This window comes from Ruegeria sp. CDSA089, assembly GCF_059612205.1.
This window is the reverse complement of the sequence record NZ_JBXWQD010000010.1, coordinates 1-54,100: the sequence shown is the minus strand read 5'-3', so window position 1 is coordinate 54,100 and position 54,100 is coordinate 1. Positions and strand designations below refer to the sequence as shown.

Genomic DNA, 54,100 nt, shown 5'->3' with positions numbered 1-54,100 from the left:
CGAGATCGGAGCGGCTCGACCTGAAACGTCCCGATATGTTCTTCAAGCCGCGCCCGCCACAACACATCCAATTGCGCGCCTGGTTGCAGGATTGGCGCGATCTTGCGACTGGTCCCACCTCGCACAACGCCCGCATGCCGACCATGGGCTTGGGTAAATACCTCAATGATCGCCGCCGTCTCACCATGTCGGCGAGTGGTCAAGAGTATGCCGTGATCGCGCCAGTCCACTGTTTTGCTACCAGGCAGGAACGCAGATTGAGAAAAATCGAAAAAGGCTGAGCCCGTCGTACATTTATTATCCAAAACGTTTGTTAAAGATACTCACCATTATTCTAGTTTCGACGCGCCACCAACGATCTTGGATCAAGCTGTTTTCCCACGGTACAGACACGGTTCCGCCGCTTGCTAGAGCAATTGTACTCCACCGCTGCAATCGGCTCGACTCGCAGGCTGTCTGACTGCTTACCGTATCGAGAAGCTAAAATAGCTCGGGCTGAATCTACAGCCTGTTCCATTGTCTGCGTTCTGGCGGGAATGACATACACCACCCCCCGCTTCGCCACAAATGCGTAGGTCCCCCCGTTCGGCAGCACTTTGGAGTTACCTCCTCTTTGACCTTCAAACAACACGAATTGACCACCAGAATGGACAGGAACACTATCCAACATAGCGCCAGGAGCACCACTTTTCCTTTTCCGCGATATCCACTCTGCACCTATGTTGAAGCCAAATGGGCCCATGACGTAACCGCCGTTATCCCCCCTGCACTTTTTTGTAGTCCCGTTCTTAACAGGACAAAACACGCCACCGGCAAATGGCATTTGACCCGTTCCGAAGTGCAATATCATCAGATGCACGTCGTTTGCGCTCAACTGCTTCTGAGGCCTACTATCACTTGCGCCCCCCAAGGGTTGTTGAGCAATCGCTATCGAAGGTAATTGCAATGCGACAATCAAAGAAAGGCCTAAACCCAAAAAGCAGGTCTTCAGGAAGTTCAAATCGATCTCCTGTTTTTAGAGAAACTGCGTCAATACCAATAGATTTTTTTATCGCAGCGGCATCGCACACACCTAAGAAAATAGGATGCCGAGCCTGAGTGAAGAAGAAATCACTCATTCGGGGTCAGCACCAATCAACCAAGAAATTGTTGCTTTCCAAACACAAAAACGGCTTGGCTCCGTGGGCCTATAGCAACCCCTCTTCCCCCAGCAGATGACGCCCTTGCCGATCCTCGACCTCGATTACCCAAAGGTCAGGATCAAAACTACGTTGTTTCGCGATGGCAGCATCGACATCCCTTTCGGACCCCGAGGTTAGCTCGACCCATTTCCGCTCACCGCTCAACAGATCGAAGCTGCGGTGAAAAGCTGTGGCCTGCCCGTCCAGCGTGTTCAGCTTGATCAGGACGGCCCCTGCGGTATCATCGCCATGTGCGACGACAAAAGCGGGTATTTCCTGAAACCGCAATCGGGCCAGATAGGCGTGAACCCAAAACTCTGCGGTCAGACGGGCCATGTGCGCCATCCATCGACAAGCGCCGAGAATTTTCGTCGAACATTCTTAGCCCGTGTCATGCGTTGCCGTCTTTGAAATCCAGACCCATTTCCGAATACCGCTCGGATTCCTCCAGCCAGTTAGGCCGGACTTTCACTTGCAGAAACAGATGGATTTTGCGGTCGAGAAACTCTTCCAGTTCAGCGCGGGCAGCCTGACTGACGGCTTTAATCGTCTCGCCCCGCTTGCCCAGCACTATGCCCTTGTGACCGTCGCGCATGACGTAGATGACCTGATCAATCTTGGCCGAGCCGTCTTTGCGCTCTTCCCAATTCTCAGTCTCGACGGTCAGTTGGTATGGCAGTTCCTGATGCAGGCGCAGGGTTAGCTTTTCACGCGTCATCTCGGCTGCGATCATGCGCAGCGGCAGATCAGCAATCTGGTCTTCGGGGTAGAGCCATGGGCCTTCGGGCAGTTCGCGTGCCAGCCATTGGCGCAGGTCGTCGACACCGTGACCTTTTTCTGCGGAAATCATAAAAGTCTCGGAAAAAGAATAGCGTGCGTTCAGGTCGCTCGTCAGCGCCAGCAGTTTTTCCGAAGGCACTTTGTCTATCTTGTTGATCGCAAGCGCGACGGTACGGCTTTGACCAATTTCCTCGAGCCCTTCGAGGATACGTTCAACGCCTTCTGTGATACCGCGATGGGCCTCGATCATCAAAACGACGACATCCGCATCAGCTGCCCCGCCCCAGGCTGCGGCGACCATGGCGCGGTCAAGACGGCGGCGGGGTTTGAACAGGCCAGGCGTATCGACAAAAACCAACTGTGCGTCGCCTTCCATCGCCACGCCCCGGATGCGGGCGCGGGTTGTTTGTACCTTATGCGTCACGATCGAGACCTTGGCCCCGACCATGCGGTTCAGAAGGGTGGATTTGCCCGCGTTGGGCTCTCCGATCAGGGCGATAAATCCGGCACGTGTGGTCATGTGTATTGCGATCCTGTTTGCAAGTGCGCACCCCTATAGCAGAAAGCACCGGCGGGCCAGAGGGTTTTGACAGGGTGAGCGTGTGTGGATCATCGCGCCTGTGTGCTTCGAATTGGCTGCGCCAATCCGACCGGGAGGGGGCCAGCCCCCTCGCCCGGATTTTATCCGGGCTCACCCCCGGGATATTTTTGGCCAGATGAAGGGGATCCGGGCAGAAACGAGTGGGACTATTTAGGTAGGCTGTCCAGCAAGGCCTTGGCCGCTGCTTGTTCCGCTTGGCGTTTGGAACCTGCGGTTGCCTGCGCTTCGGCACCGTCTTGCAGACGGGCCGCGATGGTGAAGATCGGGGCGTGATCGGGGCCGCTGCGTTTGATTTCAACGTAAGAGGGCGGCTTTTGGCCGCGTGCTTGCGCCCATTCCTGAAGTGATGTTTTTGCGTCGCGCGCGTCGGCCTCGACCTTGTGGATCCGGTCGCCCCAGAGGCGCAGGATCACGTCGCGGGCGGCCTCGAACCCGGCATCGCGGTATATGGCGGCGATCACCGCCTCCATCGCGTCGCCCAATAGGGCTTGTTTGCGGCGGCCACCGGACAGCATTTCTGACCGACCCAGTTTCAGCACCGCACCCAAATCGATCTGACGAGCGACATCGGCGCAGGCCTCTTTTCGCACAAGCGCGTTGAAACGGGGGGCTAATTGCCCCTCTGACGCCTTCTTGTCGGCTTCCAGCAGGGCTGTTGCCATAACCAAACCCAACACGCGGTCGCCCAGAAATTCGAGCCTCTGGTTATCGGGGCGCGTCGGCGAGGACACCGAGCCATGGGTCAAAGCGCGCAGCAGCAATTCAGGGTCGGAAAATTGGTACCCCAAACGTTGCTGAAACGCTTTTATCTCGGCCGAAAGTTTCAATTCACCGCCTTGAAGAACCGATCCCCGCGCCAGGTCCAGAAGAAGAGCATCGACCGGCCAGCGGACGAGAACATGATCCGGTCCGCCCGACCGATCAGGTCCTGATAAGGGACAAATCCCACTCCGCCCGCGGATTGCGGCAGGCGGCTGTCGCTGGAGTTGTCGCGGTTGTCGCCCATGAAGAAATAGTGGCCTTCAGGCACGGTGTAGATTCCGGTATTGTCCGACCCTTGGTTGCCGATATTCAGCACGTCATACGAGACTCCATTGGGCAGGGTTTCGATCATCCGCGATTTTTCGCAGCGACCGCCAAACCCGACCGGGCCATTTTCACAGCGCGGGCGCAACCCTTGCGAACCCTGAGGCTCGGCCAATTCGGTGAACACACCATCGGGTTTTTGCGGAACCGGCGTTCCGTTCAGAATGATCTGACCCTCGCGGATCTGAATTCGGTCACCCGGCAAGCCGATCAGACGTTTGATGTAGTCGCGACCATTGACCGGGTGACGGAACACAATCACATCGCCGCGCTCGGGTTCACCGCCCCAGATACGCGTGTCTTCATCGCCCGGCAGCCAGCCGCAGATATCCTCGGCATCGATGTTGAGGCCAAAGCGGGGAATGATCAGGCTGGGACAGGAGGCGTAGGAATAGCCATAGGCCATCTTGTTGACGAACAGAAAATCCCCGATCAGCAGGGTCTGTTTCATCGACCCCGAGGGAATCCAGAAAGGTTGAAAGAACAGTGTGCGGAATACGCCTGCGATCAGCAAAGCGTAGACGATGGTTTTGATCGTCTCCCATACGGGATTTCCGGTTTTGACGTCCTCGGCCATACTGCTCTCCGGTCCTTGGTTTGTTGGGGTGCTACATGCGGGGCGCAGAGAGGTTAGTCAAGGCTGGCCGCTGCGTTCGTGATGGCGCGCGCCTCAATCACTACGAAAGCCTGCGCCCAAGGGTGGTCGTCGGTCAGGGTGACGTGAATGATTGCCTCATGGCCTTCGGGGGTCATCTCGCGCAGGCGCTCGGCGGCCCAGCCGGTGACATGCATTACCGGCTGGCCGGTGTTAAGGTTGGTGACGGCCATGTCCTTCCACGCGATGCCCATGCGCAGGCCAGTGCCCAACGCCTTGGAGCACGCCTCTTTCGCGGCCCAGCGCTTGGCATAGGTGCCAGCCGTGTCATGGCGACGTTCGGCCTTGCGCTGTTCGGTGTCGGTGAAGACACGATTGCGGAACCGGTCGCCGAACCGGTCTAGTGTACCCTGAATACGCTCTATATTTGCGAGGTCTGTGCCGATGCCTAGGATCATTTCGCGCTTTCTTTGCTACGCCGTCTGGCAATCGCCCTGAGTTCCATTTTGGTCGACAGATAGAATAGAACGCTGTTGGCGAAGAAAGCAAAAATCGCCAGATACAGCATAAGGCTGCCCATATAGCCACCTCTGTGCCAATACATCAGAAGCGACATATCGACCGGTCCGATATTGCTGATCGCCAAAATCAGATAGGCCGCAGCGTTCACGATCATGAATATCACGGTCCCCGCAACCGCAAAGCAAAGCACCTCGCGCAAGTGCGGCATTCGGCCCATCGACCGCGCTGTGCCGCAGCCCGTTATCATCGCTGCGGCAATCGCACACAGGAAAGGAATCCCCACATTCGCCAAATTGAGCCCGGTCACATGCCACAGAACGACAATAGCGATCGGCATTAAAAACCGGACTTGGACAAGCAAGACGCTGTAGCGCCACAAATTGTTCGAATCCATAGCGTTACCTTAACGATCAGACGACTACCCGCGCCTCATCCATCAGCCGTCTCATCTCGGCAATCGCCGGGGTCAGGCCGCGAAAGATAGCCTCGCCGATCAAAAAGTGGCCGATGTTCAACTCGCGCACCTCGGGGAAAGCCGCGACGGGCTGCACGGTGTCATAGGTCAGGCCATGGCCGGCGTGTACCTCCAGCCCGAGCGAATGGGCAAATGCGGACATCTCGCGCAGGCTGTCCAGCTCTTGGTTGGCTACGTCTGGGTGGCCGTCGGAGACAGCGTCGCAATAAGCGCCCGTGTGCAGCTCGATCACCTCAGCACCGATACGGTGCGCGGCTTCGATCTGGCGTTGGTCGGCGGCGATGAAAATAGACACGCGGCAGCCAACGTCGCGCAGGGGGGCGATGAAATGGGCCAGCTTGTTTTCCTCGCGCGCGACTTCCAAACCGCCCTCGGTCGTCCGTTCTTCGCGCTTTTCGGGAACGATGCACACCGCATGCGGTTTGTGCCGCAGGGCGATCTGCTGCATCTCGGGCGTCGCAGCCATTTCAAAGTTCAGGGGCACCGACAGCACCTCCATCAGCCCGTCGATATCGGCGTCCGAGATATGGCGGCGATCTTCGCGCAGATGGGCCGTGATGCCATCAGCCCCGGCCTCTTCCGCCAGCTTGGCGGCGCGCAGAGGGTCAGGGTACGCCCCACCGCGCGCGTTGCGCACGGTTGCTACGTGGTCGATATTCACGCCCAGACGCAGGATATTGTCAGACATCGTTTGATTCCTTTGCCGAATTCTGGCCCGAGCCTAGTGGTTTTGGAACCGAAACGGCAGGCTTGGATTCAGCCAACCGCCGGATTTCGTCGAACTTGGCTTTGATCTTGGCCCGGCGGCGCTGCTGATAGGTTCGGATCAACGGCAGGCTCAGGTAGTGACACACAGCCCCGGCGACAAGACCGGGCAGAATCCCCCCAACCAGATAGGGAAAAAACACCTCATCATAAAAGATCCTTAGCCCGTACCAGTCGGCCATGCGGTCGGTGAAGATCGCCAGAAAATTGTTCTTCAGATCGCCGAGCGCACCAGCGAATTTGCCCATCAGACCGTGGGTGTCACCTTCTTCGAATTTGGTACCCAGAATGAAGTGGCCGGTTTGCAGGCTGACAACGCCGATCGGGACATATGTCAACGGATTACCAAAGAATGTCCCACTCAGCGCAGCCAGAATATTGCCATTAATCAACCGCGCCAGAAGGGCGGCAACCACAAAGTGCAGGCTATAAAAGGGCGTGAAGGCAGCAAACACCCCTGCCCCGATCCCACGTGCGATACGTTCCGGGGAATCGGGCAACCGGCGTACACGGTGTTTGACATAGTGAAAGGCTCGGGTCCATCCGCCACGGGGGTAGACGAATTCAGATGCGATCTGGACAGGCGAGCGTCGATCTCGGCGCTTGAATACCACTCCTGATCACCCCTTCTCAGCCAGCCGCCACGGCGGTCTTGGACCTGTCCCTGAACCGTTCCACCGCCGCTACGTCGCTTTCGGCTTCAAGCATCAGCATCAGCGAATGCAGCTGTTCGAGATCACGCAGTTCGACACTGATCAACAATCGGTAAAAATCCGGTTTGCGATCAACGAATTCCAAGTTTGAGATATTGGCCTTTTTCTCGCCAATCAATGTGCAAATACGCCCCAGTACGCCCGCATCATTCCCGATGGTCAACTCCAGCGTTGCACCGTAGACCGCCGGATGGGTTCCGGTATGCCAATGCAGGTCAACCCACCGCTCGGGCTCGCCCTCGAACTCGGTCAGACGATTACAGTCGATGGCGTGAACCACCACGCCTTTGCCGCGATAGGTAATGCCGACGATGCGTTCACCAGGTAGAGGCTGACAGCACGGCGCGCGGTCAAATTTCTGCCCCGGCTCAAGCCCGATTACGGCACGGCGCAACGGGATGGCGTCGCCTTCATCCTGCGTCAGTTCCGGGTAAACGGCGCTGACCACATCATGGGCGGTCAGTTCGGCGCTGCCTAGCCGGGCCAACAGTTCGTCTCGATCCTTCAGGCGCAAGTGTTTAGCGGCCGTCTCCAGCGCCTTGTCTGTGGCCTTGCGCCCCACATGTTCGAAGCCCGAGCGCGCCAGTTCTTTGCCCAGTTTGATAAAGCGCTCGCGATCCACCTCTCGCAAAGCGCGCCGGATGGCGGTGCGGGCCTTGCCGGTGACAGCAATCTCAAGCCAAGTGACCTGCGGGGTCTGACCGTCCGCGGTGATGACATCAACCGATTGGCCGTTCTTGATCCGGGTCCATAGCGGAACCCTGATACCATCTACCTTGGCGCCAACGCAGGCATGACCGATCCGTGTGTGGATCGCATAAGCGAAATCTATTGGTGTCGCCCCACGCGGCAGTTTCACCACATCGCCCTTGGGTGTGAAGCAGAACACCTGGTCCGAATACATCTCAAGCTTAACTGCTTCGAGGAAATCCTCGTGGTCATCCTCACTATCGAACTGCTCGGTCAGGTTCGCGATCCACTTGGCTGGATCGACTGCAAACGGGTTTTCCGACCGCACCCCATCCCGATAAGACCAATGCGCCGCCACACCCGTCTCAGCCACGTCGTGCATCTGACGGGTACGGATTTGCACCTCGACGCGCTTACCGTCGCGCCCCGACACTGTGGTGTGAATCGAGCGGTAGCCGTTGGATTTTGGCTGGCTGATATAGTCCTTGAACCGCCCCGGCACCGCACGCCAGCGTTGGTGGATTGCGCCCAACGTCCGGTAACAATCTTCTTCCGTCTGGGTGATGATGCGGAACCCGTATATGTCGGACAGGCGCGAGAACCCCTGATCCTTTTCCTGCATCTTGCGCCAGATCGAATAGGGTTTCTTTGCGCGGCCAAAGACCTCGGCTTCGATCCCGGCTTTTTCCAGCTCGAACCGCATGTCGCCCGTGATCCGGTGGATCACATCGCCGGTTTCACGTTGCAGAGTGATGAACCGCCGGATGATCGACTGGCGGCCTTCGGGATTCAGCACGCGGAAAGCCAGGTCCTCCAGCTCTTCGCGCATCCATTGCATCCCCATCCGGCCGGCAAGCGGCGCGTAGATATCCATTGTCTCGCGCGCCTTGACGATCTGCTTTTCCGGGCGCATCGCCTTGATCGTGCGCATATTGTGCAGACGGTCGGCCAGCTTGACCAGAATGACCCGCAAATCCTTGGACATGGCCATGAACAGTTTACGGAAATTCTCGGCCTGTTTGGTTTCGCGGCTGGACAGCTGCAAGTTGGTCAGCTTGGTGACCCCATCGACCAGCTTGGCCACTTCATCGCCAAACAGCTCGGACACCTTGCTGTAATTGGCTTTGGTGTCCTCGATCGTGTCATGCAGCAGCGCGGTAATGATCGTGGCATCATCCAGACGCTGTTCGGTCAGGATGGCGGCAACGGCAACGGGATGAGTGAAATAGGGCTCGCCCGAGTGGCGAAACTGACCTTCGTGCATCTGTTTCCCAAACTCATAAGCTCGGGTTATGCGGTCAGCATTTGTCTTGGGGTTGTAGTTGCGGACCAGCGCAATCAGGTCTTCAGCAGAAATCATCCGGTCCGCACCTTCGTCTTTGGGGATTACCCCTGGCCTTGAGCCTCCATCAGAGCGCGCAGCAGCTTCTCTTCGGACATGTCGTCATCGGCGGGCTTGTCGGATTCCGCACCCATCAGCAGAGCCATCTGATCCTCTTCAGGCTCGTCAACCTCGATCTGGGTCTGGTTGGCCTCGATCAGGCGCTCGCGCAGCTCATCAGCGCTTTGGGTTTCATCGGCGATTTCGCGCAGCGACACGACCGGGTTCTTGTCGTTGTCGCGGTCCACGGTGATCGCGGCACCGGCTGAAATCTCACGCGCACGATGGGCGGCAAGCATCACCAGCTCAAACCGGTTTTGTACCTTGTCTACGCAATCTTCTACCGTCACGCGGGCCATGGGGCGCTCTCCGTTTCTGAATCCATGTCAGGAAGAGGTTTATCTAAGGGCGAATCCCCGCCTTGACAAGCAAGAAATGCTGCAAATGCACCCTTCACAAAGGGGTGACAGAGGCAATTTCATCGGCAGGTAGCTGCGCCAGCATTTCCCGAACGCTCTGACCCAAGACTGGATGCTCCCAATCCGGGGCGATATCGGCCATCGGAACCAGCACAAATGCGCGATCCTGAAGCCGCGGATGCGGCAGAATCAACTGGTCCGGTGCGCGTTGCATCTGGTCATCTTGCGGCAGTGTCCTCCAGCGTTCGTACTCCGTCCGGTCGGGCAATACGCTGTCACCAAAACACACCAGATCCAAATCCAGCGTCCGCATCCCCCAGCGCTGAATCCGCTCGCGCCCGAATTCCTTCTCCACCTCATGCAGCAGATGCAGCAATTCGGACGGCGTCTTTTCTGTCTCAATCAAAGCTGCGGCATTAACATAGTCTGGCCCCGCGCCGGCTGGGAAACACGGTGTCTCAAAAAAGCGGCTGACCGCGCGAATCACCACCCCCTGACGCTTTAGTGCGTCAAGAGCCTTCTCAAGTGTCACCTTGGGCCCATAACCTCTCAAATTGAGATTTGCACCCAGTGCGATCACCGATTCTGACGTAATCTTGCGCATTCTACTCCCTATATTCGGTGAATTGCATACTTGCGATACACATTAAAAACACTAATTATAGGCGTATCAGCGCGCCGCCTATTTCCTAAGCTCACTCACGTAACACCCGGCGTTCTGGTAGATACCGGAAGGACCTATTTATGTTTTATAAAGACGAACGGCTAGCGCTGTTCATCGACGGCTCGAATCTTTATGCGGCCGCAAAAGCACTGGGGTTTGACATCGACTACAAATTGCTGCGCCAAGAATTCATGCGTCGCGGCAAGATGCTTCGTGCTTTCTACTACACAGCGCTACTGGAAAATGACGAGTATTCCCCGATCCGACCCCTGGTGGACTGGCTGCATTACAACGGCTTCACCATGGTGACGAAACCCGCCAAGGAATACACCGACAGCATGGGGCGTCGGAAAGTCAAAGGGAACATGGATATCGAACTGACCGTCGATGCCATGGAACTGGCACCGCGCGTTGATCATATCGTGCTGTTTTCGGGCGATGGGGATTTCCGCCCGCTGATTGCCAGCCTGCAACGTCAGGGCGTGCGCGTTTCGGTCGTCTCGACCATCCGCAGCCAGCCGCCGATGATCTCGGACGAGCTCCGCCGCCAAGCCGACAACTTCATCGAGCTGGAGGATTTGCGCGACGTAATCGGCCGCCCTCCGCGTGACGTCCCGATGGAGCCGCGCAGCGTCGCGGCAAGTGGGCAGTAACACCGCCCCCGTCAGTTAGGCTTAAAAATCGACGCGGTCGGGGCAAATGCCCTGACCGCGTTGCTTAAACTAGGAACAGGTGCTGAAACATCTGATTGCTAACACTGATTCATGTCAGTTGAATGACACAGTCCTGTCTGGACCATGGCGAGGAAAAGACCTACCTGTGGCCGTAAGGAGTATGTGACATGAACAAGCCCCCGCTGACCTTGTATCTTGCCGCCCCGCGCGGGTTTTGCGCCGGTGTGGACCGGGCGATCAAAATCGTCGAGATGGCCCTGCAAAAATGGGGCGCGCCGGTTTATGTGCGCCACGAGATCGTGCACAACAAGTTCGTGGTCGACGGTTTACGCGAAAAAGGCGCGGTGTTTGTCGAGGAACTGGACGAATGCCCCGATGATCGCCCGGTGATTTTCTCGGCCCATGGCGTGCCAAAATCCGTCCCGGCCACAGCCGCACAGCGCGAAATGATCTATGTCGACGCCACCTGCCCTCTGGTCTCCAAGGTCCATGTCGAGGCGCAGCGCCATGCTGAGGCCGGGTTGCAGATGATCATGATCGGCCACAAGGGCCATCCCGAAACCGTCGGCACGATGGGGCAACTGCCCGAGGGCGAAGTTCTGCTAGTCGAAACGGTCGAGGATGTGGCCACCGTTCAGGTGCGCAACCCCGAAAAGTTGGCCTTTGTCACTCAGACCACCCTGTCAGTCGATGACACCAAGGATATCATAGCCGCGCTTGAAGCCCGGTTTCCCGCCATCGTCGGCCCGCATAAAGAAGATATCTGCTACGCCACCACAAACCGGCAAGAGGCCGTCAAAGCCGTCGCCCCCAGATCCGACGCTTTGTTGGTTGTGGGCGCTCCAAACTCGTCAAACTCACGCCGCTTGGTCGAGGTCGCCGCGCGTGCTGGGTGCGACTATGCCCAACTGGTGCAACGGTCCACCGATATCGACTGGCGGGCGCTGAAAGGGATTTCCTCGGTTGCCATCACCGCCGGTGCTTCGGCCCCAGAAGTTCTGGTCAACGAGGTGATCGACGCATTTCGCGACCATTACGACGTGACGGTCGAGATGGTCGAAACCGCTGTTGAGAACGTCGAGTTCAAAGTCCCGCGCGTGCTGCGCGAACCGGCATGAGCGGCATACCAAGAGCCCCGTTATTTCTGGGGCTGGCCGGGCTGATCCCCTTTCTCTGGGGCGCACTGACCTACCTGAATGACGATCTGCACGCTTGGGGTACTCAGGCGCTTGGGGCTCGTTTTGTGGGGCCTTATGTGCAGTTGTTCTACGGCTCTGTCATCCTCAGCTTTATGTCCGGCGTGCTGTGGGGTTTTTCGACCAAGACATCTGGTAGCAAGGCGGCGACCTGCTATCTGCTCTCGGTTCTGCCCGCACTTTGGGCCTTTGCGAAAACGGGCGGCGGGCCGGTCGCTGCAGGCACCAACCTGATGTGGGGTTTTGCCGGGTTGCTTTTGCTGGACGCTGTGTTCTCATACTGGCGATTGACGCCGGTCTGGTGGATGCGTCTGCGCATGATGCTGACGGCCGTTGTTCTGGCCTGCTTAGCCGTTGGAGTGTACCTGTGACCGACAAGAGAACGATTGACGCCTACACTGCCCGCGTGGCCGAATATCTGAGCATCCCCCTGCCCCCCGAACAGATCGAAGCCCGCATGGCCTTTGCCGAAGCGGTTGCGGAAGGCGGTTATGTGCTGGATCTCGGTTCCGGCCCCGGATCGGACAGCGCCTTTCTACAACGCGAAGGGCTGCGTGTCCGTGCCCTTGATGCCACGCCCGCCTTTGTCGAACATGCGCAGCAGAACGGGATTGACGCGCGTCTGGGCACGTTTGACGACGTGACGGAAGAGGCTGAATATGACGGCATCTATGCCAGCTTTTCCCTGCTGCACGCCCCGCGCGCGGATTTTGCGCGGCATCTGTCCGCCATCCACAAAGCGCTGAAACCCGAGGGTGTTTTTTTTCTGGGCCTGAAACTGGGCACGGGTGAACATCGCGACGATCTGGATCGCTACTACACCTATTTTTCACAAACTGAAATCGAGGAGGCTATGACAAAGTCCGGGTTCACCATCGACCGGATCACGACGGGCGTGGGTGCCGGCCTTGCGGGTTCATATGACGGTTTCATTCTGGTGCTGGCCCATGCCTGAGCTGTTCGCCTATACGGACGGCGCATGTTCCGGCAATCCGGGCCCCGGCGGCTGGGGGGTTCTGCTGCGCGCGATGGATGGCGACAATGTCCTGAAAGAACGGGAACTCAGCGGCGGCGAGGCCGAAACCACAAACAACCGGATGGAGCTGCTGGCTGCGATCAGCGCGCTAGAAACATTGGAGCGGGCCTCGAAGATCACCGTTGTGACTGACAGCGCCTACGTGAAAAACGGCGTCACGGGGTGGATTTTCGGGTGGAAGCGGAACGGTTGGAAGACCTCGAACAAGAAGCCTGTTAAGAATGTAGATTTGTGGCAGCGGCTGGATGAGGCACAAACCCGCCATGACGTGACCTGGGAATGGGTCAAAGGTCACGCGGGCCATCCTGAAAACGAAAAAGCCGACGAGTTGGCCCGGACGGGCATGGCCCCGTTCAAACCCAAGAAAGCAAAGGCCTAGACGGCGCGCCAAAAGGAATACGCCTGCAATGAAACCACAGTTCTGCTTTGCAGTCAGTTTCGCCCTTATGGCCGGGTGTACCCCATCCTACGACGCCCTGCGGTTTGAGGCACAGAGCGACCGGATTGTCGCCTCGGGTACTATCGACCACACGTCCTTGGATGCCTTTCAGGAGGTCATCCGCAGCAATCCGCAGGTTAAAACCCTTGTCCTGCAATATATTGAAGGCTCCGTGGACGATGACGCAAATGTCGTCTTCTCGCGCGTTGTGCGGGAAATGGGGTTTGACACGATTGTTCCGTCGGACGGCATGGTGGCGTCGGGCGGCACGGACCTGTTTCTGGCAGGCAACCGCCGCGTTCTGGAACCTGGTGCCTGCGTTGGCGTGCACAGTTGGGGCGGCTGGAACATCGTGGCCACCGAAATCCCCAAAGACGACCCAGAGCATGACCGGTACCTGGACTACTATGCCGATATCGGTGTTGACCCGGCCTTCTACTGGTACACGCTTGACGCGGCCTCGGCCGAGGACATGCACTGGATGAGCGCGACCGAAGTTGAACGGTTCGCCCTCACGACCCGTAATGTGCCGCAACTTGGATCATCCGCAACCTGCGACGCACGATGACCTCAGCGTGACAGCAACCTGGCTCCGATCTCTTTGACGAATTTCGCAGCCACCATGGCCGTCATCCCATACGGGTCACGATGAGGATTCAATTCGACAATGTCAGCGCCGACCAACTGCCCCTTGAAACGGCGGATCAGGTTGATCACCTCGCGGGTGCTTAACCCACCGGGTTCATGATGCGACACGCCGGGCGCAAAGGCAGGGTCCAACGCATCCAGATCCAGGGAGAGGTAAACAGGGCCATCAAAGCTGATTTCAAGATCGGGGCGCCAGCTTTGCATGTCGATCACTTCGACGCCGAACTTGTCGGCCTGTTCCTGCTGGTGCTTGTTCATGGTACGGATACCAACCTGCACCAGACGGTTGATTGCGCAGGTCTCCATTACCCGCGCGAAGGGGCAGCCATGGCCCAGCGGACCGACCTGCTGACTGTCATACAAGTCGGGATGCGAGTCGATATGCAGGATGTTCAACCCCTCATACCGTTCCGAATGCGCCTTGATCAGCGGATAGGCAACCGAATGGTCCCCTCCCAGAGATAACAGTCGCGCACCGCTTGAAATCCGCGCAGCAGCACCGGCTTCGATCCGGTCAATAGGTTCCTGTCCGATCATCTCGAACACATCCAGGTCGCCTGTATCCTTGAAGCGGTCGGTCGCGCCGAGATCTGTGCCATCCTCTGCGGTCAGGTTAGCGGCTCCGGAATGCAGAGCCTCGCGAATACGACCAGGGGCAAAGGCGGGCCCTTGCAGAAACGAGGAATGAAGATCCAGAGGCACCCCCATAAGTGCGACGTCACCTGGGTTCAGATCCTGTGGCATGGAACACCTTTCAGATAAAATCTGCGGCGATCTGGCCGAATTGATTCCGAAAGGTCAAGAGGTCAACGGCGCAGGTATGTCTGCCAGATCCAGATCACCAACAACGCACCCAAAACCGCACCGACAAAGCCCGACAGCCAGCCCGCTACGGCGATCAATGCACGTAGAAGGAACCCGCCGACCAGCGCGCCAACGATGCCGATCAACATGGTTGTGGGAATATCGGCCTCGATCCGCATCAGTCGTGTCGCCAGAAACCCGGCGGCGGCTCCGATGATGACAAGGGCGATGACGGGCACGTTATTTCCTCCAATGAGTGGGCACGATGATCAGCGCCCCGATGGATGACAGGACCGCGTCCAGTCCGGGCGGGCCGAAGCTGATGCCAAACATGATGCGCACAAAGTAGAACAGGAACGCGCCGCCCACGCAAATGATGATCGAGGGCAGGTATCCATTGTGGGTAAATCCGGTTTTTTCAGCCAGATACCCCACGATCCCGGCAATCACGACGGTGCCCATCAATATCATGAACATCTGGTTTACTCCGAACTGAGCCGCGTTCCGGTCGAAACAGGCCACCCCCGCAAAAAGGTTTCAACATCCTGCGCCCCTTTCCCTGCCCGTTGCAGCCGCAAAAGGTCAACCGCGCCGTCGCCACAGGCCACGCGGAGTGTGTCATTCAGAACCTCTCCCGGAGCGCCCTGCCCAGCGGCCAGCCGAGAGGACAAAAGCTTGACCCGCTCGCCTTCGATCTCGGTCCAGGCGCCGGGGAACGGGGACAGGCCCCGGATTTGCCGATCAACCTCGGCGGCAGGACGCGCCCAGTCGACGCGCGCCTCGGATTTGTCGATCTTCGCAGCATAGGTCACGCCATCTTCAGGCTGAATCTCAGGGGTCAGGTTCGGCAGCTCCTCCAACGCTTCAACCACCATAGCAGCGCCCATTTCTGACAATCGATCATGAAGCTGCGCTGTGGTTTCCAGCGGCCCAATATCCGTAGCCCGACGCAACAAGACCGGGCCGGTATCCAGCCCGGCCTCCATCTGCATGATGCAGATACCCGTCTGAGCGTCGCCCGCCATGATCGCACGCTGAAGCGGAGCAGCCCCGCGCCAGCGCGGTAACAGGCTGGCGTGAATGTTCAAACAGCCATGTTTAGGCGCGTCCAAAATGGGCTGCGGCAACAGCAGGCCATAGGCGACAACGACTGCGACGTCTGCGTTCAAAGCCGCAAACGCCGCTTGTTCGTCGGGCGATTTCAGCGAGACCGGATGACGAACGTCGAACCCCAATACCTTGGCCCGTGCGTGAACCGGGGTGGGACGGTCCTTTTTGCCACGCCCTGCTGGGCGGGGCGGCTGGCAATAGACGGCGGCGATCTCATGTCCGGCGGCAACCAGAGCATCCAACACCGGTACCGAGAAGTCGGGCGTTCCCATGAAGATGATACGCATGAGGGGCCTCCGGAGGTTGGGGATGCTGGGCTGAAGCCCGATTACACGAGTTTCTTGGCTTTGCGCAGCAGCATGTCACGTTTGACTTTACTGAGCCGGTCGAAATACATCCGACCGTTCAGGTGGTCGATCTGATGTTGTACGCTGGTGGCTTCGATCCCCACAAAGTCACGACGATCAATCATGCCCTGTTCGTTCAAGAACTTCACCGTTACCGCACGCGGACGTTTCACCTTGGCCGAGACGCCGGGCAGGTTCGGGCTGGCCTCATCATGTTCACGTAGCTCAATCGAACTGTGCAGGATTTCGGGGTTCGCCAGACGAACGGCCCTGCCCCGCTCGGTCGAGCCATCCACCACGGCCAGCCGCAACATCACCCCGATCTGAGGCGCGGCGAGGCCGACGCCGGGCATCGCCTCCATCGTGTCGATCATGTCATTCCAGATGGCGCGAATTTCATCGGTGACCTCTGCCACGTCTTCCGCCTTGGTGCGCAGACGTTTGTCAGGCCAAGGCAGACAAGCGCGGACCGTCATGCGCGGGCCATTTCACGTTTCAACTTTTGCATTTTGCGCGTGATCATCTGGCGTTTCAGCGGTTTGAGATAGTCGATGAACAACTTACCGTTCAGATGGTCGAGCTCATGTTGCACACAGGTGGCCCAAAGGCCGTCGAAGGTTTCCTGCTGCGCGTTGCCGTCGCGGTCGATCCAGGCCACATCCACGACTTTGGGACGGGTGACCTCGGCATATTGCTCGGGGATCGACAGGCAACCTTCCTCGTACACATTCGTTTCGTCGGACGACGCGATGATCTCGGGGTTGAACATGATCAAGGGGCGCGGGGCCTCGCCCTCTTCCTTGACGCAATCCAGCACGATCAACCGATCCAGCACTCCGATCTGCGGCGCGGCCAACCCGACGCCGGGCGCGTCATACATCGTCTCCAGCATGTCGTCGGCCAGCTTGCGCAGCTCATCCGTCAGATCGGCCACGGGGGCACAGACCTTTTTCAGGCGGGGGTCGGGATGGATCAGAATAGTGCGTTTCATGAAGTTGATTTAGGCCATCGTGCGATCCGCCGCAACGCCCCCCTTGCACCTGCCGCGATTGTAACTAGCTTTCGTCGCGACAGATGGAGATGACATGACGTTCAACGACCTCACCGACCGCCGGGGCACCAACAGTTCAAAATGGGACAAGATGGAGCGCCTCTATGGCATTTCGCCAGATGACGGGCTGGCCATGTGGACTGCGGATTCTGATTATCGCACAGCGCCTTGCGTGATTGATGCCGTGCAACAGGCCGTCGATCACGGTGTGTTCGGCTATTCCTGGATGCATCCGGACTATCTGGCTTCGGTCCAGTGGTGGATGGTAAATCGCCACGGGTGGGAGATTGACACAGATTGGGTCCTGACGTCGCAGGGGTTGGGCAACGCGATCGCCCTGTGTCTGGATGTCTGGTCTCAGCCGGGCGACGGGATTGTGATCTTCTCCCCTGTTTACCATGAGTTCGCGCACAAAGTGAACAAATCCGGCCGCCGCGTGGTCGAATGCCCATTGGTGCGTGATGGTGAAAGCTATGCCGTTGACCTCGAGGATGCGCAATCGCGACTGGACGGGTCGGAAAAGATGCTGCTGTGGTGCTCACCGCAGAACCCCTCGGGCCGGGTCTGGACACCGGACGAGCTGCGCGCGGTCGCGGCGTTTGCCGAACGGAACGGGCTGATCCTGGTGTCGGATGAGATCCATCATGATCTGGTCTATCCCGGCAGCACCTTTGTGCCGATGGATGTTGCAGCACCTGATGCGCGCCCTTGGACGGTGACCCTGACGGCGGCTTCCAAGACCTTCAACATCGCCGGTCAACGCACCGGGAATATGATCATTCCCGATACTAAGCTGCGCGCGGACATGCGCCACCGCATTCAGGCGCTGGACTATGACCCCAGCGCGCTAGGTGTGGCGATGATCACCGCCGCCTACACGCCCGAGGGCGCCGCATGGGTCGACCAGCAGGTTGCGCATCTGGACGGAAACCGCAAACTGTTCGACGCGACGATTGCTGAAATCCCCGGCCTTTGGTCAATGCCGTTGCAATCCACTTATCTGGCCTGGGTCGATTTTTCGGGCACAGGCATGGACCATGCCGAGTTCACCCGACGTCTGCGAGAAGATGCCAAAATCGCCACCTCACCCGGCCCCGGCTTCGGAGCAGGCGGAGAAACCTTCGAGCGTTTCAACCTTGCTACTCAGCGCAGCCGTGTCGAGGACGCATGCGCCCGGCTGAAGCGTGCTTTTGCAGATTTGCAGTGATCGGAAGGCCCGGCGGTCTGTCCGTCGGGCATACCGTTAGTCCTTATGGCCTAGCAGCGCGATGGGCGCATCCGGCGCACGGTAGAAATCCAAAGGAGCCTTATCCGAGGCGGCAGTACTACGCTTGAACTCATACCGCATCTCACCCGCCTCATCTTCGTCAGCGATGATCAGGCATTGGTACAGATGGTTCGCACCGTCATAGATATCGACCAACCCGCGCAATTTCGGCGTCGTTGCGGCCTCAACCGTGAAGCCGTCTTTCCACAATCTCAGAATTTTATATGTATTGTCGCCGATTTCGACACGAAGGCGGCTGGTCTTTTTCAACCCCGCGATTCGCGCCGCATCCAATTCGGCGCTTATTTCCTTAGAAACATAGGTCGTCATAACAATTTTCCCCCGCAGTACATACTATTGTGAGCAACTCTTCGTAAAAATCCAATGAAGCTGAGAACCTGAAACAAACCGATTTCAATCTGTTGCGCGGAAATCCCGGATCGACCTGTGCAATGACGCAGGCAAGATGCGCGCGCCCTCGCATGGAACCGACCCGAGCGACACCCTATGTTTGCCGAAATCGGATTTCGGAGGGACAAAGATGGGCCTGTTGGTCGACGGCAAATGGCACGACACTTGGTATGACACCAAATCCACCGGCGGCGCGTTCAAACGCAGCGCTGCGCAGTTCCGCAACTGGCTGACCGCCGATGGCAGCGCGGGCCCCTCGGGCAAGGGCGGGTTCAAGGCGGAAGCTGGACGCTATCACCTCTATGTCAGCCACGCCTGCCCCTGGGCGCATCGCACCCTGATCTTCCGGGAACTCAAGGGGCTAAGCAATCTGATCTCGGTCTCGGTCGTGCACCCGGATATGCTGGACAAGGGCTGGAACTTTCAGCCAGACGACAAAGGCGCAACCGGGGATGATCTGTACGGGCTGGACTATGCCCATCAAATCTATACCAAGGCGGACCCGTCCTATTCCGGCCGTGTCACAGTGCCGATCCTTTGGGACAAGGAACAGGAAACGATCGTCTCGAACGAAAGTTCAGAGATTATCCGCATGTTCAACTCGGCCTTTGATGGGATCACCGGCAACACCGACGATTACTGGCCCGAGGCGATGCATGATGACATCGAAGAGGTCAACGCCCGCATCTATTCAGACGTCAACAATGGCGTCTACAAATCCGGCTTCGCCACCAGCCAAGCCGCCTATGACAGCGCTGTCGGGCCGCTATTCGATACGCTGGATTGGCTTGAAGACCGTCTGTCCCAAAACCGCTATCTGATGGGGGATCGCATCACCGAGGCCGACTGGCGCTTGTTCACGACCCTGATCCGGTTCGATCCGGTTTATCACCTGCACTTCAAATGCAACCGGCGGCGGCTGATCGACTATCCGAACCTATGGGCCTATACGCGCGAGCTGTATCAATGGCCCGGCATCGCGCCGACAGTGAACATGGAGCACATCGTGCGCCACTACCACTACAGCCATGAAAGCATCAATCCGCACCGCATTGTCCCGACCAACCCAGTGCTGGATTACGGGGAACCGCATGGGCGCGGTCAGCGTCCCGCCGCGTAGTGTTCAACCATCGCCGCCAGATCCTCTGGCGGCGTTCCGCTTTGCACATAGGCGCAGGCATTGGGGCTGTGGGCAAAGATTGACCCGTCCGAGAAAAAGGTGGTGTTCGTGACGAAAATCACCCGCGCCTCAGGGCGGCGATAGCTGGCGAAATCGGCCACGGCCAGCGCGCTGCCTGCCTCCAGCACCAAATCCAGCACGATAATGTCAAACGCGACCCCATAAAGCGCGAGGATCGCGGCCTCTTGCCCGGCGACAAGCGTGACCTCAGCGCCTTGACGTTCAAGGTGCCGCTTCCAGACCCGACCTAGGTCGGGATTACTCTCAACAATCAAAACATTCATAAGTAACAACCTCGGCACATGAAGTGGTGAACGGTGCCGACCCCTGAGTTTGTGATCACGCCAATTCCTTAACAAAGGGTTAACGCTGTTTTCCGGTTGCCGCCGAAGCACGGATTCGCTTGTGTAAATGGCGAAAATCCGCTTGAAACGGGCCGAAATCGGCGATTCCGGCGAGACCCTAATGACAAGCTCTGACAAAAACTTGAACCCGCGCGCGCGCCGCGACCATGGCGGAGGGCTGGATGACGCCATTCAAGCCTATGGCGGATCGCGGCAAGACTGGCTGGACCTGTCGACCGGAATCAACCCGCAGCCCTACCCGGTGTCCGACCTGAGTGCCGAGGATTGGACCGCCCTGCCCGACCACGGCGCGTTCCAGCGTCTGACCGACGCGGCCCGCCAATTCTGGTCCGTACCTGATAACACCGCGATTTTGCCTGCACCCGGCGCCTCGGCTTTGATCGCCCGCATTCCGGCCTTGGCACCGCAGGGGCGGGTTCAGATCACGACGCCAACCTATAACGAACACGCCGCCGCCTTTTCCGCGCAGGGCTGGAGCATTCAACCCGATGGTCCAACCGACGCCCGTGTCATCGTTCACCCCAACAATCCCGATGGTCGCTATTGGACCGAGGCCGACGCCAATGCGCCGCTGACTATCATTGACGAGAGTTTCTGCGATGTTTCCCCCGAAGCGTCGCTGATCCATCTGGCTGACCGGCCGGGCGTTATCGTCCTGAAAAGCTTTGGCAAGTTCTGGGGGCTGGCCGGATTACGCCTTGGCTTTGCCGTCGGCGACCCAAAGCTGATCGCGCGGCTGAACGATCTGACAGGCCCATGGGCGGTCTCGGGTCCCGCCTTGCGGATTGGCGCGCGGGCTTTTCAGGACACGGGCTGGGCCGCAGCCACCCGACGGTATCTTCAGCAAGGTGCGGACCGGCTGGATACCCTCGTGACGGGTCAGGGTGCCAGTTTGGTCGGGGGTACACCGCTCTTTCGCCTTTACTCCGTCGAAGACGCCGCCGAATGGCAGGACCGTCTGGCCAGCGCCCATATCTGGAGCCGCATCTTTCCCTATTCGACAACTTACCTGCGTCTGGGCTTGCCACCAGCAGACGGTTGGGCCCGGCTTGAGGCGGCATTGTGAGCACCGCCTTCCTTCTGGTCTGCGCCCTCTGTCTGGATGCGGCCCTGGGCGAACCCGACTGGTTGTGGTCGCGGGTGAAACACCCTGCCGTCCTGATCGGTAACCTTATCGGCTGGCTCGACAAACGCCTCAACCACGGTGCGCAACGGCGTCTGAAAGGTGTCGCGGTTGTCGCCTTGTTGGTGTGCGGCGCACTGATTATTGGGCGCGCGCTGACCCTTCTGGGACCAGTAGTCGAAATCATCGCCTGCGCCATTCTGCTGGCTCAGAAGTCATTGGTCAGCCATGTGCGCGATGTTGGTGCCGGTTTGGCCGTCTCGCTGGAAGACGGGCGGGGGAAAGTGGCGATGATCGTCTCGCGCGATACACGCGACATGACGCAGGCGCAGGTCGCGCGGTCAGCGATCGAAAGCGCGGCCGAAAACCTCAGCGACGGGGTCATCGCGCCCGCTTTCTGGTTTCTTCTCGGCGGCCTGCCCGGTCTGCTGGTTTACAAGGCCGTAAACACCGCCGACAGCATGATCGGCTACCGCAGCGAAAAATACCGCGACTTCGGCTGGGCCTCGGCACGGTTGGACGATGTACTTAACCTGATCCCCGCCCGCCTGACCTGCGTGATGATCGTGGCGCTGTCGGGCCAATGGGCGCGCTGGCCTCAGATGGTCGCGGATGCCCGCCGCCATATCTCGCCCAACGCTGGCTGGCCTGAGGCCGCCATGGCCCGCGCCTTGAACGTCGCCCTGGCTGGACCGCGCAGCTATGACGGGCAGCTGCGCGATCTGGCCTGGGTCAACGGCGACGCCCCACGCGAGATTGGCGCGTCAGAGGTTTTCCGCGCATGCGACTTGCTCTGGCGGGTTTGGGGGCTTGCGCTTGGCCTCGTGTCGGTGTCGGTTGGGGTCAGCTTCATTTTCTGACGGACCCGTTTCATGCGTTTGCTCTCTGGCCTTATAGCCGCCGCTCTTTTGGTGTCACCCGCCTTTGCCCAATGCGGAGGCGGGTTCAACGCCTTTGTCAAAGGACTGAAATCCGAGGCCGTCCAGCAAGGGTTCGATACAGAGACCGTCAACGCGTTCTTCAAAGGCGTGCAACAAGACGGCGCGGTGCTTAAAGCGGACCGTGCGCAGGGCGTGTTCCAAAAGCCTTTCATCGAGTTTTCGCGCCGCCTGATCTCGCAAAACCGCATTGATCGCGGGCAGGCTATGTCGCGCAAATATGACGCCGTGTTTGACCGGATCGCGCGTGACTACGGCATCTCACGCGGCGTACTTCTGGCCTTCTGGGCGTTCGAAACCGACTACGGTGCCTTTCAAGGTGATTTCAACACCCGCAATGCGCTCGTGACGCTGGCCCATGACTGCCGTCGGCCCGAGCTGTTCCGTCCGCAAATCTTCGCTGCTATCGAATTGTACGAGCAGGGCAATTTCGACCCCGCCCGCACCACCGGGGCTTGGGCCGGAGAAATCGGCATGGTCCAGATGCTGCCCCGCGATATTCTTGAGAACGGCGTGGACGGGGATGGGGACGGTAAGGTCTCGCTGAAAACCTCGGCTCCGGATGCGCTGATGTCGGGGGCCAAGATGCTGTCGAATCTGGGCTGGCAACCGGGTCAGCCTTGGCTGCAAGAGGTCACTGTGCCCAGCGAAATGGATTGGTCCCTGTCCGGCCCAGGCAAATCACGCCCGGTGTCCGAGTGGCAAGCGATGGGCGTTCAGGCCCGCAGCGGGCCGCTGTCCAACCTGCCCGCCGCGCTGATCTTACCGCAGGGGCTTAAAGGGCCTGCCTTTCTGGCCTATCCGAATTTCGACGTGTATTTCGAGTGGAACCAAAGCTTTACCTACGTCCTGACCGCCGCATATTTCGGCACGCGACTTGAGGGCGCACAGATCTATGACACAGGCAACCCGGCGCAGGGCTTGTCGGGTGCGCAGATGAAGCAGCTACAGAGCAAACTTCAGGCACGCGGCCATGATGTGGGCAAGATCGATGGCATTCTGGGAGCCGGAACACGGGCGGCGGTGCAGGCTGAGCAACAGCGACTGGGTCTGCCAGCAGATGCGTGGCCGACGGTGGAGCTGCTGGGGCGGTTGTAAAAAACCTTTAACTTTCGAAATTTCTTGTTTCACAATTGGTGATAGGTCGGTTTTTATTTGCAATAGAGCCGCACAGACTGTCCGTGGAAAGTTCGGGAAACAATGCTTTAAGCATTGGTCTCACCCTAAAGTAACCGACCGCACGAAACTAACTATAACACCTTATTACTTAGGCTATTTTAGAATGCAATTTGTCCTCAAGATCATTCTTCTGCTATCATTTACGCTCGGTTGGCAAGCCTGTTTAGCTTCACCTAAAGAGGACGCTCGCCTAGTAGCACGACGCAGCATCGACCCGGAAATACTCAGTTCCGTAGAGGCTCTCCTTAAAAAGCAATTTGTCGATGTCTACTTCAAGCCACTCTCGCAGCGAGGAATAAAAATAAATGACATTGAACGGTTCGCTGATTTGATTCCAGACGAAGATGTCGCCCCATTTCTCGACCGCATGATGTCGCAAACCGTCGAAAACTATCTTACGCTCTACACACCCGAGCAACTGTCGCTGATAGCAACAATCATGCGCAACGATGACGAAGCGACCTTGGAAGAAATCCGCTCTGAGCAATATAGGCAACAATATATCCTTGCGCTTGAGCAATCCCGTTCGACAGCAAAGAAATCGGGCTCGGATGACCCCCTTACGATAGGCTTGGAAGAATTGGTCGTTCAATTGGATACAGTGGCAAAATTACTTGAGGGCGAGTTTGCCACAAATTTTGCTCAGGACTTTGCCTCTGGTATCGGGTTCGTTTTTATTCTCGTCAGATTCAATCAGGAAATTGCGCGGATAGAGCGCGAATTCGATAATCCAGTAACTATTGCGGCACTCAATGGTAACGGCATTCTCAAATTTGCAAATCCAGTGCAGAAACAGACACTATTGCGTGAGCTTTCTGCCTCAGAAGACACGGGCGGCGTGAGGTTCATAAGGCCAACGTCTCGAGAAATCCCATCTGAGTAAGGTTCTTCATACCTTAATATTTCCGAGAAATTTCAGTTAACAAATGACAGATGTTCACTCCGGCCTCACCGGATAACGATCCCCTTTTTCGTCAATCAGCACCAACCGCTCACCACTGCGCACATACAGATCGCACCTGCTGAACCCGTTGCGGTAGGCAATACAGACGCTGCCGTCCTCGGCGATGGAATAGGTGCCAAAGGCGGCGTCTCCGCTGGCGTAGGTGTAGGAATAGGCCCCTCCGGCCGAGAATTTTGCCTGACCGTCGTCAAAAAATGTCAGCGTGCGTCCGGCCAAAGCGTCCAGTTCTTCGGGCGACAGTGGGACGTCTCCGGGTTTCGTGGGCCATTCGGCGGCAAGGGCGGGGCCAGCGGTCAGCAAGGCGAGGATCAATAGTCGCGTCATGGGAACAGTCTAGACCGAACTGCTCTGCAACAGGCATAACGTTGCAGTGAAAAGTTAGGCGACCATCTGTTCGGCTTTCTTCAGGTCGACTGAAACCAACTGGCTGACGCCCTGTTCTTGCATGGTCACGCCGAACAGCCGGTCCATCCGCGCCATCGTCACCGCATGGTGGGTGATGATCAGGAACCGCGTGTCGGTCTGGCGGCACATCTCGTCCAGCAGGTCGCAGAACCGCGTCACGTTGGCGTCGTCCAGAGGCGCGTCGACCTCATCCAGCACACAAATCGGCGCGGGGTTGGCGAGGAATACCCCGAAAATCAGCGCGGTTGCAGTCAGTGTCTGTTCTCCGCCCGAGAGCAGGCTGAGCGTCGAGAGTTTCTTGCCCGGCGGTTGACACATGATCTCGAGACCCGCGTCCAGCGGATCGTCGCTTTCAACCATGACCAGATTGGCCTCTCCACCGCCGAACAGATGCTTGAACAGCATGGCGAAGTTCGAATTCACCTGCTCAAACGCCGTCAGCAACCGCTCGCGCCCTTCGCGGTTGAGGCTGGCGATACCGCTGCGCAGGGCCTTGATCGCCTCTTCCAGATCGGCCTTTTCACCATTCAGCGTGTCGAATTCTTCCTGAACCTCTTTGCTGTCCTCTTCGGCCCGCAGGTTCACCGCACCCATCGCGTCGCGCTGACGCTTGTGGCGGTTGACCTCGGCCTCAAGCGCGTCGGCGGCGGGCATCTGGTCGGGGTTCACGTCCAGCTGGTTCAGCAACTGGTTCGGGGTCAGCTGCTGATCCTCGGCAATACGCTCCGCCGCAGCGGTCACGCTTTCCTTGGCGGCGTCACAGCGTGCCTCGGCGGCGGCCCGGCTTTCGCGCGCTTCCGAGGCCAGACGTTCCGCATCACGTTCGGCCATCACCCATTCGCGCTGCTGAGCTTCGGCTTGGGCCAGCTTGTCCGCAGCCTCGGCACGACGCGCTTCGGCAGCTTCGATCAATTCGTTGAGTTCTTCGCGCGCTTCGGCGATTTCGCCGGGGGCAGCCAACGCCTCGGACAACTCTTCCTCAGAACTTTCCTTGCGTTCGACCAACTCCGAGATTCGCTTTTCCGCCGTCTCCAACCGGTGTTTCCAACCGCTGAGATCTTTCTTGACCTCTTGACTGCGACGGGTCCGTGCCTCGCCCTCGCGGCGCAATTCGTCATGGGTCGAGCGGTGGGTCAGCATGGTGATCCGCGCGGCCTCGACCGTTTGTTTGATGTCTTCGACCTGCGCACGGGCGCTGTCCAGATCGCCCAAGCCAGCGAGCGCGCCCTCGGCCTCGCGCAGTTGGGCGCGGGCGGACATGGCGTCTTCCTTGTGGCGATCCACGGCCAGCGTCAGGGTTTCCAGCTTGCCCTGCGCCAGATTGCGATCCGCCTCGGCCCGGCTGAGTTGCCGCGCGGTTTCAGCCATGCGTTGATCGGCAGCCCGGCGGGCCTCGCGCGCGCGGCGGTCGGCCTCGGTCACGTCGGCCAGTTGCTGCGACAGCGCCTCATGCGCCGCCCGCGCGCCATCGGCCTGCGCCTCGGTCCGGGCCAGTTCCTGTTTCAGCGCTTCCAGCTTGTTCAGCTGTTCCAACCGCAGCGCCGCTGCACTGGGCGCGTCCTCGGCCCAAGCACGGAACCCGTCCCAACGCCACAGATCGCCCGAGCGCGACACCAGCCGCTGACCTGGTTTCAACGCTGCCTGCAACCGCGCGCCCTGATCTGCATCAACCAACCCGATCTGCGCGATCCGGCGACTGAGGCGATCCGGCCCCGATACATGCAGCGCCAAAGGTTCGGCACCCTCAGGCAAGGGTTGATCCGCGTCATAGCCCGCAACCTGCACCCAGCCCGACGGCCCGTCACCGTCGACTAAAGGCGCGCGCAGATCATCGGCCAGCGCGGCACCTAGCGCCTTTTCATAGCCTGGAGCGACGCGCAGCAGGTCCAGCACCTGTCCGCCCTCTGCGGTGTCGCGTTCAACAAGCTTGGACAGCGCGGAGGTCTCGGCCCTTATGGCCCCCAACTCTCCCTCGGCCTCAGACCGTTGCGCGCGGGCTTCAGCTTCGCGCGCTTGCGTTTCGCTGCGCAACTCATCGGCGGCGGCCAGTGCCTCTTCGGCGGCCTCGGCGGCCTCGCGCGCTTCTTCCTCGCCTTCTTGCGCGGCTTCGAATGCTTCGGCGGCGCGTGTCAGCGCTTCGTGCGCTTCATTCACAGCACCGCGCGCTTTTTCCTCTTCGCCCTCGGACCGGGCCAGCGTTTTGCGGCTGTCTTCGACCAGACGCTGCGCCGATTGGTGACGGGCGACCAGACGAGCCATATCCTCGGTCTGTTGTGACAGGTGATCTTCTCGATCCTGCAAGACCGACGCCGCCTCGCGCGCGATTTCGGCCGCCTCGGCCACCTTGTCATCATGACCTTCCGCGGCCTTTGTCAGCTCGCGGGCTTCCCATTCCAGCCGTTCGATCATCTGGCCCGCATCGCGGTTCAGGCCGGTTTCACGCTCGATATCATTGCTCAACTGCTGAATACGGTTGGTGAGCGTTTCGATGGTCTGACGGGCGCGGGTTTCCTGATCAGAAAGCTGGTCACGCTGCACCTGCTGGCGCTGCAACACGGCGGCGGCGATGGCCTCTTCCTCACGCAGCGGCGGCAGGGTTTCTTCGATCTCGGCGCGCTTTGCGGCGGCGACACGGGCCTCTGCCTCAGCACGCGAGGCTTCTGTGATCCGATCGCGCAGCTTCTCCTCGGCCTGTTGGCGGGCCATATCGGCCTCTTTCCAACGACGGTAAAGCAGCATTCCCTCGGCCTGCCGCAATTGTTCACCGATCTCGCGATAGCGCGCGGCCTGACGGGCCTGACGCGCAAGTTGCGCCAGCTGCGTGCCCAACTGTTCCAACACGTCATCAACGCGGGTCAGGTTGGATTCGGTGCCCTTGAGTTTCAGCTCGGCCTCATGCCGCCGCTGATAGAGGCCCGATATTCCAGCCGCCTCTTCCAGAATACGCCGCCGGGCACGGGGTTTGGCGTTGATCAGCTCGGCAATACGGTTCTGCCCCACCAGCGCTGGCGAATGCGCCCCGGTTGAGGCATCCGCGAACAGCATCTGCACATCGCGCGCGCGTACGTCCTTGCCGTTGGTCTTGTAGGCGCTGCCGACGTCGCGGGTGATGCGGCGGATGATTTCCAACTGGTCCGTGTCGTTGAACCCCGAAGGCGCTAACCGTTCCGAATTGTCCATAGTCAGGACCACTTCGGCAAAGTTGCGCGCGGGACGCGTAGCCGCCCCCGCGAATATCACATCTTCCATCGCCCCGCCGCGCATGGATTTGGGACGGTTTTCGCCCATCACCCAGCGCAACGCTTCAAGCAGGTTGGACTTGCCGCAACCATTTGGCCCCACCACACCGGTCAGCCCATCCGCGATGATCAAATCGGTCGGATCGACAAAGCTTTTGAAGCCGGTGAGTTTGAGTTTGCTAAAGCGCAAAGGCAATGAGTCCCGTGATTCCTATATGCTTGAAGTCTGCGCAAGGGATTGGGGACCTGTCAACGCAGTTGCGCAGGATATGGGAATTCGACCTGAGTTATCCACAACATCTTGCTCAAATACGCAAGATTACGCGCAAGTCAGTAGGGCGTGCATTCAAACACCTGATAGCCGTAATCGCCGCCGATATCGTCGAAGACGCCCGTATCTACGCATTCATAGTTCGGGCGCGAAATTGCAGTCAGCAAAAGGCGCTCGGCCATTTCTCGATCACAGCCCAGTACACCAACGGTGACTGCGGCATCCCCCAGCACATCCAGAATCGGACACCCCGACACCTGTGCCATTGCCAACGCTGCGCGGTCGCGGATTGGACCAAGCCGCGGCGCGTATTGCATGTTGATCCGCACCGCCTCGGCCAGTTCACCACGCACGCGCACGTCAAAGACACTGCCATTCACCGCCACGCGCGTGGCTGGCACATCGCGAAAATGGGGCGTGCCGGCCGAACATGCGGCCAGCACCAGGAGAGACAGATACCGGATCATACGCCCAGTGTTGCGGGCAAACCGTTAATGAAACCTTACCCGATCTGGGTTTTCAGGACCTGCCCCAATCGTGCGATCCCTTCGCGGATCGTCGCCTCATCAGAGTTCGAGAAGCTAAGTCGCACGGTATTCGCCCCACTACCATCGGGGAAAAACGCCCGACCGGGTACAAAGGCCAGCTTGACTGTCTCCAGCGACCGCGCCAACAGCGCGGCGCCGTCGACCCCTTCGGGCAAGGTCAGCCAGATGAACATCCCGCCTTCGGGCCGGGTCCATTCTACCCCGTCGGGCATATGGTCCTCCAACGCCTGCAACATCGCGTTTCGGCGCGCGCCATAGGTTCGGCGCAACATCGGGATGTGGCTATCGAAACAGGTGCGCGCCACCTGCTCGGTCGTCATCTGGTTGAGTGTTGGCGAATGCAGATCAGCCGCCTGCTTGATCAGAACAAGCTGCTGGATCACTGGCTGCGCGGCCACGATCCAACCCACACGCAAGCCCGGCGAAAGGGTTTTCGAGAAGCTGCCGCAATAGATCGTCCGGCACGCCTCGATCGAGCCCTTACGCTTTTGCTCCAGTGCCAGAATGGGCGGGATCGCATCGCCCTCGTAACGCAACGCCTGATAGGCCCCATCCTCGATCACCGCGATATCCAGCGCATCAGCCAGATCCAGCAGGCCCTCTCGTGCGCGCAAATCAACGGTCTCACCTGTCGGGTTGGCGAAGTCCGGTGACAAATAGGCAAATTTCACCCGCCCTTCGCCCGCTGCCGCGGCGTACTCCGCCGCTCCTTGGTTGCCGTTCAGGTGCAGCCTGTCGAAGCGCGGCTCATAGGCGTCAAACGCGTTGATCGCCCCCAGATAGGTTGGCCAACCGACCAAGGCGGTATCCCCGGGCGATAGGTAGAGCTTGCCAAGATAGTCCAACGCCTGTTGTGACCCCGAGGTGATCAGGATGTTATCAGCCCCACAAGCAATGCCGTTGCCCCGCGTATGATCGACTAGCCATTCACGCAGAGGACCATAGCCCTCACTGACCGAATATTGCAGCGCGCGGTCACTGTGATCTGCGGTCATTGCGGTCTGGAACGCCTGCGCAAATTCTTCTTTTGGGAACAAGGCCGGGTCGGGAATACCGCCAGCGAAGGAAATGATTCCGGGCTGATCGAGAAGTTTCAACAACTCGCGGATCTCGGACGCTTTCATTCGCGATGCACGCGCAGCGAACAGCGCTTGTGTCGACATGTGCCCCCTCCCTGTTCGGACATGGGCAGCGTATCGAGGAATTTTTTAAAGTCAATAATTCTGACCTATTCTCACCTCAAGGCCGCGACATTCTTGTACCCGCCTGCATTCCATGGTCATATGAATTGACCAATTTCAGCGACGACATCCCTATGCCCTTCCAAAAAGTTCAGACCGAGAAGCTCTCAATCGCAGTGGTACGGCAGATCGAGCTGCTGATCCTGCGCGGCATTCTACGCCCCGGCGAACGCTTGCCCGCTGAACGTGAACTCGCCGAGCGGTTGGGCGTGTCGCGCCCATCCTTGCGCGAGGCGATTTCGGAGCTTCAGGAGCAAGGTCTTTTGGCCGCCAAGGCCGGATCCGGGATCTATGTGGCCGAGGTGTTGGGCTCTGCCTTTTCACCCGCCCTGATCCGCCTTTTTGGCAGTCATCCAGAAGCAGTTTTCGATTATCTCTCATTCCGTCGGGACATGGAGGGCTTGGCGGCTGAGCGCGCAGCGAGAATGGGATCAGAAAGCGACCTGAAAGTGGTCCAAACGATCTTTAAAAAGATGGAGGCCGCCCATGCCCGCAACGCTCCGAAAGATGAGGCCAATCTGGACGCGCAATTCCACATGGCCATTATCGAGGCGAGCCATAACGTCGTAATGCTGCATATGATGCGGTCGATGTTCGACCTGTTGCGCCAAGGCGTCTTTTACAACCGTCAAATGATGTTCAATCAACGCACAACCCGAGAAGCCATCTTGGATCAGCACCGTGCAATCAATACCGCGCTACAGGCGCGCGACCCGGAAGGCGCCCGCGAGGCTGTTCAGAAACACCTGAACTTCGTTCAACAATGCACACAAGATCACCAAAAGGCTTTACGGAACGAAGAAATCGCGCGGCAACGACTGGATCATGAAACGCGTTGATCTGACATGATGGACCGCCTGAATGTCAGCGAGGTTCAAAGCTTCCGAATAGCTCGTTCACACCGGTGTCTCCAAAGGCTCAAGTGCTTCAACGGTTTAGGATCGTAGTCGATCAGTCCGGGAAAGGTGCTGTCAGCTTCCGACCGGCTCCGCAGTATGGTGGGTGCGGCCACAATGGATTTCGTAACTGCGTCCGCGCTGTCTGCCTTCTGCTTTTCAGCGGCTATCACAGCTAGCATTTCTGCATGATAGGCGTCCATGGCCTCTGAGCGCTGGCCTTTGCGGAACCGAAACGCACCGATCTTGTCGTGAACTGCTATTAGTTCGGCGCAGCGCGAAAACCGCAGCCAAAGCTCACCATCGACAGCCAAGGACAGGCGCTCGTCAAGCTGTCCACCGGCTTTATCCCATAAGCTGCGCCGCCAGAACGTCGATTCCTGCTGCACCCATTGATAGTCGCCCGCAAGAAGCCGCTGGTACGAAATCGGCCTTGGGCGTCGAGAGGCCAGAACATGCCCCGTTTCATCTATCGTCGTGAGCTTGCCCGTCACCCAATCCAACTTTGGTTTTAGCGCAAAAAGAGACCCAACAAGCCCCAGCCCCCCTGACATCACGACATCATCGGAATTTATCCACCCCATCACCTCGCCAGTGGCGCGTGAAAACCCTTTGTTGACAGCGTTGGCCTGCCCTGTATCCGGCTCGGATATGATATGTGCGAATGCCCCGCGATATCTTTCGACAATATCAAGCGACCCGTCTGTGCTGCCTCCATCCGACAAGATCAGCTCAAGATTAGGATAAGATTGGCTGACAATTGACGTAATGGTCTGCTCGAGAAAATCGGCGCAGTTCAGGTTTGGAATGACCAGACTTATCTTGGGCATTTTCGCCATGCATAATCCTTTTACCCAAGGCCGAGCTGCGTTGACGCAGCAACAGAGTTTCTGTCCGGTTGCATCAACACTGACAAGTTGATCATTGCAACAGCTTCTTTGGAATGCGCTTTCCGCTGCCGGGGCCCATATGCTCGGTTTGTGCCAAAGTCGTAAGACCGGGGTCAATGAAAAGACGCTTTCCCGCGTTGCGCAGCGAAAGATGCAGGGTTGTGTGCTCGCAGGTGACGTGGCCGGTCTCATCCCGTGGCCGGTACGTGGCACCATGCAAAGCTTCGGTCTTGTACAGGCCCAACCCACCAAAAGCACTGTCCACCTCAATCATTGGCGTATCAGGCGGCATCGAGTATTGGCGACTATAAATGATTTTGCGCTGCATCCGTCGCCACCAGACACTGCGAAACATCCTGGGCCGCTTTAGCGCCGCAAGCTCTCGCCACGGGTCTTGTTCGCACCAGCCTGCGCATCGCAGCGCGTATAGGTCATAGTAGGCGGGCAATGAGTTGGCAAACACAGCGTCCCACTGTGGCACCTGACGCGCCGCCGCGTTCAACACCTGATTTGGTTCCATCTTCGTATTGGGTCCGTCCATATCAAGAACCAGTGTCAAAGGATGGACCGGATTGGTGGCAAGAAGATGTTCAAGAACTGCATTTCTGGCGACGGCAATACGCTCGACGCGTTCATCGAACAGGTCCGACATACTGTCCAGAAAGAGCACATCTACTCCCGCGTTCTGAGCCGCGTAATCTTGTAGGATGTCGTCGGTATTGTCTTTATTATCGTTGGTCGCGATGATCACGCGACTGCTCTCAAGGTGCGCCCGCAGCTGTTCGATGCGCAAGAGCGTTGCGGTCAGGGATTCTCCACCATTTCGAACAATGCCGAGAATGTTCATCAAAATTCCAGCAAATCAGGCGAGAGGTCTTCTAAAATGTCATGACCCGAAAGCACGCTTTCGGGTCATGGTTCAAACTGTATTCAGCCGTCAGTGCAGCTTTTCGCCTACATCCGCGATGGCCGCGTCGATCAGTTTGTTGGCCTGGGTAGCCGTCATCTGCTTGGCCAGAACCGCGTTTGCTGCAGAAACAGCAACAGAGATGGCTTGATCGCGCACTTCTTTCACGGCCGAAGCCTCAGCCGATGCGATCTGGTCTTGCGCAGCCGCCAGACGGCGAGCGATGGATTTCTCCAGATCGACCTTGGCTTGTTCCGCCGCCAGTACCGCGTCGTCCTTGGCCGCTGCCACGATGGCATCCGCCTGAGACTGCACTTCGCGCTGTTTACGCTCGTACGAGGCCAGCAGGCTGCGCGCTTCTTCATGCAGGGCACGGGCTTCGTCCAGTTCCGACTGGATGCCCTCGGCCCGCTTGTCCAGTGCGCCGCCGATCATGCCGGGCACCTTAAAGTAGAACAGAACCGCGATGAAGACGATGAAGCCCAACAGGACCACAAAGTCGGTATTGCCAAGCGAGAAGAACGGGCCACTTGCGGCCAGCGCGGGGCTGGCAGCGCCGAGGGTCAGGATAAGGGCAAGAGTATTCCGCATGTCACTTATCCTTTCATCTGCGCGTCAACGGCACCGTCGATGGCTTTGGCATCCGCCTCGCCGCCCAGTGCTGTAACCAATTCAGCTGCCGTATCCTTGGCAACCACTTGAATGCTTTCCAGCGCACCGGCGCGGATTTCGGCAATTGCCTTTTCCGATTCAGCCGCTTTTGCAGCGATTTCAGCATCCGCCTTGGCAATCGCGTCATCCAAACCAGACTGAATCTCGGCGCGCGCCTCAGCAGCGATACGCTGCGCTTCGGCACGGGCATCGGCCAGCGCCTTGTTATAGGCCTCTTCGGCCTCGACCGCCTTGGCCTTCAGATCTTCGGCCGCAGCCAGGTCATTTGTAATGGTCCCCTGACGCTCAGCCAGGATTGCCGCAATGCGGGGCAGTGCCACGCGGGACAGGACCAGAAAGATGACGACCAGCGTGATGACCAGCCAGAAAATCTGGTTGGGGAACCAATCAAAGCAGAGCTGCGGCATCCCGATGGCCGACCCGTACGAGTCAACACAGGTACCTGCTACTTCTTTGGCTAGGGGTTCAGTCGCCATGATGTCCTCCGTCGGAACGTTGTCTTTACAACAGGTGGGCCGCTATGGCTTGGACCCACCTGCGCGTAAGGATCAGGTTCCGCAGATTAGACGGCGAACATCAGCAGCAGCGAGACCAGGAATGCGAAGATCCCCAGGGCTTCTGCGAATGCGATACCGATGAACAGGGTTGCGGTCTGCGAAGCAGCCGCCGAAGGGTTGCGCAGGGCGCCGGCCAGGAAGTTGCCTGCAACGTTGCCCACCCCGATTGCGGCTGCGCCGGAACCGATTGCTGCCAGGCCTGCGCCGATGTGTGCGAGATCGCCTTCCATGATGTATCTCCTTACGAATTGGAAGTTTCGATGTTGGGTTATCGTTCCTGTGCTGGGTGCAAGACCCAATCAGTGATGCGGATGCAGAGCGTCCTTAAGGTAAACACAGGTCAGAATGGTGAATACGTAGGCCTGGATAAAGGCCACCAAGACCTCGAGACCGTACATTGCGGTGATCGCCAGAACCGACACGGGCGAGATCACGGCAATCGCGGCAAAACCTGCGAACACCTTGATCACCGCGTGGCCCGCCATGACGTTACCGGCCAGACGAATGGAGTGGCTGACCGGACGCACAAAGTACGAGATCAGCTCGATGATCGCCAGGATCGGGCGCAGCGCCATTGGGGCGCTGGAGACCCAGAACAGGCTCAGGAAGCCCGCGCCGTTCTTGACAAAGCCCAGGATGGTGACGGTCAGGAAGACAGCCAGCGCCAGCGGGATGGTCACGGCGAAATGCGATGTGGTTGTGAACGAGGTCGGGATCAGGCCCAGGAAGTTCGCGGTCACGATGAACATGAACAGGGTCATGACATAGGGGAAGAACTTGACGCCTTCCTTGCCGCAGATGTCTTCCAGCATCTTGTAGATGAAGCCATAGGCCAGTTCGGCCACCGACTGCATCCGGGTCGGAACAATCGCGCGCTTCGAGGTCGGCACGATTAGCAGCAGAACAATCGCAACGATCGCAAAGAACAGCCACAGCGTCACGTTGGTAATGGTGAACATGCCCACTGCGCCGTCGCCGAACAACGGTTTGACGATGAACTGGTCCATCGGGTGGAATACCAGGCTGCTGCCTTCTGCTGCGGTGGTCTCGGTTGCCACGTTCAGTCCCTCTCGTCGTTCTCAGCAGCCGTCGCCGCCGTTTGTTTCTCTTGGACCTCTTTCGCGCTGCGGAGCATGACCTTCACGCCCGCGACAAGGCCCAGCAATGTGAACAGCACCAGAAAGATCGGGATCGTCCCGAACAGGCTGTCCAGCCCGTATCCGATGCCAAATCCGATCCCCAGACCGGATACCATTTCGATGACCATCCTCCAGGCAAGCTCGCCACCGGATATGTCACTGTCTGCGCGTTTGGGGGGCTGTTTGGCCTTTTTCGCCGCGTCGATCTTGGCCTCCAGCTGCGCCATACGCTGCTTTTGGTCATCATCGGTCACGGGCGTTTCCCTCGCACAGTCTTGGGTAGGGTGCTAAGGCGATGCGGGCACAGAGTCAACGGTGTATAGGTCGCACCCAGAAAGCCGCTAAGTAGCAGATTTTTATGCCAAAAACCTTTTTGTCTCTACGCCCAAAGCGGAGGTCCATTTACGGTACCGCGCGGATAACTCTGAATCCGCATATTCAACCAAATGGTTGACCAAACCCTGGCGCTGTGGTTCAGCGAAGACATGTCCAACGATCTCGACACAGTATTCGCCGCCCTCGCCGACCCGACCCGTCGCGCTATCCTAGCGATGTTGCTGGAGGACGACATGGCCGTAACCGACGTGGCCGAACCGTTCGAGATGTCGCTTGCGGCGATCTCGAAACACCTGGTGATCCTGACCAAGGCGGGATTGATCAGCCAGGAAAAACGGGGGCGGGTGAAATGGTGCAAACTGGAACCGGATGCCTTGCGGACGGCTTCGGTTTGGATGCAAGGTTTTGGGCAGTTCGAACCCGTCAATCTGGACGCGTTCGAACGGTTTCTGGAAGTTGAACTTCCCTCGGGCGAGGATTGAACCGCCTAACGGACAACAAAGACCGAAATGGAGGCGTGCGTTGCCAGATAGCCGGCATGGCTGGAAAAGATGTAGTCCATGATCCGTGGCGCATGCGTGCCCACCACGATTAGGTCCGCGCCAATCTCATCCGCTGCGCGCGTCAGGTCGCCATCCAATTCAGCACCGACATCGACCGAGTGGATGTTGCGAAAGTCAACTTCGGCCCCGCTTTTTTCAGCGAGTTGATCGGCAAAGTTGCGCAGATCTTCGTTGACCATCGCGTCAGGCTGCACGGGGTCACCGGGTTGAATTCCGGTGACGCTGACAACAGTAATCTTGGCGCTTTGCCACTTGGCGACCGCTGCCGCGACCTCGGCAGCTTTCTGAACCGTGGGCGGCAGGTGCAGATCAACTGGGAACATGATGTGGTCATACATAGTGAATTCCTCCTCTGCTCAAAGCATAGGGAAATTCGAATGTAACAACTTTGATCTGCCTCAAAGGGCACCGGCAGGCCTAGGCGCCCGGCTCAACACCTGTCACCACACCCGTCACATCCGCAAGGCACAGCCAAGGCGCAGATACCCCCTGAACATCTACCAAGGTGATCGAACCTGTCGCCTCAAACTGAGTGGGACGCGCGGAAATACCGCTTGCCCGCACGCCGGATTCCGCCGCGACCAGTGCCTCACAACTGGCTTGCAGGTCGGCTTCGCTGATGACGCCGCTGGGGGGCTGCGGCGGCGCGCACGCAGTCAGTATCGCCATCGCAGCGAACGGGAAAAACGCTTTCATCAAGGTGCCTCTGATCTGACCTGTATCCGCTCTACAGTCTCATATCTTGTTCAAAGCACAACAGTCATTTGGTAACGGGCGCAGCCTTCTGCGTTTCTTCGGATTTCAGCAACAGAACCAGCGCGACAACGGTCAGCACGGCCCCTACCCCGACCAGCAAGGCGGGGGCTTTCTGGCCCAAAGCAATCTCCCACAAGATGACCCAACTTGGTACGAGATAGGTGTAGGCCATTACCTTGGCCGAGGGCAGACGCAGCGCCGAATATTGCACCAGCACGAAACTGGCCGCCGTGGCAAAGACAGACAGATACAGAATGACAACCCAGATGAACAAAGACAGACTTGCCCAATCGGTCGCCGCTATGTCCTTCCAGCCGTATAGCGACAGCAAGAGGCACCCCGCGACCATGGTGCCGAAGGAAAAGACCACAGCAGGCTCACCCCGGTTCAGCTTTCGCACCATCGGCGTATAGATTGCATGCGCGACACAGCCCCAAAAGTAGATGATCTCGCCCCGGTCGACCTGAAACGCCATAAAGGCCTGCCAGTCGGCTCGGAAAATCACCCACAACGCTCCTGTTGCTCCGATAACCAGAGCCAGTGCCATACGTGGGGTCGTCACCTGCTGTAACAAGACCCAGCCCGCCAAGGCCGAAAGAACCGGGGTCAGCGTAAAGACCGCCGCAGCACTAACCGGTGGTGCAGTTTTCAGACCGACGAACATCAATACGAAATAGGTGCCGAACAACCCGCCCAAAACAAGGTACCGCCACGGGGCCCGCGCAGCAGATCGGGGCACCCCGGTCGTGGCCAACGCAGCGGCACCAATCACCAGCGCTGCAATTGCGAACCGCGCCGCTGTAACCGCGACAGGCGAGATTTGGTTTGCGATCATTGCCCCAAGGGAAAAACTGCCAGCGACCAGTGCCGAGAATGTCAGCATGGCCAGATGGCCCCGTGCCTGTGGGCTCATGTTTGCCAATCCTTGGACTGCTCTTTCAGGTAGGACAGAAATGCCTGAACCTTGGTGGTGCGGTGCAAATCCACATGCGTTACCAGCCACAGATTGCCGAACCACTCGGGCAACGGTTCAATCACCTCGACAAGGTTTGGATCACGCGCAGCCTCCCACCTGGCCATAAAGCCGATCCCGGCACCGGACAGAACTGCCTCGCGTATGCAGAAATTATTCGTGCAGCGAAATGTGATCCGTTCGACGGGCACGGTTTCACGCAACCATTTTGAAAAAGGCGCCCGGCTGTTTTCATCATCCGTGCTGACGAAATAGTGGTTAGGGAAATCCTCAATCCCGGCGGGCCTTCCATGTTGCTCAAGATAGGAGTTGCTCGCGTACAGTCCGACCTCCTGCCGCATGAAGGGCTGCACCACGTTGTCCGGTTGATCCGGGGCCGAGCCCGCGCGGATAGCCACATGCGCCTCGCCATATTCCAGTCGGAACAAGCGATCCCCGGTCAGGTAGCGGACAATCAGATCGGGATGCAGTCTCTGGAATGCGCTCAGCACCGGGACGATCAACGGCGCCAGCGACGACAGTGACGTAACCACCAACTCGCCCGAAACGTCGTCACCACGCCCCTTCATCCGCCCCACCAACTGATTGAACTGATCTTCGGTCGCCTGCGCAACCCGCAAAAGATCCTCACCCGCTTCGGTCGGCGTGTAGCCCCGCGCGTGACGCTGAAACAACTTAACCCCCAACCGCGCTTCGATCGCATCAATATGACGGATCACCGTCGCATGATGCACGCCCAGCACGTCCGCCGCACCGCTAACCGTACCCATTCGCGCCACCTGATAGGCGGTTTTCACTTCGTCCCAGTTTTCCATTGCATCTTGCCTATTGTGCAAATTTCAACACTCAAATTGGGTGTAGCAAAATTTTGCACGGTGGCGAAGGGGCATGGTTTAGTGTTTTCTGATCGCAGGGCGTTTTTCTGGTCGGGATATTGACTATGTCGAATCCCGGATGGACCTTGCCCAAACCGCAAACCCGAACACTAGAGGTGGAAGCGGCGTTCTTCTTGACCAATGCATAAGGCCTGAAAGCTTAGTAAAAAAACTGCACTTGCAGAAGATCAGTGTAGATATCGTCTTTTTTGAAAGACCGAGTCAGCAACTGAATGTAAACCGCCCAGTCTTCACTAGCGTCAACCACGACCCACGGTTCTTCTGGTGGTGTTGGCGCGAACGTAAAAGGCCCGGCGCTGTACGAGGCTAAACGTTAGATATTCGAACTGGAGTATTGGTAGTGGGTGCAGGATTTGGCCTTCATCAAACAGCTTTGCGTCAAGAAAGGCGAAGTCTTTGGCGCTGAGACAACCCAAGTGTCAAAAGTCTCCTAACGACCGATCGGCAACTGCTCTTCGCAATAAAGTAATCCAGCGCTCCAACAAATTCGAAACCGCACGTAAATTGCAAAAAACATGTCGCTGCAGTCCGAGGGTTCTTTGGCTCAGCTGCCACTTCTTTCGATCTGATTTGGCTCACTAAGTATTGGGCCAGCCAATAGGGACGTCACACCGCTGACTTTGGATCAACGAATTACATGAACCGAACACCTTGCGTGATGCACGACTCTGTTCGCAGTGGAACCCAAGAATATGTCCTCAAAACCAGGCTTGTGCGATGCCAAGACGATGCAATCTGCATCGCACTCGTTTGCAAAGTCGACAATGGCCCTGCCCGCGTGCCCAGAGATGAGCCGAGCCTTCGCGCCTGGAATTTCAGAGGCAGTCTGATGCAGGTTTTCCAGGATTTCATGCCGTGTATTTGCGAGTACTTCGCTGGGAATCTGAGATCCCACATAAGCGGGAATTGGCTCTTGAACGTGTACCACGGTAAAAACGGCGTCTGCATCGGCCAATTGGCGCGCGGCTGCAAAGGACGCTTGTGTGTCGTGTTCTTGGTCCAGAGCAACCGGGATCAGGATGTTCTTGTACATTTGACCTCCTATCTACTGCTCCGATGATTTCAGTTTGGTTTTTCGGCAGCACGAACCCTAAACAGGTTCGGACTTTGAAGATTTCCCGGCGCTCTTTGTAGCGGCTGCAACGTCATCAACTGTTTTCTCAACAGCTGCAACTTCGGTTTCAGTGACATAAGATGCACAGCGGGACACAGTTTCGAACCATTCCTGCGCGTCAGCAACCAACCGCTCAGCCGAATGGCGCTGCCATTCCGTCATACTCTGAAGCGCTTTCGTTGGATCGGACGGGTTCGCGGAAGACACTTTGCGTGCAGCTTGTAGAGCCGTCCGAACCGCCTCGTGACGCCGTTCGAACCAATGCTGCGCAAAGGCCTCTGTTTCTTCGAGCAATTTTTCTTGCGCGTCCCAAAATTGTTCGATCTGGGCGCCAAAGGCCGGATTGCCAGACATGGGCGGCTGCATTTGCTTGAAAACATCCACAAGTGAGGTCGGGCTATTTGTGCTAGATTTCTTTGTCGGCATCGAAAGTTCCTCCTCATTTCCTGAATGAGCTATTGTGCCATCTGCGGCGCGCTTTCGCCTTAATACAGATCAATTACCCCCATTTCTTAGGATCTTCGGCTTAGGCTGCGACGGGACGTTGGAATTCTCTCCGACATCGGTTCCTAGATGGCAGGGTTGGAGTTAGAGTAGTCTAGACGAGAACTTAGCGCTTGGTTTTCTATGCACATTGCCGGCTTTCTGATTGCCCTTGGCGTGCTCTTCCTTGCCGGATTGGCGGCCGACCAACTTGGCCGGGCCACGCATCTTCCTCGTGTTACAACCTTACTTTTCCTCGGTCTGGTCGCCGGGAACGCCGGAATGGGTTTGATCCCACTCGACGTTGCAATGTGGTTCGACGAGATTTCTATTGTGGCCTTGACGATGGTCGCGTTTCTTCTTGGAGGTTCTTTGACCCGCGAGAACCTGGTCCGGCATGGTCGAGCCATCCTGACGATTTCTATTTCAATCGTGGTTGCAACCCTTGTTATTGTGTCTGCTGGACTGACCGCAATCGGCGTACCCTTCGGGCTGGCATTGGTGTTGGCGGCAATTGCTACGGCTACAGCCCCGGCCGCCATGACAGACGTGATCAAACAATCTGGGGTATCCAACAGCTTTACCGAGACATTAAAGGGCGTCGTCGCAATTGATGACGCTTGGGGTCTGATCGTTTTCAGCATCGCCTTGGTTCTGGCCGGTCATTCGGATGGTTGGGCCACCGTCGCGACCACCGCGATGTGGGATTTCGGAGGGGCGATACTGTTGGGTTTCGCACTAGGCGTGCCATCCGCCTATCTGACCGGCCGCTTGAAACCGGGAGAGCCAATGCAGGCGGAAGCAGTGGGCATAGTCTTTCTGACAGCGGGCCTCGCGCTTTGGCTGGAGGTTTCATTCTTGGTAGCAGGCATGGTTGCGGGCGCAGTGATCGGGAATCTTGCCCGCCATCACGACCGTGCTTTTCATGAGATCGAGCACATTCAGTGGCCATTCATGATCCTGTTCTTCCTGCTGGCTGGCGCCACGTTGGATATTGAAGCCTTCGGTTTGATGGGTTGGGCTGGTGCACTTTTCCTGATCTTGCGCGCCGTGGCCCGCCTTGTCGGAGGTTACTGCGGAGCGAGACTTGGCGGCCTGCCTCGCCGTCAGGCCGGTTGTTTTGGTCCCGCTTTGTTACCACAGGCCGGTGTCGCGGTCGGAATGGCCCTTGTCGCCGGAGAGCAATTTCCGAATTGGGCCGCGTCGATCATGGCCTTTACCCTGGCCAGTACAGTTGCCTTCGAGGTGTTGGGGCCGCCTTTGACTCTTATGTCAATCAGACGAACGGCTGACACGGATGAGCCGATTAGTCCGTAACTATTCAGACTGGATCGATTCAATAAAGGCGAGCAAATTCGCCAACGGCAAGCCTACCATCATTGGCTGCCCACTAGGCAAAGCCACCGCGATTTGTTGGTCTGTCTCAAACACCGCGCCAAAGATTGGCATTTCGCCCCCATGGGCGAGCAATTGTGAACGACCATCAATCTGTTCAGCTATGCGATCTATCGGAAACACACCGCCGTTCTCACCAGCCAATTTGGTAAGGTCAGGTGTTCGAATAGCCAGCATTTCGGCCATTGGCCCGTCTCCGGTTGCTTCGAAACCGTGACATTGCCAGCAATACGTCCGGTACAATTCACTTCCTTCGCTGACGCTGACCTCCTGCGCTTGTGCAGGCCCCGTGGCGAACAGTGCCAGTAAAATCCCTCGATACGACCGCATATTCTCCTCCAAATCGCTACCACAAATGATGATCCTATTAGACAGCACAGTTACGGAACGTCTTTGACCTTGCTCATGTTGCACGCGCCGAGTCTAATCCAGGCCAGCCGCCATCTACGCCACTTCTTCGTTGACCTCACCACCATCGCGCCCTGACGGCACTCCTTCCAGTGCGTTCAGGTGCCCGCGAATTCTCCAGAGGTGATAAGACACACGATGCAACCATCTGAGAGCATCCAGCCGAGCCCACACCACATCGTCCGGTAAACTGTCAGTTGCAGCGTCGGAGATAAGCAGGTCTCTGCGAAGTTTCCTCTGTCGTCGCAGAAAACGGCGAACTCGGTTCAGCGTGTTTTCGCACTGCACTGGATTGTCGATCTCCAAATAGCCACCAGTTGCTGCAATCAACACCGAAGCAAGCCGCCTCAAACGCCGGTCTTTTGGTAACTCGCTTATCCGATCATCTTGGCTACACCGGTAAAGCAGCCGGTCAAGATGATCGAGCACATGGTACATACCCTTGATGCTGGATATCTCTGCGTCGGACCTGCTGGGCAATTCTATCTTGTCTAGGTACGAGCGCGCTTCCGATACAGCATTCTGAATGCTGTCCCGTCCATAATCGGGTCCGCTTGGCTGAGATGCCCCGATACATGACCGAAGGTGCACCACTTCGGCCCTTACAATTTGTTCGACTGCAACTTTTGCTGCGCCCACAGCTATTTCTGCCATCCCGAGGACGAGAGGATCCAAAGATCTCGTTAACTCAGCCCCTTTGTCGGGTACGAGGGCCTCGACAAATCTGGCGAAGGGTTTCGCGAACGGCAGGATCAGCGCCACGCCTATGGCGTTGAAGAAGCTATGGAAAGCGACAAGCGCAGTCAGAGAGCTTCCAGCCCCCGACCCGCTTACAAAGACTGCAGTAAACGGCCCCAGCAGGAAAAATGCCAGTGCCCCTGTCATCACATTGTAGATCACATGAGCAAAACCGGTGCGGCGCGCCATCGTCCCACCGCCAAAGGTTGCCAAAACAGCGGTGAAAGTTGTCCCCACGTCCATTCCAATGACCAGAGCCGCCGCTTGGGGGAAGTTCACAGCACCGGCGCTCAACGCAGCCAACGCTGTTGCAACGCCAGCACTCGAAGACTGCGTCACCATCGTGATGAGGACGCCGATCAGTACAAGCTTCAACCTGCCCAGCAGTGTGTCTGGTGGAAAATCGGCAGGAGTAACTACGCCCTGAAATGCGTCCAACCCGGATTTGAGTTGTTCGATCCCAATGAAAATCAGACTGAACCCGGCCAATGCCAACCCAAGGCCGGAAACCGCTTTTCTTCCTGAAAGCGCCAGCAAAGCCCCCAAAAAAACAACGGGCAACATCACTTGCCCCAGGTCCAGCTTGAACCCCAAGAGCGCGACGAGCCAACCTGTCATGGTCGTTCCGATATTGGCCCCAAAGATGATCCCAAGCGCTTGGGGAAACGTGAGCAGACCAGACGCGACAAATCCGACGGCCGCAACGGTGGTCGCACTGGAAGATTGGATTGCAGCTGTCGTGACCGCGCCCGTTACCGCCCCGGTAAAAGGTGTCGATGTGAATCGACCCAAAATATCTCGCAGTCGCGCCCCTGCCAAAGTCTTCAAACCGTCGGTCATCAACAGCATGCCGACAAGGAACAGGCCGATGCCGCCTAAGGCCGGTAACAGGTTCCAGAACATCACGAATTGCTTTCCACCCTAAATCTCAAACCGCCTAACGTGTTTGCTTTGCCTTTAAGTCCGACGGCAAACGACAGGTGGTTTGCACTCAGCCTCGCAGACCCGCCCCCCCGAGTTGGTTGACATAGATCAAAGCATCATAATGAATCACATAGTGAAATACGAATGTTTTAACGTGTCTACGTTCACCGACCTGTCCCCAAGCAAACACAAAGGTGAACGGAATTTTGTCGGAGCGGAAGCTCCACCCAAGGGGGCTCGGCAGGAGTGGTGGCGAGCCCCCAGTTAATCGATCGGTGCCCAACGCGCCCAGACATTGAAACACAAGGCCTTCGATGCAGCATTGACCATCGGATTAATCCGTTCCGCTAATCGCGGACGAAAACGAGAAGGACGCCACTGGCGATGTTCTGAATCGGCAGTTGTTGGAAACACTTATGAACTCTGTTGATCCAAACGAACAGAAACTCAGACGGGCTCTTACTACCCCGTTGCTCACGCTTTATGGCCTTGGGGTAACGGTCGGAGCGGGCATTTACGTTTTAGTCGGTGCAACAGCAGACATTGCCGGACCGTTTGCGGCCTTGTCGTTCGTCGTAGCCGCGCTCGTCGTATCACTCACCGCGCTTTCCTATGCAGAACTCGCAACTCGATTTCCTGTGAGCGCAGGTGAAGCGGCCTATGTTGAAGCGGGATTTCAGAAAAGATGGATGGCAGTATTCGTTGGGCTTGCGGTGGCAGCCTCGGGCGTTATCTCCGCCTCTGCCGTTGCAATTGGCGCAGCATCATACCTTCATGCTTTGACCGGTTTTACGATCCCTGTTTTGACCGTCAGCGTCGTTTTGGTCATGGGTCTAATCGCGCTTTGGGGGATCACCGAGTCAGTCTTTGTTGCGGCTGTCATCACGATCATCGAGATCGCAGGTCTTCTCTTTGTGATCGGCTGGGGCATGTCGATTCAGGATCCGCAGGGATACGGGGTAAGTTCGATGCTTCCCCCGCTGGAACTCGACGCGTGGAGAGGTATTTTCGCGGCATCGCTTCTCGCCTTCTTTGCATTTGTTGGCTTCGAGGACATGGCCAATGTCGCGGAAGAGGTGAAAGAACCAGTGCACACCATCCCAAAAGCGATTTTGCTAACGCTCGTTCTGGCAACCGTGTTGTATCTGGGAACTTCAATGACGGTTCTACTTGTTGTTCCGATCGATGTTCTTTCGACATCCGCAGCACCCCTCGCGCTTGTGTTTTCAAACGCGCCTGAGATGATTAAACAGGGCTTTTCCGCGGTCGCGATTGTAGCGACGGTCAATGGCGTACTGATCCAGATGATTATGGCCTCGCGGGTGATCTACGGACTAGCTGACCGTGACCATCTGCCGAAGGTTCTGGCGATTGTCCCGAAAGCAACGCAGACACCAGTTGTCGCTACTTTGCTGGTCGTCGCGATCATCGTACTGCTGACCCAAACTATGCCGATTGGTACTCTGGCAGAGCGCACATCCCAGATCGTTCTGGGCGTCTTTGTGCTAGTCAACATTTCTCTGATCCTGCTGAAGATGCGGCCGGACGAGGCCGTCAAGCACTTCCGCGTTCCTCTTGTGGTACCGATCCTTGGCGTGATCACCAGTGCATTGCTTTTCGGATCTGGATTTCTCTAACTAAATACATCGACCCAAAGGCTTCCAAGAGCTACCACGGCATATGACGACCGACCAAACTTCCATAAGATCAAAACTCTCGGGCTGGTGGCATAGAACCTTTGTGGATCTGGTTCAGCAGCTGCAATGGTCCTATTTGCCGCCATTGATGGTCTATTTCGCGGCCGGCGTGTCCGGCCTGACCTCGGTCGTCGGCGCTTTTTTCCTAAAAGACTATCTCGATTTATCCGCCTCTTTCGTTGCAGGACTGGCATTTTGGGCCGGCATCCCTTGGATCCTCAAAATGCCGCTTGGTCATGTCGTGGACCTGTTTTGGCGCTGGAAGTCCCTGCTGATCCTGTTTGGCGCATCCCTGATCACGTTGTCTTTGCTCACAATGTACGGTCTCGTGACCGCGCCTGCCGTGATGTCCAATTTCATGCCACTGGAAGACTGGTATGTCCTAGCCCTGCTGCTGGCGCCTTCAGGCTATGCCATTCAAGACGTAGTTGCGGATGCCATGACGGTCGAAGCGGTCCCCAAGGTTAACCAGCACGGCCTCCCGTTTACGCCTGAAGAAACCCGTGCACAGCACACGACAATGCAAACCTTGGGCAGAGTTTCGATCATTTCCGGGTTTGCGGCGGTTGCGGCTGTGAACATCTGGATTTTCTCTGGAACTGAAGGTCTGCAAAAATCCGAGCGCCTTGCGCTTTATGGCCAAGTGTACCTGATAGCTCTGGCCATCCCGGTGTTGTCGGTCAGCGGGGTCGTTCTTCACAGCTTGATCCAGCGTCAACTTGCCAGGCGGGGTCATCTGCCCCACACACTGGATGAAGTCACAGAAGTCAAATGGTCCATTTTGCTGGGTGGCTTTGCATTCGTTTTGCTAAGCATCGTGCTGGGGACCGCAGATTTCGAATTTGCGCAAGAGACTGTTTTTGCAGTTTCTTTGACGGTAATTCTGTACCTGATGTCGCGTCTGCTGAAGGAGCTGGAACCAGCCCAAGCCAAGGCCCTGATCGGGACAGCGACAATCATTTTCGTATTCCGCGCCGTTCCTCTGCCGGGGCCTGGTCTGACTTGGTTCGAAATCGATGAACTGGGGTTCGATGAACAGTTCCTGGCAATCCTGGCACTATTAACTTCGCTGCTGGCATTATTGGGGTTGATCGTTCTCCGGCCATTTATGGCCAATCGCTCTATTGCACATGTGGTGGTTTTGTTAACGATCGCCGCGGGCGTTCTCGCCCTGCCCAACCTCGCCTTATATTACGGCGTGCATGAATGGACGGCAGCGCGTACCGGCGGAGTTGTCGACGCGAGGTTCATTGCCATTCTTGATACAGCCGTTGAATCGCCGCTTGGGCAGATTGCTATGGTCCCGATGTTGGCCTGGATCGCCCGCAATGCACCCGTTCAGTTGAAAGCCACCTTTTTTGCAGTGATGGCATCGTTTACCAACATGGCATTGTCGGCCAGCAGCCTCAGCACCAAGTATCTCAACCAGACATTTGTCGTCACACGCGCCGTCACCAACCCTGAGACCGGTGAGATCACATCAACCGCGGACTACAGTCAACTTGGATACCTGCTGATCTGCGTGGCACTGATCTCAGTGATCGTTCCACTCGCTACAGTGTTTTTTGTTCAAATCTCGCGTTTTCGAACGAGCGAATGATCACTGACTTTCCACCTCTTCCAGCAGAGCTCTGAGGTGTGAGACCGGGACGCCGATATTGGAACCACCGAACTCGGGCAGGATCGCAGCATTGATTGCAACGACCTCACCACGCCGGTTCAATACCGGTCCTCCGCTCCCACCGGTCGTGGTCTCAGCGTCATAAACGATTGCGCTCTCACTTGTCCGCGCAACGATCCCACGGCTTGCTAGCGGATGAATCTTGCCTTGTGTGGAAAGCCGGGACGCGATCGACCAAAAGTTCAACGTCCCGTCTGCCTCCAATCCCTCTAAAAAGCCGGGACCAGCCTGCGCGATCAATGCTTTCAAACCCGTTGGGTATCCCAACAGATAAAGCTCTTCACCTACGCGCGACGTGGCATCCGCTAACGGAATTCCGAGGTCCTGAACGCGGCTTGGCTCAACTTCCAAAATCGCCAAGTCTGCCGCTTCGCTGAACCGAAGCAGCCGCGCCTCTATTGGTTCCGTCTGATCAGGCAAATAGGCCAGCAGCCTCAACATCTCTGGCTCCAGACCCGCGTCTCTCAGCGCCTTCTCTCGGTCTCCTGATGTCCACGGCAACGCAACATGACGGTTGGTGGCCATCAACGGTACCCCAGCAATCAAAAATCCTGTTCCGGTGAACTGAAATTCTGCAGGTTCGCCGGTCCCATCCGGTTCGATCCAAGGCTGGCCAAACGGGGTTTTAAGGTTTTCGCCGTCTGGCCCCACAACGTGCCGTAGAATCTTCCCGCTTTCAACGTGGCGCAGACCGTAAGCCCCCTGAAGGAAAGCGACAGATCGGGTAGAGGCAGCTATCACCCGCGTGGGCGCTCCAGCCTGTTGTTCCAAGGTTCCAAGACGTTGTTCGGTCGTCACAAGCTGGTTCTTGAAAGCGTCACGCAACGAAGACAAGTCATCAGGTGTCAGCGCATCTTCCCGCGTCTGAGCGAGCATAACCGCGACCGCTTCGATCTTGCGGGATTCCTGTTCGATACTCTCCGCCAAGCGCCGGTCGTTTTGGTAAAGCAGGTACCCAAACCCCACGATCACAAAAAGCGTTGCAAGAATCGTGATCCTGAACAGTACCGTGGTTTGAGACGCAAGCCGCCACCCACCGTCGCGCAGGGCACCAGACATCTTTTTGGCGAAGGGTCGACGGCTCGTTCGGGTATAAGCATATGCGTCGCTGAGGATATCCTCGACTGTATGGTGCGCGGGAAATGAGTGATCGCACAACCTGTACCGAGACATGGGGCCCTTTTCTCCGAACTCAATCATGTCACCATGATTAAGAGACGTCGAAGAAGTTTTTTGCCCATTCACCCACAGATTGCGCCCCGCTGTAGCGGTTATCGTATAACGATCATCAACCCACTGAAGGGTAGCGATTTCGTCGTCATGAGGAGGCAGGTCCTCTTTAAGACGCAGGCTTAGCACCCTGCCTTCACTAACAGAGACAGTCAGGGCATTGTCGACAAGCCAGTTCACGTTTCCGCGCGATGGACCTGTAAGGCTCTCCAGAAAGGCCCGCACCTCGCCTTCACCACCATTCACTGGGGGTATCATGTCGCTCACTTTTGGTTTGCGCATTGTGGCCCCCTATCCAAACGCGTGAGGGCATTCTACCACGCCGCAACACCAAACCCATGGTTTGACGCGAATGTACAAAAAAGCTCATTTAAACAAGCACCTGCGATGTCTGCCCGGATTCAACCAAAAACAACTATCAGACCACAGTTCGAAGAAGGCCGATCCATGATCGGCCCTCTGCTTTGGCATTTTCAAGCACCGTATCGCGCCAACAGTCTGTCTATTTCGACGATACCTTGATCTTACGGCTTGGATCCTGAGGCTCACTCTTCGGCATTTGAATACGCAGAACACCCTTGTCGAATGTTGCTGAAACCTTGTCGACTTCCACAGTATCTGGCAGCGACATGGCTCTGGAAAAGCTGCCGTAGCTTCTTTCGCTGACACGCAGATCGCCCGTTTCGTCATGCGCAATCTTCTTCTGACCGCGCAGGATTAGCCTGCGATCCTTGATTTCAATTTCCACATCATCCTCTTCGAGCCCCGGCAATTCAGCCGTAAGGACTATCGCAGAATCCGTCTCTTGGACATCGATTGCCGGAGATATCGCGCCTGTCATATCAAGAGACGGAAAACCCGTGCGTTGCGCAGCCGTTTCCATGGGTAGGAAAGGCGATCCTCCCCCAAAAAACCGCGACATCAGAGTTTCCATTTCACGTCGAAAATTGTCGGAAAGCGGATGCGTTCCAGTGAAAAGTTGCGGGGACTTTTTGTTTTCTAGCATTTTTTGAGCCTCCTCCTTTGGTCGGATTTCGCGCGCGCAATATTATGACAGGAAAAGCGGTCAATGACCTTGATCTTGCGCAAGCATGCAGCCTCAGCTTTAGCCAGATCGCACGTACCGACCGGACGAACAGAAACGGGAACAGTCGGCAAACATACTTGCCCTGTCTTGCTGCAATTCAGACCAATCTGAGTAGTCTTGATCGGAGCCCCATGTCAGCTTAGCGTTTATTCTGAATGAGCCCGGGTTGCTTACCTTTAGAAATTTGGAGCAAAGCCGTATGAAATGGCCTTATCTGGCGCTAATCTGCGTTTTGCTGATCTTGGCCCCCTTGGGGTTTTCCTGGTCTCTGGGATGGCAACCGCGATCATTTCATCAAGAGCTCGCGTCCGGGCTTGGAATGCTTGCTTTTTCAATAATACTAGTTGAGTTCTTGCTGTCTGGGCGGTTCAGGTTCATCTCTTCCGGTCTGGGTATGGATGTGACCATGCGGGTGCATCAGATGATGGCGCGTACAGCGCTTGGCTTCGCGCTAATACACCCGCTGCTGTACCAGGGTACGCCATCTGGCGGACGCCGCCCGTGGGATGAAACAAGTCAACTTACTATTTCGACCGACTTTTCTGCCCTGGCGTCGGGCATCGGCGCATATTTTTTACTGTTCATTCTGGTCGCCTCGGCAATTGCCCGAAAATCCCTTGATTACAAGTACGAGACATGGCGCCTCTTGCACGGGCTGGGAGCCTTGGTGATTGCCTGCCTGCTGTTGCACCACACGGTCTATGCTGGGCGCTACGGTGGACATCCGCTAATGACGTTTCTCTGGCTTGCCCTGACCACTATTGCTGTAGGGACCTTGCTGTATGTCTATCTCGTTCACCCTTTGCGTCAGAGGAAAAGGCCGTGGCGCGTTACTTCTGTGTCTCGACTAACACCGAGGCAATGGGAGTTGCGCCTCAAGCCCGATGGTCACACCGGACTAACTTTCGAAGCAGGGCAGTTTGCTTGGCTAAATGTCGGCCACAGTGCTTTCTCGCTGCACGAAAACCCATTCTCGATTAGTTCAGCACCAGCTGAAGGCCCCGAAGTGTCCTTTGTGATTAAGGAACTTGGGGATTTCACATGCAGTCTCGGACAAATTGCTCCGTGCACCCCGGTCTATCTGGATGCCCCACACGGAAATTTGTCGATCAGCCACCGTTCTGAGAAAGGCATCGTTCTGATCGCAGGTGGTGTGGGTATCGCGCCGATGTTGAGCATCACGCGACAGGTACGGTTGAGTGATACACAGCGGGATCTCAAGCTTATCTATGGCAACCGCGTGGAGGAGCAGATTGTTTATCCTCGGGAGTTGTCCAAGGAAGAAACAGTATTTGTTCTATCCGAACCGCCAAAGGATTGGTCAGGAGAAACAGGTTTAATCGACGGTCCTCTGTTGGACCGCAATTTGTCTTCTGAACAATTTGAAAGCTGGCTTTTTGTTCTCTGCGGCCCGCCTGCCATGATGGACGCCGTCGAAGATCATCTGATCACGCGGGGCACTGCGCCCCATCGGATTTTGTCTGAAAGGTTCGACTATGATTAGATTGCTTAGAAACCTGCCCGCACGCCAACAGGTGAAATTCGCGGTGTGGTTTATCAACTTTGCAATCTTTGTCGCTGTCTTGGCCTTTTCCTTAAGGTAGCCAGACAGACCATTAGGCCTTGGCTAGCCTTGTAATTGCCAGCCGAAAAAAGGCAGATTTTCTTGCAGATGCATGCCGTTACGAATTTCCTTAAAAACAAGCTCTGCTTGGACAGACAGGACGCACCACAACTCTCCCAAGTAACGCCTTTGATGGAGATCAAGGGCAACACACACCACTTATTCATAATTGGAAATCTATTCAGACCGATTTATGGGAGGATCGGAATGACCGTACTCATCGCCTTCGCTACAGTCGAAGGTCAGACAGCAAAGATTGCGCGTTTCATCGGCGATATCGTGAAGGAAGCCGGCTTCAACACACGGCTGATCAATACTGACGAAATGCACGACCACGTGTCGCTTGACGATGTGGCCAAGGTCATTCTCTTGGCTCCGGTCCACGAGCGTAGGCACCCCGAGTCCTTTGAGGCTTATGTCGCGTCAAATAGAGATGCCTTAATGAAACGAAAATCTCTCGTGCTTTCCGTCGGTCTAAAGGCAGCTTTTGCTTCAGGTCGAGAGGAAGCGCGCGACTATCTCAAAGAAATGCTTATGCGAACAGGAATGGAACCAAATGCGACGGCATTGATCGCAGGCGCGGTGAGGCCCGAAAGCTACGGATATTTTGAGAGGGAAATCCTAAAACACGTCGTCTTGCTGGGTCGAAAAATCGATCCACGAGATGGAGCGCGGGAGTTTACTGATTGGGACGAATTAACGTCTATTGTGATAGATTTCCTTGGTGGAAACGGCCGGGCCAATCAGCATCAATCTCAAGCGATATCCTAATAGCAGCTGGCTACTCTCGTACTTACCAGAAAATCACAGTCGCCGGTTCACTTCATCAGTGTCCGAAAAGCACTGGCAACCCTGTCTGCTCCAACATTGCTTGCGTCGTTCCACCAAAGAGTGACTCACGCAGATGGGAATGCCAATAAGCGCCCATAACAACGAGATCGGCCCCCAATTCTGTTGCGCGATCCTGAATGCAGTGCTCGATCGAGTCCCCACCACATGGAAACTGCGACAGGGTCACTTTGCAACCGTGATGACGGAGCCATCCAGCAACGTCAGTTCCGGGCTCTTCGCCTTCGACGTCATCAGACGACCGCAAATCAAAACACCCAACCACAACTTCCTTGGCCGCCAGAAAAAAGGGTAAAGCTAAATGCGCAGCCCTGGACGCAGGCAGGCTATCATTCCATGCCAATACAATGCGTTCACGTTGGGCAAACAGGTCTCCATTGATCATCAGGGCGACCGGTGACTGGAACAATACTCCGTACGCGACCTTATGAAACAAATCGGGATCTTTTCGCAACTCAGCGTCAAGAAAGGCGATATCACAGCATTTGGCGTGGCCTGCCACAAGATGCTGTAACTCTGTTCCAGATCCAATAAAGGCGTTTACATTTGCCGATACACCCCGCGCGGCCAGAAGCGCTTCAACTTCGGTGGCGCGGGACTTCAAGGCAGCATTTCTTGCGTTAAGGACATCCAACCAGTTTGAAGGAAGACCCGCCTCAACAAACCTGTTTGATCCATACTTTAGGTAAGGCAGTTTAGGTAAAGCTGCGATCACTACGCAATTCAAGTGGACGTTCTGGCTACGGGCAGTTTCCACGCATTCCAATATCGACGCGTCGTCAGCATCAACTCCTACAAAATATGCCACTGTTCTGCGTTGCATTCCCGACCTCCGTCCGGGATTTCACTTCGTCCAAGACTCGTGTGCACTGACTAGGTCAACAAAGAGACAATGTTGTCGGTCGCGCTTCTTACTTCGGCAGCATGAAGAACTCTTCCAGCACAATCTTGCCTTCTGCCACTGAATACACAGCGATCTCGCTCAGGGTCATACGCTCTCCGGTGGCCTTCTGAATCACTTCAGCCCTGAAGCGCACTCCAAAACGGTTGGGCGGGTGGACATAAGGGCCATCCACGTCGAGTTCCTGGATTTCGTGCGAGGCCAACCAATCTTCTCTCTTCCCCTTGATGGCTTCTCGCCCCTTAGAAACGCGGAACTGTCTGACCGGAGGCACAACTGCCTCAATCGATTGAGCGTTTTCGGCATACATTTCATCAACACTTCCAAGGCCTCTGCGCTCACGCATGGACTGGACGAACGATCCTCCGATTTCAATTAACTCTTCCATGAATCTCCCCCTAGATTACCATTGACTGTACCACGTCTTCCCCGCGCTTATCTTGACAAGGATCAATGAGCGTATCTCCCTAACAGCCGGGCGCCGCTCGCAAACTCGGCACTTGTTCGCATAGGCAATCTATTCGCTGCAATGCCCTGGAAGACGCCGTTCTGGATTTGCTTCGTCAGAGTCTGATGCAGCCCGACGCAGTGGCAGCATTTATCAAGTCCTTCAGCGAAGCCGCCAACGCGGAAGCAGGCACAGCGGAGGTAGCCCGAACCCGTCTACAGTCCGAGCGGGACAAAGCGGCGCGTAAACTGAATGGGTTTTAGGAGACAATCGCAGGGGGCATTCGCACCCCCGGGGATGCAAGCCAGGCTTGAAGAGCTCTTCCCGCGGGGGTGGTGAGAACGCGCCGCTCTCCGAGCCTGCGTTTTCACCGGTGCGACTACACCCGAACCTGTCCGAGCTCTATCGCTCCAATGTTGCTAGTCTTGCACATGCGTTATCGGACCCGTCGATCCTCACAGGAGCTTTGGAGATCATCCGGGTGCTTATCGAACGGGTCACGGTCCTGCATGAGAGGGACGGCGTTCAGATCGAACTCCAGGGTGCCGTGGTGTCCGTCATCAGAGGTTTTGGGCCAGTTGGCGGTCTGACCTAAGAGAGGATCTGGCTCATCCGGTTCGCGTGATTA

64 protein-coding genes (1 of these 64 cut by a window edge) are annotated in these 54,100 nt (G+C 57.1%); 20 read left to right on the top strand and 44 right to left on the bottom strand.

Annotated features, from left to right (window positions below; genetic code table 11):
* From recO to folK, 13 genes are all read right to left on the bottom strand, one after another.
* Window positions 1-230 carry the beginning of a DNA repair protein RecO gene (gene recO, locus AC2FJ6_RS18850; RefSeq protein ID WP_170775337.1) on the bottom strand. 496 nt of this gene lie to the left of the window's left edge, so the window shows 230 of its 726 coding nt (coding positions 1-230); the start codon lies at window positions 228-230; its stop codon lies off the left edge, out of view.
* 663 nt (window positions 231-893) lie between these two features.
* Window positions 894-1,118 carry a hypothetical protein gene (locus AC2FJ6_RS18845; protein ID WP_496669684.1) on the bottom strand — a complete coding sequence of 75 codons (225 nt, stop codon included), beginning with the start codon at window positions 1,116-1,118 and terminating at the stop codon, window positions 894-896.
* Window positions 1,119-1,187: 69 nt separating this feature from the next.
* A complete protein-coding gene (locus AC2FJ6_RS18840; protein WP_170775332.1) occupies window positions 1,188-1,517 on the bottom strand; it encodes a DUF1491 family protein in 330 nt (109 codons plus the stop codon).
* Between the two features lie 55 nt (window positions 1,518-1,572).
* Window positions 1,573-2,481 carry a GTPase Era gene (era, locus tag AC2FJ6_RS18835; RefSeq protein ID WP_170775330.1) on the bottom strand — a complete coding sequence of 303 codons (909 nt, stop codon included), beginning with the start codon at window positions 2,479-2,481 and terminating at the stop codon, window positions 1,573-1,575.
* 227 nt (window positions 2,482-2,708) lie between these two features.
* Complete coding sequence (gene rnc / locus AC2FJ6_RS18830; RefSeq protein ID WP_170775328.1) at window positions 2,709-3,389, bottom strand: ribonuclease III; 681 nt, start codon at window positions 3,387-3,389, stop codon at window positions 2,709-2,711.
* Window positions 3,386-4,225: a signal peptidase I gene (gene lepB / locus AC2FJ6_RS18825; RefSeq protein ID WP_170775326.1), complete on the bottom strand. Its 840-nt coding sequence runs from the start codon at window positions 4,223-4,225 to the stop codon at window positions 3,386-3,388. Before lepB ends, rnc begins: the two co-directional genes overlap by 4 nt.
* Window positions 4,226-4,278: 53 nt before the next feature.
* Window positions 4,279-4,701, bottom strand: coding sequence for a holo-ACP synthase (acpS, locus tag AC2FJ6_RS18820; protein ID WP_170356731.1), 423 nt, complete (start codon window positions 4,699-4,701; stop codon window positions 4,279-4,281).
* A complete protein-coding gene (locus AC2FJ6_RS18815; RefSeq protein WP_170775324.1) occupies window positions 4,698-5,102 on the bottom strand; it encodes a hypothetical protein in 405 nt (134 codons plus the stop codon). The genes acpS and AC2FJ6_RS18815 overlap by 4 nt, the downstream gene beginning before the upstream one ends.
* A 73-nt stretch (window positions 5,103-5,175) precedes the next feature.
* Complete coding sequence (locus AC2FJ6_RS18810; protein ID WP_170775322.1) at window positions 5,176-5,928, bottom strand: pyridoxine 5'-phosphate synthase; 753 nt, start codon at window positions 5,926-5,928, stop codon at window positions 5,176-5,178.
* Window positions 5,921-6,619, bottom strand: a complete 699-nt coding sequence (locus AC2FJ6_RS18805; protein ID WP_170775320.1) for a DUF2062 domain-containing protein — start codon at window positions 6,617-6,619, stop codon at window positions 5,921-5,923. The genes AC2FJ6_RS18810 and AC2FJ6_RS18805 overlap by 8 nt, the downstream gene beginning before the upstream one ends.
* A gap of 16 nt (window positions 6,620-6,635) precedes the next feature.
* A complete protein-coding gene (locus AC2FJ6_RS18800) occupies window positions 6,636-8,768 on the bottom strand; it encodes a RelA/SpoT family protein (protein WP_170775318.1) in 2,133 nt (710 codons plus the stop codon).
* Window positions 8,769-8,794: 26 nt separating this feature from the next.
* Window positions 8,795-9,148 (bottom strand): DNA-directed RNA polymerase subunit omega, encoded by a 354-nt coding sequence (gene rpoZ / locus AC2FJ6_RS18795; protein ID WP_170356736.1) that lies wholly within the window; start codon window positions 9,146-9,148, stop codon window positions 8,795-8,797.
* Between the two features lie 94 nt (window positions 9,149-9,242).
* Window positions 9,243-9,812, bottom strand: coding sequence for a 2-amino-4-hydroxy-6-hydroxymethyldihydropteridine diphosphokinase (folK, locus tag AC2FJ6_RS18790; RefSeq protein WP_496669683.1), 570 nt, complete (start codon window positions 9,810-9,812; stop codon window positions 9,243-9,245).
* A 140-nt stretch (window positions 9,813-9,952) separates the two neighbouring features.
* On the opposite strand from folK, the gene AC2FJ6_RS18785 reads away from it, so the two are divergent.
* The 6 genes from AC2FJ6_RS18785 to AC2FJ6_RS18760 all read left to right on the top strand — a co-directional run bounded on the left by AC2FJ6_RS18785 (window position 9,953) and on the right by AC2FJ6_RS18760 (window position 13,785).
* Complete coding sequence (locus tag AC2FJ6_RS18785) at window positions 9,953-10,525, top strand: LabA-like NYN domain-containing protein (protein WP_170775314.1); 573 nt, start codon at window positions 9,953-9,955, stop codon at window positions 10,523-10,525.
* Between the two features lie 188 nt (window positions 10,526-10,713).
* Window positions 10,714-11,664, top strand: coding sequence for a 4-hydroxy-3-methylbut-2-enyl diphosphate reductase (ispH, locus tag AC2FJ6_RS18780; RefSeq protein WP_170775311.1), 951 nt, complete (start codon window positions 10,714-10,716; stop codon window positions 11,662-11,664).
* The gene (locus tag AC2FJ6_RS18775) at window positions 11,661-12,113 is read left to right on the top strand and encodes a DUF3429 domain-containing protein (protein WP_170775309.1); all 453 of its coding nucleotides are present in this window, start codon (window positions 11,661-11,663) and stop codon (window positions 12,111-12,113) included. Before ispH ends, AC2FJ6_RS18775 begins: the two co-directional genes overlap by 4 nt.
* Window positions 12,110-12,697: a class I SAM-dependent methyltransferase gene (locus AC2FJ6_RS18770; protein WP_331252145.1), complete on the top strand. Its 588-nt coding sequence runs from the start codon at window positions 12,110-12,112 to the stop codon at window positions 12,695-12,697. The genes AC2FJ6_RS18775 and AC2FJ6_RS18770 overlap by 4 nt, the downstream gene beginning before the upstream one ends.
* Window positions 12,690-13,157, top strand: a complete 468-nt coding sequence (gene rnhA / locus AC2FJ6_RS18765; RefSeq protein WP_170775307.1) for a ribonuclease HI — start codon at window positions 12,690-12,692, stop codon at window positions 13,155-13,157. The genes AC2FJ6_RS18770 and rnhA overlap by 8 nt, the downstream gene beginning before the upstream one ends.
* A gap of 28 nt (window positions 13,158-13,185) precedes the next feature.
* Window positions 13,186-13,785, top strand: coding sequence for a COG3904 family protein (locus AC2FJ6_RS18760; protein ID WP_170775305.1), 600 nt, complete (start codon window positions 13,186-13,188; stop codon window positions 13,783-13,785).
* 2 nt (window positions 13,786-13,787) lie between these two features.
* Here AC2FJ6_RS18760 and speB read toward each other — a convergent pair whose 3' ends face one another.
* The 6 genes from speB to def (AC2FJ6_RS18730) form a co-directional block, all read right to left on the bottom strand.
* Window positions 13,788-14,609, bottom strand: a complete 822-nt coding sequence (gene speB / locus AC2FJ6_RS18755; RefSeq protein ID WP_170787299.1) for an agmatinase — start codon at window positions 14,607-14,609, stop codon at window positions 13,788-13,790.
* Window positions 14,610-14,671: 62 nt separating this feature from the next.
* Window positions 14,672-14,908 (bottom strand): GlsB/YeaQ/YmgE family stress response membrane protein, encoded by a 237-nt coding sequence (locus tag AC2FJ6_RS18750; RefSeq protein ID WP_170791620.1) that lies wholly within the window; start codon window positions 14,906-14,908, stop codon window positions 14,672-14,674.
* Window position 14,909: 1 nt separating this feature from the next.
* On the bottom strand, window positions 14,910-15,146 hold the full coding sequence (locus tag AC2FJ6_RS18745; protein WP_170775300.1) for a hypothetical protein: 237 nt from the start codon (window positions 15,144-15,146) through the stop codon (window positions 14,910-14,912).
* 5 nt (window positions 15,147-15,151) lie between these two features.
* Window positions 15,152-16,066, bottom strand: coding sequence for a methionyl-tRNA formyltransferase (fmt, locus tag AC2FJ6_RS18740; protein WP_480878120.1), 915 nt, complete (start codon window positions 16,064-16,066; stop codon window positions 15,152-15,154).
* Window positions 16,067-16,107: 41 nt separating this feature from the next.
* Window positions 16,108-16,602, bottom strand: coding sequence for a peptide deformylase (gene def / locus AC2FJ6_RS18735; protein WP_170791623.1), 495 nt, complete (start codon window positions 16,600-16,602; stop codon window positions 16,108-16,110).
* Window positions 16,599-17,117, bottom strand: coding sequence for a peptide deformylase (gene def / locus AC2FJ6_RS18730; protein WP_170791624.1), 519 nt, complete (start codon window positions 17,115-17,117; stop codon window positions 16,599-16,601). Before def (AC2FJ6_RS18730) ends, def (AC2FJ6_RS18735) begins: the two co-directional genes overlap by 4 nt.
* A gap of 94 nt (window positions 17,118-17,211) precedes the next feature.
* Between def (AC2FJ6_RS18730) and AC2FJ6_RS18725 the strand changes: the two genes are divergently transcribed.
* Complete coding sequence (locus AC2FJ6_RS18725; RefSeq protein ID WP_170775292.1) at window positions 17,212-18,384, top strand: MalY/PatB family protein; 1,173 nt, start codon at window positions 17,212-17,214, stop codon at window positions 18,382-18,384.
* Window positions 18,385-18,420: 36 nt separating this feature from the next.
* On the opposite strand, the gene AC2FJ6_RS18720 is transcribed toward AC2FJ6_RS18725, so the two are convergent.
* Window positions 18,421-18,774 carry a hypothetical protein gene (locus AC2FJ6_RS18720; protein WP_170775290.1) on the bottom strand — a complete coding sequence of 118 codons (354 nt, stop codon included), beginning with the start codon at window positions 18,772-18,774 and terminating at the stop codon, window positions 18,421-18,423.
* A gap of 211 nt (window positions 18,775-18,985) precedes the next feature.
* On the opposite strand from AC2FJ6_RS18720, the gene AC2FJ6_RS18715 reads away from it, so the two are divergent.
* Complete coding sequence (locus tag AC2FJ6_RS18715; RefSeq protein WP_170775288.1) at window positions 18,986-19,975, top strand: glutathione S-transferase family protein; 990 nt, start codon at window positions 18,986-18,988, stop codon at window positions 19,973-19,975.
* On the opposite strand, the gene AC2FJ6_RS18710 is transcribed toward AC2FJ6_RS18715, so the two are convergent.
* Window positions 19,957-20,319 carry a response regulator transcription factor gene (locus tag AC2FJ6_RS18710; RefSeq protein ID WP_170775286.1) on the bottom strand — a complete coding sequence of 121 codons (363 nt, stop codon included), beginning with the start codon at window positions 20,317-20,319 and terminating at the stop codon, window positions 19,957-19,959. The two genes, AC2FJ6_RS18715 and AC2FJ6_RS18710, sit on opposite strands and share 19 nt — an antisense overlap.
* A gap of 181 nt (window positions 20,320-20,500) precedes the next feature.
* On the opposite strand from AC2FJ6_RS18710, the gene AC2FJ6_RS18705 reads away from it, so the two are divergent.
* The 4 genes from AC2FJ6_RS18705 (at window position 20,501) to AC2FJ6_RS18690 (ending at window position 24,523) form a co-directional block, all read left to right on the top strand.
* Complete coding sequence (locus tag AC2FJ6_RS18705; protein ID WP_170775388.1) at window positions 20,501-21,466, top strand: threonine-phosphate decarboxylase; 966 nt, start codon at window positions 20,501-20,503, stop codon at window positions 21,464-21,466.
* Window positions 21,463-22,383 (top strand): adenosylcobinamide-phosphate synthase CbiB, encoded by a 921-nt coding sequence (gene cbiB, locus AC2FJ6_RS18700; RefSeq protein ID WP_170775284.1) that lies wholly within the window; start codon window positions 21,463-21,465, stop codon window positions 22,381-22,383. The genes AC2FJ6_RS18705 and cbiB overlap by 4 nt, the downstream gene beginning before the upstream one ends.
* Window positions 22,384-22,395: 12 nt before the next feature.
* Window positions 22,396-23,559 carry a lytic murein transglycosylase gene (locus tag AC2FJ6_RS18695; RefSeq protein WP_496669681.1) on the top strand — a complete coding sequence of 388 codons (1,164 nt, stop codon included), beginning with the start codon at window positions 22,396-22,398 and terminating at the stop codon, window positions 23,557-23,559.
* Window positions 23,560-23,743: 184 nt separating this feature from the next.
* Complete coding sequence (locus tag AC2FJ6_RS18690) at window positions 23,744-24,523, top strand: hypothetical protein (RefSeq protein WP_170775280.1); 780 nt, start codon at window positions 23,744-23,746, stop codon at window positions 24,521-24,523.
* A 54-nt stretch (window positions 24,524-24,577) separates the two neighbouring features.
* On the opposite strand, the gene AC2FJ6_RS18685 is transcribed toward AC2FJ6_RS18690, so the two are convergent.
* The 4 genes from AC2FJ6_RS18685 to AC2FJ6_RS18670 all read right to left on the bottom strand — a co-directional run bounded on the left by AC2FJ6_RS18685 (window position 24,578) and on the right by AC2FJ6_RS18670 (window position 30,230).
* The gene (locus tag AC2FJ6_RS18685; protein WP_170775278.1) at window positions 24,578-24,928 is read right to left on the bottom strand and encodes a hypothetical protein; all 351 of its coding nucleotides are present in this window, start codon (window positions 24,926-24,928) and stop codon (window positions 24,578-24,580) included.
* A gap of 54 nt (window positions 24,929-24,982) precedes the next feature.
* Window positions 24,983-28,438: a chromosome segregation SMC family protein gene (locus AC2FJ6_RS18680; RefSeq protein ID WP_480552654.1), complete on the bottom strand. Its 3,456-nt coding sequence runs from the start codon at window positions 28,436-28,438 to the stop codon at window positions 24,983-24,985.
* A 140-nt stretch (window positions 28,439-28,578) separates the two neighbouring features.
* Entirely contained in the window at window positions 28,579-28,986 is a 408-nt protein-coding gene (locus AC2FJ6_RS18675; protein WP_170775274.1) for a hypothetical protein, read from the bottom strand.
* Between the two features lie 35 nt (window positions 28,987-29,021).
* Window positions 29,022-30,230, bottom strand: coding sequence for an aminotransferase-like domain-containing protein (locus AC2FJ6_RS18670; RefSeq protein ID WP_496669679.1), 1,209 nt, complete (start codon window positions 30,228-30,230; stop codon window positions 29,022-29,024).
* A 152-nt stretch (window positions 30,231-30,382) separates the two neighbouring features.
* On the opposite strand from AC2FJ6_RS18670, the gene AC2FJ6_RS18665 reads away from it, so the two are divergent.
* Window positions 30,383-31,147 (top strand): FCD domain-containing protein, encoded by a 765-nt coding sequence (locus AC2FJ6_RS18665; protein ID WP_496669677.1) that lies wholly within the window; start codon window positions 30,383-30,385, stop codon window positions 31,145-31,147.
* A 35-nt stretch (window positions 31,148-31,182) separates the two neighbouring features.
* Here AC2FJ6_RS18665 and AC2FJ6_RS18660 read toward each other — a convergent pair whose 3' ends face one another.
* The 7 genes from AC2FJ6_RS18660 to AC2FJ6_RS18630 form a co-directional block, all read right to left on the bottom strand.
* Complete coding sequence (locus AC2FJ6_RS18660) at window positions 31,183-32,034, bottom strand: glycosyltransferase family 2 protein (protein ID WP_496669676.1); 852 nt, start codon at window positions 32,032-32,034, stop codon at window positions 31,183-31,185.
* A gap of 91 nt (window positions 32,035-32,125) precedes the next feature.
* The gene (locus tag AC2FJ6_RS18655; protein WP_170775266.1) at window positions 32,126-32,941 is read right to left on the bottom strand and encodes a glycosyltransferase family 2 protein; all 816 of its coding nucleotides are present in this window, start codon (window positions 32,939-32,941) and stop codon (window positions 32,126-32,128) included.
* Window positions 32,942-33,031: 90 nt separating this feature from the next.
* Window positions 33,032-33,592 (bottom strand): F0F1 ATP synthase subunit B, encoded by a 561-nt coding sequence (locus AC2FJ6_RS18650; protein WP_170775264.1) that lies wholly within the window; start codon window positions 33,590-33,592, stop codon window positions 33,032-33,034.
* A gap of 5 nt (window positions 33,593-33,597) precedes the next feature.
* Window positions 33,598-34,149 carry a F0F1 ATP synthase subunit B' gene (locus AC2FJ6_RS18645; RefSeq protein WP_170775262.1) on the bottom strand — a complete coding sequence of 184 codons (552 nt, stop codon included), beginning with the start codon at window positions 34,147-34,149 and terminating at the stop codon, window positions 33,598-33,600.
* Between the two features lie 86 nt (window positions 34,150-34,235).
* The gene (locus tag AC2FJ6_RS18640) at window positions 34,236-34,460 is read right to left on the bottom strand and encodes a F0F1 ATP synthase subunit C (protein WP_005981269.1); all 225 of its coding nucleotides are present in this window, start codon (window positions 34,458-34,460) and stop codon (window positions 34,236-34,238) included.
* Window positions 34,461-34,529: 69 nt separating this feature from the next.
* On the bottom strand, window positions 34,530-35,288 hold the full coding sequence (locus tag AC2FJ6_RS18635; RefSeq protein WP_170356118.1) for a F0F1 ATP synthase subunit A: 759 nt from the start codon (window positions 35,286-35,288) through the stop codon (window positions 34,530-34,532).
* Window positions 35,289-35,290: 2 nt separating this feature from the next.
* Window positions 35,291-35,623, bottom strand: coding sequence for an AtpZ/AtpI family protein (locus AC2FJ6_RS18630; RefSeq protein WP_170775256.1), 333 nt, complete (start codon window positions 35,621-35,623; stop codon window positions 35,291-35,293).
* 231 nt (window positions 35,624-35,854) lie between these two features.
* On the opposite strand from AC2FJ6_RS18630, the gene AC2FJ6_RS18625 reads away from it, so the two are divergent.
* Window positions 35,855-36,187: an ArsR/SmtB family transcription factor gene (locus AC2FJ6_RS18625; RefSeq protein WP_170775386.1), complete on the top strand. Its 333-nt coding sequence runs from the start codon at window positions 35,855-35,857 to the stop codon at window positions 36,185-36,187.
* 5 nt (window positions 36,188-36,192) lie between these two features.
* On the opposite strand, the gene AC2FJ6_RS18620 is transcribed toward AC2FJ6_RS18625, so the two are convergent.
* From AC2FJ6_RS18620 to AC2FJ6_RS18595, 6 genes are all read right to left on the bottom strand, one after another.
* On the bottom strand, window positions 36,193-36,606 hold the full coding sequence (locus AC2FJ6_RS18620; RefSeq protein ID WP_170775255.1) for a universal stress protein: 414 nt from the start codon (window positions 36,604-36,606) through the stop codon (window positions 36,193-36,195).
* Window positions 36,607-36,685: 79 nt separating this feature from the next.
* Window positions 36,686-36,964 carry a hypothetical protein gene (locus AC2FJ6_RS18615; RefSeq protein WP_170775252.1) on the bottom strand — a complete coding sequence of 93 codons (279 nt, stop codon included), beginning with the start codon at window positions 36,962-36,964 and terminating at the stop codon, window positions 36,686-36,688.
* Between the two features lie 64 nt (window positions 36,965-37,028).
* Window positions 37,029-37,937 (bottom strand): DMT family transporter, encoded by a 909-nt coding sequence (locus AC2FJ6_RS18610; RefSeq protein WP_170775250.1) that lies wholly within the window; start codon window positions 37,935-37,937, stop codon window positions 37,029-37,031.
* The gene (locus AC2FJ6_RS18605; protein ID WP_170775248.1) at window positions 37,934-38,812 is read right to left on the bottom strand and encodes a LysR family transcriptional regulator; all 879 of its coding nucleotides are present in this window, start codon (window positions 38,810-38,812) and stop codon (window positions 37,934-37,936) included. The genes AC2FJ6_RS18610 and AC2FJ6_RS18605 overlap by 4 nt, the downstream gene beginning before the upstream one ends.
* A gap of 706 nt (window positions 38,813-39,518) precedes the next feature.
* Window positions 39,519-39,926 carry a universal stress protein gene (locus tag AC2FJ6_RS18600; protein ID WP_170775246.1) on the bottom strand — a complete coding sequence of 136 codons (408 nt, stop codon included), beginning with the start codon at window positions 39,924-39,926 and terminating at the stop codon, window positions 39,519-39,521.
* Between the two features lie 57 nt (window positions 39,927-39,983).
* Entirely contained in the window at window positions 39,984-40,433 is a 450-nt protein-coding gene (locus AC2FJ6_RS18595) for a phasin family protein (RefSeq protein WP_170775244.1), read from the bottom strand.
* A 201-nt stretch (window positions 40,434-40,634) separates the two neighbouring features.
* Between AC2FJ6_RS18595 and AC2FJ6_RS18590 the strand changes: the two genes are divergently transcribed.
* A complete protein-coding gene (locus AC2FJ6_RS18590; RefSeq protein ID WP_170775242.1) occupies window positions 40,635-41,807 on the top strand; it encodes a cation:proton antiporter in 1,173 nt (390 codons plus the stop codon).
* Here the strand turns inward: AC2FJ6_RS18590 and AC2FJ6_RS18585 are convergent, their stop codons facing one another.
* Complete coding sequence (locus tag AC2FJ6_RS18585) at window positions 41,808-42,215, bottom strand: c-type cytochrome (protein WP_170775384.1); 408 nt, start codon at window positions 42,213-42,215, stop codon at window positions 41,808-41,810. It lies immediately after the preceding gene.
* Between the two features lie 114 nt (window positions 42,216-42,329).
* Window positions 42,330-43,934 carry a Na/Pi cotransporter family protein gene (locus AC2FJ6_RS18580; RefSeq protein ID WP_170775382.1) on the bottom strand — a complete coding sequence of 535 codons (1,605 nt, stop codon included), beginning with the start codon at window positions 43,932-43,934 and terminating at the stop codon, window positions 42,330-42,332.
* Between the two features lie 437 nt (window positions 43,935-44,371).
* On the opposite strand from AC2FJ6_RS18580, the gene AC2FJ6_RS18575 reads away from it, so the two are divergent.
* Both AC2FJ6_RS18575 and AC2FJ6_RS18570 read left to right on the top strand, forming a co-directional pair.
* Window positions 44,372-45,592 (top strand): APC family permease, encoded by a 1,221-nt coding sequence (locus tag AC2FJ6_RS18575; protein WP_170775240.1) that lies wholly within the window; start codon window positions 44,372-44,374, stop codon window positions 45,590-45,592.
* Window positions 45,593-45,635: 43 nt separating this feature from the next.
* Window positions 45,636-47,252, top strand: coding sequence for an MFS transporter (locus AC2FJ6_RS18570; protein ID WP_170775238.1), 1,617 nt, complete (start codon window positions 45,636-45,638; stop codon window positions 47,250-47,252).
* Here AC2FJ6_RS18570 and AC2FJ6_RS18565 read toward each other — a convergent pair whose 3' ends face one another.
* Both AC2FJ6_RS18565 and AC2FJ6_RS18560 read right to left on the bottom strand, forming a co-directional pair.
* The gene (locus tag AC2FJ6_RS18565) at window positions 47,253-48,821 is read right to left on the bottom strand and encodes a trypsin-like peptidase domain-containing protein (protein WP_496669674.1); all 1,569 of its coding nucleotides are present in this window, start codon (window positions 48,819-48,821) and stop codon (window positions 47,253-47,255) included.
* A 244-nt stretch (window positions 48,822-49,065) separates the two neighbouring features.
* Entirely contained in the window at window positions 49,066-49,569 is a 504-nt protein-coding gene (locus tag AC2FJ6_RS18560) for an Hsp20/alpha crystallin family protein (RefSeq protein ID WP_170775235.1), read from the bottom strand.
* 280 nt (window positions 49,570-49,849) lie between these two features.
* Here AC2FJ6_RS18560 and AC2FJ6_RS18555 point away from each other — a divergent pair, with 280 nt between their 5' ends.
* Entirely contained in the window at window positions 49,850-51,154 is a 1,305-nt protein-coding gene (locus tag AC2FJ6_RS18555) for a ferredoxin reductase family protein (protein WP_496669673.1), read from the top strand.
* A 327-nt stretch (window positions 51,155-51,481) separates the two neighbouring features.
* A complete protein-coding gene (locus AC2FJ6_RS18550; RefSeq protein WP_170775225.1) occupies window positions 51,482-52,045 on the top strand; it encodes a flavodoxin domain-containing protein in 564 nt (187 codons plus the stop codon).
* A 55-nt stretch (window positions 52,046-52,100) separates the two neighbouring features.
* Here the strand turns inward: AC2FJ6_RS18550 and AC2FJ6_RS18545 are convergent, their stop codons facing one another.
* Together AC2FJ6_RS18545 and AC2FJ6_RS18540 are read right to left on the bottom strand one after the other, a co-directional pair.
* Window positions 52,101-52,946: a universal stress protein gene (locus AC2FJ6_RS18545; RefSeq protein ID WP_170775223.1), complete on the bottom strand. Its 846-nt coding sequence runs from the start codon at window positions 52,944-52,946 to the stop codon at window positions 52,101-52,103.
* Window positions 52,947-53,034: 88 nt separating this feature from the next.
* Window positions 53,035-53,412 carry a SnoaL-like domain-containing protein gene (locus tag AC2FJ6_RS18540; protein ID WP_496669672.1) on the bottom strand — a complete coding sequence of 126 codons (378 nt, stop codon included), beginning with the start codon at window positions 53,410-53,412 and terminating at the stop codon, window positions 53,035-53,037.
* Between the two features lie 370 nt (window positions 53,413-53,782).
* Between AC2FJ6_RS18540 and AC2FJ6_RS18535 the strand changes: the two genes are divergently transcribed.
* Window positions 53,783-54,067, top strand: coding sequence for a hypothetical protein (locus AC2FJ6_RS18535; RefSeq protein ID WP_496669671.1), 285 nt, complete (start codon window positions 53,783-53,785; stop codon window positions 54,065-54,067).
* The last annotated feature ends 33 nt before the right edge of the window (window positions 54,068-54,100 follow it).

Excerpts from the sequence above, each read along its gene's own strand:
- AC2FJ6_RS18570 (WP_170775238.1), top strand. The coding sequence starts at position 45,636 with ATGACGACCGACCAAACTTCCATAAGATCAAAACTCTCGGGCTGGTGG.
- def (WP_170791624.1), bottom strand. The coding sequence starts at position 17,117 with ATGAAACGCACTATTCTGATCCATCCCGACCCCCGCCTGAAAAAGGTC.
- AC2FJ6_RS18665 (WP_496669677.1), top strand. The coding sequence starts at position 30,383 with ATGCCCTTCCAAAAAGTTCAGACCGAGAAGCTCTCAATCGCAGTGGTA.
- AC2FJ6_RS18580 (WP_170775382.1), bottom strand. The coding sequence starts at position 43,934 with ATGTTCTGGAACCTGTTACCGGCCTTAGGCGGCATCGGCCTGTTCCTT.
- AC2FJ6_RS18545 (WP_170775223.1), bottom strand. The coding sequence starts at position 52,946 with ATGCAACGCAGAACAGTGGCATATTTTGTAGGAGTTGATGCTGACGAC.
- AC2FJ6_RS18675 (WP_170775274.1), bottom strand. The coding sequence starts at position 28,986 with ATGATCCGGTATCTGTCTCTCCTGGTGCTGGCCGCATGTTCGGCCGGC.
- AC2FJ6_RS18585 (WP_170775384.1), bottom strand. The coding sequence starts at position 42,215 with ATGCGGTCGTATCGAGGGATTTTACTGGCACTGTTCGCCACGGGGCCT.
- AC2FJ6_RS18645 (WP_170775262.1), bottom strand. The coding sequence starts at position 34,149 with ATGGCGACTGAACCCCTAGCCAAAGAAGTAGCAGGTACCTGTGTTGAC.
- AC2FJ6_RS18595 (WP_170775244.1), bottom strand. The coding sequence starts at position 40,433 with ATGCCGACAAAGAAATCTAGCACAAATAGCCCGACCTCACTTGTGGAT.
- ispH (WP_170775311.1), top strand. The coding sequence starts at position 10,714 with ATGAACAAGCCCCCGCTGACCTTGTATCTTGCCGCCCCGCGCGGGTTT.
- AC2FJ6_RS18745 (WP_170775300.1), bottom strand. The coding sequence starts at position 15,146 with ATGTTCATGATATTGATGGGCACCGTCGTGATTGCCGGGATCGTGGGG.
- AC2FJ6_RS18785 (WP_170775314.1), top strand. The coding sequence starts at position 9,953 with ATGTTTTATAAAGACGAACGGCTAGCGCTGTTCATCGACGGCTCGAAT.
- rpoZ (WP_170356736.1), bottom strand. The coding sequence starts at position 9,148 with ATGGCCCGCGTGACGGTAGAAGATTGCGTAGACAAGGTACAAAACCGG.
- AC2FJ6_RS18615 (WP_170775252.1), bottom strand. The coding sequence starts at position 36,964 with ATGAAAGCGTTTTTCCCGTTCGCTGCGATGGCGATACTGACTGCGTGC.
- speB (WP_170787299.1), bottom strand. The coding sequence starts at position 14,609 with ATGCCACAGGATCTGAACCCAGGTGACGTCGCACTTATGGGGGTGCCT.
- AC2FJ6_RS18720 (WP_170775290.1), bottom strand. The coding sequence starts at position 18,774 with ATGACGACCTATGTTTCTAAGGAAATAAGCGCCGAATTGGATGCGGCG.
- AC2FJ6_RS18815 (WP_170775324.1), bottom strand. The coding sequence starts at position 5,102 with ATGCCGATCGCTATTGTCGTTCTGTGGCATGTGACCGGGCTCAATTTG.
- AC2FJ6_RS18845 (WP_496669684.1), bottom strand. The coding sequence starts at position 1,118 with ATGAGTGATTTCTTCTTCACTCAGGCTCGGCATCCTATTTTCTTAGGT.
- AC2FJ6_RS18690 (WP_170775280.1), top strand. The coding sequence starts at position 23,744 with ATGCAATTTGTCCTCAAGATCATTCTTCTGCTATCATTTACGCTCGGT.
- AC2FJ6_RS18565 (WP_496669674.1), bottom strand. The coding sequence starts at position 48,821 with ATGATACCCCCAGTGAATGGTGGTGAAGGCGAGGTGCGGGCCTTTCTG.
- AC2FJ6_RS18660 (WP_496669676.1), bottom strand. The coding sequence starts at position 32,034 with ATGCCCAAGATAAGTCTGGTCATTCCAAACCTGAACTGCGCCGATTTT.
- AC2FJ6_RS18600 (WP_170775246.1), bottom strand. The coding sequence starts at position 39,926 with ATGTACAAGAACATCCTGATCCCGGTTGCTCTGGACCAAGAACACGAC.
- AC2FJ6_RS18695 (WP_496669681.1), top strand. The coding sequence starts at position 22,396 with ATGCGTTTGCTCTCTGGCCTTATAGCCGCCGCTCTTTTGGTGTCACCC.
- AC2FJ6_RS18840 (WP_170775332.1), bottom strand. The coding sequence starts at position 1,517 with ATGGCCCGTCTGACCGCAGAGTTTTGGGTTCACGCCTATCTGGCCCGA.
- AC2FJ6_RS18670 (WP_496669679.1), bottom strand. The coding sequence starts at position 30,230 with ATGTCGACACAAGCGCTGTTCGCTGCGCGTGCATCGCGAATGAAAGCG.
- AC2FJ6_RS18555 (WP_496669673.1), top strand. The coding sequence starts at position 49,850 with ATGAAATGGCCTTATCTGGCGCTAATCTGCGTTTTGCTGATCTTGGCC.
- AC2FJ6_RS18760 (WP_170775305.1), top strand. The coding sequence starts at position 13,186 with ATGAAACCACAGTTCTGCTTTGCAGTCAGTTTCGCCCTTATGGCCGGG.
- AC2FJ6_RS18625 (WP_170775386.1), top strand. The coding sequence starts at position 35,855 with ATGTCCAACGATCTCGACACAGTATTCGCCGCCCTCGCCGACCCGACC.
- AC2FJ6_RS18655 (WP_170775266.1), bottom strand. The coding sequence starts at position 32,941 with ATGAACATTCTCGGCATTGTTCGAAATGGTGGAGAATCCCTGACCGCA.
- AC2FJ6_RS18710 (WP_170775286.1), bottom strand. The coding sequence starts at position 20,319 with ATGAATGTTTTGATTGTTGAGAGTAATCCCGACCTAGGTCGGGTCTGG.
- AC2FJ6_RS18605 (WP_170775248.1), bottom strand. The coding sequence starts at position 38,812 with ATGGAAAACTGGGACGAAGTGAAAACCGCCTATCAGGTGGCGCGAATG.
- AC2FJ6_RS18715 (WP_170775288.1), top strand. The coding sequence starts at position 18,986 with ATGGGCCTGTTGGTCGACGGCAAATGGCACGACACTTGGTATGACACC.
- def (WP_170791623.1), bottom strand. The coding sequence starts at position 16,602 with ATGACGGTCCGCGCTTGTCTGCCTTGGCCTGACAAACGTCTGCGCACC.
- AC2FJ6_RS18610 (WP_170775250.1), bottom strand. The coding sequence starts at position 37,937 with ATGAGCCCACAGGCACGGGGCCATCTGGCCATGCTGACATTCTCGGCA.
- AC2FJ6_RS18705 (WP_170775388.1), top strand. The coding sequence starts at position 20,501 with ATGACAAGCTCTGACAAAAACTTGAACCCGCGCGCGCGCCGCGACCAT.
- AC2FJ6_RS18640 (WP_005981269.1), bottom strand. The coding sequence starts at position 34,460 with ATGGAAGGCGATCTCGCACACATCGGCGCAGGCCTGGCAGCAATCGGT.
- AC2FJ6_RS18725 (WP_170775292.1), top strand. The coding sequence starts at position 17,212 with ATGACGTTCAACGACCTCACCGACCGCCGGGGCACCAACAGTTCAAAA.
- AC2FJ6_RS18575 (WP_170775240.1), top strand. The coding sequence starts at position 44,372 with ATGAACTCTGTTGATCCAAACGAACAGAAACTCAGACGGGCTCTTACT.
- AC2FJ6_RS18775 (WP_170775309.1), top strand. The coding sequence starts at position 11,661 with ATGAGCGGCATACCAAGAGCCCCGTTATTTCTGGGGCTGGCCGGGCTG.
- AC2FJ6_RS18800 (WP_170775318.1), bottom strand. The coding sequence starts at position 8,768 with ATGATTTCTGCTGAAGACCTGATTGCGCTGGTCCGCAACTACAACCCC.
- AC2FJ6_RS18560 (WP_170775235.1), bottom strand. The coding sequence starts at position 49,569 with ATGCTAGAAAACAAAAAGTCCCCGCAACTTTTCACTGGAACGCATCCG.
- acpS (WP_170356731.1), bottom strand. The coding sequence starts at position 4,701 with ATGATCCTAGGCATCGGCACAGACCTCGCAAATATAGAGCGTATTCAG.
- AC2FJ6_RS18620 (WP_170775255.1), bottom strand. The coding sequence starts at position 36,606 with ATGTATGACCACATCATGTTCCCAGTTGATCTGCACCTGCCGCCCACG.
- AC2FJ6_RS18685 (WP_170775278.1), bottom strand. The coding sequence starts at position 24,928 with ATGACGCGACTATTGATCCTCGCCTTGCTGACCGCTGGCCCCGCCCTT.
- AC2FJ6_RS18540 (WP_496669672.1), bottom strand. The coding sequence starts at position 53,412 with ATGGAAGAGTTAATTGAAATCGGAGGATCGTTCGTCCAGTCCATGCGT.
- lepB (WP_170775326.1), bottom strand. The coding sequence starts at position 4,225 with ATGGCCGAGGACGTCAAAACCGGAAATCCCGTATGGGAGACGATCAAA.
- rnhA (WP_170775307.1), top strand. The coding sequence starts at position 12,690 with ATGCCTGAGCTGTTCGCCTATACGGACGGCGCATGTTCCGGCAATCCG.
- AC2FJ6_RS18810 (WP_170775322.1), bottom strand. The coding sequence starts at position 5,928 with ATGTCTGACAATATCCTGCGTCTGGGCGTGAATATCGACCACGTAGCA.
- era (WP_170775330.1), bottom strand. The coding sequence starts at position 2,481 with ATGACCACACGTGCCGGATTTATCGCCCTGATCGGAGAGCCCAACGCG.
- AC2FJ6_RS18590 (WP_170775242.1), top strand. The coding sequence starts at position 40,635 with ATGCACATTGCCGGCTTTCTGATTGCCCTTGGCGTGCTCTTCCTTGCC.
- fmt (WP_480878120.1), bottom strand. The coding sequence starts at position 16,066 with ATGCGTATCATCTTCATGGGAACGCCCGACTTCTCGGTACCGGTGTTG.
- AC2FJ6_RS18650 (WP_170775264.1), bottom strand. The coding sequence starts at position 33,592 with ATGCGGAATACTCTTGCCCTTATCCTGACCCTCGGCGCTGCCAGCCCC.
- folK (WP_496669683.1), bottom strand. The coding sequence starts at position 9,812 with ATGCGCAAGATTACGTCAGAATCGGTGATCGCACTGGGTGCAAATCTC.
- AC2FJ6_RS18550 (WP_170775225.1), top strand. The coding sequence starts at position 51,482 with ATGACCGTACTCATCGCCTTCGCTACAGTCGAAGGTCAGACAGCAAAG.